The organism is Paenisporosarcina sp. TG-14, from assembly GCF_000297555.1.
Classification (GTDB): Bacteria; Bacillota; Bacilli; order Bacillales_A; family Planococcaceae; genus Paenisporosarcina; species Paenisporosarcina antarctica.
Genome location: NZ_AMGD01000066.1, coordinates 1 through 49,448, shown reverse-complemented (window position 1 = coordinate 49,448; position 49,448 = coordinate 1). Strand labels below are relative to the sequence as shown.

Annotated in this window: 38 protein-coding genes, 1 pseudogene and 1 riboswitch; of the genes and pseudogenes, 37 read left to right on the top strand and 2 right to left on the bottom strand. The window is 36.7% G+C overall.

Annotation, left to right across the window (positions count from 1 at the left end):
• Positions 1-398 precede the first annotated feature (398 nt).
• Positions 399-1,217, bottom strand: a complete 819-nt coding sequence (locus C406_RS0116160; protein ID WP_017381699.1) for a cupin domain-containing protein — start codon at positions 1,215-1,217, stop codon at positions 399-401.
• A gap of 553 nt (positions 1,218-1,770) precedes the next feature.
• On the opposite strand from C406_RS0116160, the gene C406_RS0116155 reads away from it, so the two are divergent.
• The 14 genes and pseudogenes from C406_RS0116155 to C406_RS0116090 all read left to right on the top strand — a co-directional run bounded on the left by C406_RS0116155 (position 1,771) and on the right by C406_RS0116090 (position 16,854).
• A complete protein-coding gene (locus tag C406_RS0116155) occupies positions 1,771-2,862 on the top strand; it encodes an NAD/NADP octopine/nopaline dehydrogenase family protein (RefSeq protein ID WP_017381698.1) in 1,092 nt (363 codons plus the stop codon).
• A gap of 1,049 nt (positions 2,863-3,911) precedes the next feature.
• Positions 3,912-4,718, top strand: coding sequence for a SurA N-terminal domain-containing protein (locus C406_RS0116150; protein WP_017381697.1), 807 nt, complete (start codon positions 3,912-3,914; stop codon positions 4,716-4,718).
• Positions 4,719-5,179: 461 nt separating this feature from the next.
• Positions 5,180-5,299 (top strand): annotated as a pseudogene (locus tag C406_RS21125) (carbohydrate ABC transporter permease); the annotation flags it as partial.
• A 272-nt stretch (positions 5,300-5,571) separates the two neighbouring features.
• The gene (locus C406_RS0116140) at positions 5,572-6,558 is read left to right on the top strand and encodes a LacI family DNA-binding transcriptional regulator (RefSeq protein WP_017381695.1); all 987 of its coding nucleotides are present in this window, start codon (positions 5,572-5,574) and stop codon (positions 6,556-6,558) included.
• A 19-nt stretch (positions 6,559-6,577) separates the two neighbouring features.
• Positions 6,578-7,876 (top strand): ABC transporter substrate-binding protein, encoded by a 1,299-nt coding sequence (locus C406_RS0116135; protein WP_017381694.1) that lies wholly within the window; start codon positions 6,578-6,580, stop codon positions 7,874-7,876.
• Positions 7,877-7,997: 121 nt separating this feature from the next.
• The gene (locus C406_RS0116130) at positions 7,998-9,272 is read left to right on the top strand and encodes a carbohydrate ABC transporter permease (protein ID WP_051005517.1); all 1,275 of its coding nucleotides are present in this window, start codon (positions 7,998-8,000) and stop codon (positions 9,270-9,272) included.
• A 12-nt stretch (positions 9,273-9,284) separates the two neighbouring features.
• Positions 9,285-10,106 (top strand): carbohydrate ABC transporter permease, encoded by an 822-nt coding sequence (locus C406_RS0116125; RefSeq protein WP_017381692.1) that lies wholly within the window; start codon positions 9,285-9,287, stop codon positions 10,104-10,106.
• Between the two features lie 456 nt (positions 10,107-10,562).
• Entirely contained in the window at positions 10,563-11,291 is a 729-nt protein-coding gene (locus C406_RS0116120) for a ThuA domain-containing protein (protein ID WP_017381691.1), read from the top strand.
• A gap of 6 nt (positions 11,292-11,297) precedes the next feature.
• Positions 11,298-12,323 (top strand): Gfo/Idh/MocA family protein, encoded by a 1,026-nt coding sequence (locus tag C406_RS0116115; RefSeq protein ID WP_017381690.1) that lies wholly within the window; start codon positions 11,298-11,300, stop codon positions 12,321-12,323.
• Positions 12,324-12,332: 9 nt separating this feature from the next.
• The gene (locus C406_RS0116110) at positions 12,333-13,373 is read left to right on the top strand and encodes a Gfo/Idh/MocA family protein (RefSeq protein ID WP_017381689.1); all 1,041 of its coding nucleotides are present in this window, start codon (positions 12,333-12,335) and stop codon (positions 13,371-13,373) included.
• Between the two features lie 13 nt (positions 13,374-13,386).
• On the top strand, positions 13,387-14,355 hold the full coding sequence (locus C406_RS0116105; protein WP_017381688.1) for a sugar phosphate isomerase/epimerase family protein: 969 nt from the start codon (positions 13,387-13,389) through the stop codon (positions 14,353-14,355).
• Positions 14,356-14,958: 603 nt separating this feature from the next.
• Complete coding sequence (locus tag C406_RS0116100) at positions 14,959-15,177, top strand: hypothetical protein (RefSeq protein WP_017381687.1); 219 nt, start codon at positions 14,959-14,961, stop codon at positions 15,175-15,177.
• 344 nt (positions 15,178-15,521) lie between these two features.
• Positions 15,522-15,605, top strand: a riboswitch (cyclic di-GMP riboswitch).
• A gap of 159 nt (positions 15,606-15,764) precedes the next feature.
• Complete coding sequence (locus tag C406_RS0116095; RefSeq protein ID WP_237740584.1) at positions 15,765-16,046, top strand: hypothetical protein; 282 nt, start codon at positions 15,765-15,767, stop codon at positions 16,044-16,046.
• 166 nt (positions 16,047-16,212) lie between these two features.
• Entirely contained in the window at positions 16,213-16,854 is a 642-nt protein-coding gene (locus C406_RS0116090; RefSeq protein WP_017381685.1) for a response regulator, read from the top strand.
• Between the two features lie 242 nt (positions 16,855-17,096).
• Here the strand turns inward: C406_RS0116090 and C406_RS0116085 are convergent, their stop codons facing one another.
• On the bottom strand, positions 17,097-18,404 hold the full coding sequence (locus C406_RS0116085) for an MFS transporter (RefSeq protein ID WP_017381684.1): 1,308 nt from the start codon (positions 18,402-18,404) through the stop codon (positions 17,097-17,099).
• 566 nt (positions 18,405-18,970) lie between these two features.
• Here C406_RS0116085 and asnB point away from each other — a divergent pair.
• From asnB to C406_RS0115970, 23 genes are all read left to right on the top strand, one after another.
• Positions 18,971-20,851 (top strand): asparagine synthase (glutamine-hydrolyzing), encoded by a 1,881-nt coding sequence (gene asnB, locus C406_RS0116080; RefSeq protein WP_017381683.1) that lies wholly within the window; start codon positions 18,971-18,973, stop codon positions 20,849-20,851.
• A gap of 196 nt (positions 20,852-21,047) precedes the next feature.
• Entirely contained in the window at positions 21,048-21,200 is a 153-nt protein-coding gene (locus C406_RS21120) for a hypothetical protein (RefSeq protein WP_237740583.1), read from the top strand.
• A gap of 368 nt (positions 21,201-21,568) precedes the next feature.
• Positions 21,569-23,128, top strand: a complete 1,560-nt coding sequence (locus tag C406_RS0116075; RefSeq protein WP_017381682.1) for a fatty acid--CoA ligase — start codon at positions 21,569-21,571, stop codon at positions 23,126-23,128.
• Positions 23,129-23,202: 74 nt separating this feature from the next.
• Positions 23,203-23,595 (top strand): hotdog fold thioesterase, encoded by a 393-nt coding sequence (locus tag C406_RS0116070; protein WP_017381681.1) that lies wholly within the window; start codon positions 23,203-23,205, stop codon positions 23,593-23,595.
• Positions 23,596-23,874: 279 nt separating this feature from the next.
• On the top strand, positions 23,875-25,515 hold the full coding sequence (locus C406_RS0116065) for an SLC13 family permease (RefSeq protein ID WP_017381680.1): 1,641 nt from the start codon (positions 23,875-23,877) through the stop codon (positions 25,513-25,515).
• A gap of 354 nt (positions 25,516-25,869) precedes the next feature.
• Entirely contained in the window at positions 25,870-26,088 is a 219-nt protein-coding gene (locus C406_RS20840; protein ID WP_237740582.1) for a hypothetical protein, read from the top strand.
• Positions 26,089-26,568: 480 nt separating this feature from the next.
• Positions 26,569-28,296, top strand: coding sequence for a sensor histidine kinase (locus tag C406_RS0116060; protein ID WP_017381679.1), 1,728 nt, complete (start codon positions 26,569-26,571; stop codon positions 28,294-28,296).
• A gap of 13 nt (positions 28,297-28,309) precedes the next feature.
• Positions 28,310-29,041, top strand: a complete 732-nt coding sequence (locus C406_RS0116055; RefSeq protein ID WP_017381678.1) for a LytR/AlgR family response regulator transcription factor — start codon at positions 28,310-28,312, stop codon at positions 29,039-29,041.
• A 274-nt stretch (positions 29,042-29,315) separates the two neighbouring features.
• Positions 29,316-30,767: a carbon starvation CstA family protein gene (locus C406_RS0116050; protein WP_017381677.1), complete on the top strand. Its 1,452-nt coding sequence runs from the start codon at positions 29,316-29,318 to the stop codon at positions 30,765-30,767.
• 557 nt (positions 30,768-31,324) lie between these two features.
• Positions 31,325-32,638: an RNA polymerase factor sigma-54 gene (rpoN, locus tag C406_RS0116040; protein ID WP_017381675.1), complete on the top strand. Its 1,314-nt coding sequence runs from the start codon at positions 31,325-31,327 to the stop codon at positions 32,636-32,638.
• Between the two features lie 420 nt (positions 32,639-33,058).
• Positions 33,059-33,937 carry a DUF6282 family protein gene (locus C406_RS0116035; protein WP_017381674.1) on the top strand — a complete coding sequence of 293 codons (879 nt, stop codon included), beginning with the start codon at positions 33,059-33,061 and terminating at the stop codon, positions 33,935-33,937.
• A 60-nt stretch (positions 33,938-33,997) separates the two neighbouring features.
• On the top strand, positions 33,998-35,737 hold the full coding sequence (locus C406_RS0116030; RefSeq protein ID WP_017381673.1) for a nitrilase-related carbon-nitrogen hydrolase: 1,740 nt from the start codon (positions 33,998-34,000) through the stop codon (positions 35,735-35,737).
• 138 nt (positions 35,738-35,875) lie between these two features.
• Positions 35,876-37,990 carry a sensor histidine kinase gene (locus C406_RS0116025; protein ID WP_017381672.1) on the top strand — a complete coding sequence of 705 codons (2,115 nt, stop codon included), beginning with the start codon at positions 35,876-35,878 and terminating at the stop codon, positions 37,988-37,990.
• Positions 37,983-39,350: a sigma-54-dependent transcriptional regulator gene (locus C406_RS0116020; protein ID WP_017381671.1), complete on the top strand. Its 1,368-nt coding sequence runs from the start codon at positions 37,983-37,985 to the stop codon at positions 39,348-39,350. Before C406_RS0116025 ends, C406_RS0116020 begins: the two co-directional genes overlap by 8 nt.
• Before the next feature lie 758 nt (positions 39,351-40,108).
• A complete protein-coding gene (locus C406_RS0116010) occupies positions 40,109-40,759 on the top strand; it encodes an ABC transporter permease (protein WP_017381669.1) in 651 nt (216 codons plus the stop codon).
• Between the two features lie 19 nt (positions 40,760-40,778).
• Positions 40,779-41,780: an ABC transporter ATP-binding protein gene (locus C406_RS0116005; protein WP_036654911.1), complete on the top strand. Its 1,002-nt coding sequence runs from the start codon at positions 40,779-40,781 to the stop codon at positions 41,778-41,780.
• Positions 41,781-41,790: 10 nt separating this feature from the next.
• Complete coding sequence (locus C406_RS0116000; protein WP_017381667.1) at positions 41,791-42,528, top strand: ABC transporter permease; 738 nt, start codon at positions 41,791-41,793, stop codon at positions 42,526-42,528.
• Between the two features lie 20 nt (positions 42,529-42,548).
• On the top strand, positions 42,549-43,475 hold the full coding sequence (locus C406_RS0115995) for an ABC transporter substrate-binding protein (RefSeq protein ID WP_017381666.1): 927 nt from the start codon (positions 42,549-42,551) through the stop codon (positions 43,473-43,475).
• 37 nt (positions 43,476-43,512) lie between these two features.
• Complete coding sequence (locus C406_RS19700; protein WP_017381665.1) at positions 43,513-44,826, top strand: MmgE/PrpD family protein; 1,314 nt, start codon at positions 43,513-43,515, stop codon at positions 44,824-44,826.
• Between the two features lie 31 nt (positions 44,827-44,857).
• Positions 44,858-45,772, top strand: a complete 915-nt coding sequence (locus C406_RS0115985; RefSeq protein ID WP_017381664.1) for an alpha/beta hydrolase — start codon at positions 44,858-44,860, stop codon at positions 45,770-45,772.
• Between the two features lie 218 nt (positions 45,773-45,990).
• Complete coding sequence (locus tag C406_RS0115980) at positions 45,991-46,689, top strand: FadR/GntR family transcriptional regulator (protein ID WP_017381663.1); 699 nt, start codon at positions 45,991-45,993, stop codon at positions 46,687-46,689.
• Positions 46,690-46,702: 13 nt separating this feature from the next.
• Positions 46,703-48,118, top strand: a complete 1,416-nt coding sequence (locus C406_RS0115975; protein ID WP_017381662.1) for an FAD-binding oxidoreductase — start codon at positions 46,703-46,705, stop codon at positions 48,116-48,118.
• Positions 48,111-49,403 (top strand): (Fe-S)-binding protein, encoded by a 1,293-nt coding sequence (locus C406_RS0115970; protein ID WP_026045730.1) that lies wholly within the window; start codon positions 48,111-48,113, stop codon positions 49,401-49,403. The genes C406_RS0115975 and C406_RS0115970 overlap by 8 nt, the downstream gene beginning before the upstream one ends.
• The last annotated feature ends 45 nt before the right edge of the window (positions 49,404-49,448 follow it).

The window sequence follows — 49,448 nt, the reverse complement described above, 5'->3', positions numbered from 1 at the left end:
CTTTTTATACTAAGCTCAGTGACGTTGTAAAAATAGATAGCCACGTTGTAAAAATAGCAGTTCACGTTGTAATAGTGAAATATTGGGACTTGAGAAATTGAATTCATCTACGTTATCACGATATATATGTAAGGCACTTCAAAGATAGCCTTCTAAATCTTCTGATCCTATTGAAATGCGAAAGACATCAGTGCTAAATGGAGACGCTAGCTTGTGATTTGTTAAAAGGCTAGGATAAAGTTAGTGGTATTCTATAAAAAATGAGCTTGGACATGTATCTCCAAGCACATTTATTTGACTGTATTTTTTTACTAGGATCTATTATATCAGTGTGCATTTTATACAATTATGTTATTTTCATCTAGTTGTCATTCCATATTAAACTGGAAGCTTTAAAACTACATTCTTTTGCTTTGTTGAAGAAGTTTCGATTCTCCTGTACGTTCCCATTCTTCTACTGTCTCATATGCTTTTTCAGGAGAATACCCTTTCCCTACAAGAACTCCCATTAGAATAAATTCTTGAAGAATATGTGTAGCATTAATTCCTCTTTTAACATCCTCTAATCCTTCATTTACTAGAAATTCTGTGTACTTTATCCATTCATCTGGAGTCCTCCCAGAATTAACTTTATGTCCATTGCCATGTTCGTGTCCTTCTTCCGCAGCTAATGCATCTGCTTTGGTAACATGAACAGTGCCAAATGGATGGTTAGGAGGAGCATATATCGAGTAAAGTTTTAGAGGAGTATTACCTGTATTGGTTAAGTTATGCCATCTTCCAGCGGGTATTATGACTACAGAATCATCATAAACAGCTCTTTCGAAGTTTAAATTGTCTTTACTTTTGCCCATTTGAGCAATCCCCTGGCCCTGTTCAATACGTATGAATTGATCAAGGTTAGGATGCATCTCCAAACCAATATCTTCGCCAACATCTAGACTCATTAAAGTAACTTGTAAATGTGTTCCAGTCCATAAAGCAGTACGGAAATTATTGTTTTGCTTCGTTGCTTCATTGATATTAATGACAAATGGTTTTGGTCCATAATCTGATAACATAATACTTCCATCACCATTAAATGAGCGCAAAGAATCTAATCTGTTTGCGTGCTCGATTCTTTGAGTACAAGCAGAGCAAACAGATTGTCTGCCATAGTTATACATGGGGACATTGGCATAATATGGATATTGGTACATATGAGGATGATAGTACATTTTCTCAATCCCTTCACAGTTATAAAATTATCCTATGCAATTTATTTAAGGGATGTGCTTAGATTCAAGGATCATCTTAATAAATCCAGTACTATTAGACTAAGAGAACCCTGCTATGAAGTGATTTTTGATGTTCGTTAACAAGGCATCCGCAAAGACAATTTTAAAAAAACAAAGAATTCCAGCACAATAGTTGCTGGAATATTTTTGTGTTTATATTGAGTTGAATAGTAGAGAATTTACATAATTCACTTTTTTCAGTAAATTAATCCTATACATTTTTCTGGAAGATTGGTAGGATATAACTATAGGTGCTATAAAAGTAATTTTACTGTTGAATCATGGTTCTAAGTTGTTTGACGACTGAGTATTATCGCTTGAAGTAGTTTTTACTGAAGCTATATGAGATAAGAACTTTTGCAACTAGATGATATATAAATTCAGAATGTTTTGCTATTAAAATTAGCACTTTCACTGAGCTAAAGCGCGGGAAGTTACAGGTGAAGTGTCAAGTTTCTTTGAAAAAAACTAAATTTTCATGGAGGAATTTTGAATGAATATTGTCGTAGTTGGAGCAGGACATGGTGGAACAACAATTGCAGCAGACTTGAAATTGAAGGGCCATAAGGTAAATCTTTTAAAAACGTCAAAATCTCTTCATAATGAGCATTTTAATTTTTTGAAAGAACATAATGGAGAAGTAGATATTATTGAAAATGATAAGACAAGCTCTGTTCAAATTGATTTGATCACAACCGATATTGAATTAGCACTAAAAGATACTGAATTAGTCATAGTATATGTACAAACAAACTTCCATGAACAAATTATAAACCGTTTACTCCCGTACCTAAGTCCCGACCATATTGTGTTATTGGAACCAGGGTATTTATCGACTGCTTATTTCCTGAAACATTCTCCAAACTTCGAATTCACAGTAGTCGAAGCGCAAAGTTCACCAATTGATTGTCGAATCATAAATCCAGGTACAGTAAAAGTACTGTTTAAAAATGTTAGAAATCCAGTTGCAATATATCAAAATGAGGTAAAAGACCTTAAATTAGTTAAGAGTAAATTAGATAGTCTTGACTATAATTTTGAGTATCTTGAGACAATCATTGAAGCTGCTTTACACAATCCAAATTTAATTGTTCATACGATTGGAGGCATCATGAGTATGCCAAGAATTGAATTTACTAAAGGTGATTATTGGATGTATAAAGAAGTGTTTACGCCTCATGTTTGGAATATGGTGGAAAGTTTAGATGATGAGAAGATGAATGTATTAGAGGCCATTGGTGCGAATCGAGTTCCTTATGTAGATGCTTGTAAAAATCGAAATGCTGTTGATTTGAGTATAAATAGTAAAGAAGCGTTTCTCCATTATGCGAAAAACAGTTCTCCGCATGGTCCAGTTCGAGCAGATTCTAGGTTTATAACGGAAGATGTTCCAGAGGGGTTAGTTTTGTTGGAGTCACTTGGAAGTACACTAGGTATCAAAACTCCAACATGTACAGGACTTATTAATATCGCGAATGCATCACTTTCAATCGATTTTAGAGAGTCAGGAAGAACTGTAGATAGATTAGGTTTAGAAAATATTAAAAAAATTATAGGTACCAGAACAAAACAGGTACTTGTGTAAGAATATTGTCCATAACATGACTAGAGTGCCATCCATTCAAGTAATGGATTTGGCACTTTTTTTTTCGTTAATGAGCTCATTTACTGCCACACTGTATAGATAGGGTTTCCGGGTCGCTATCGACAGCAAATACACGCCAATACCAAGAGATATGAACGCGTCATCGCTAGTTTTTCTTTCATACAGGAAATCTTGCGGTACATATTCGTCCTTCGCTCCCCTAAAACTTATATGAGTACAATTCGAATGTGACTAATTAGAGAATGGACACTAATTTCATAAAATCTGGCTGCCGAAGATACAATTTCGGTCTTTTTTTATTATTTTTTGTATTCCTTCAACTGATTTGCCACATGATAAAGTGTCTCGTTCGACAAAAAAATGTGGTTCTAGTGTCGAGCGATAGCTCAGTTGTAAGTATGGGCTGTCACAATGTTATAATAGAAGGTGTTGTTGTAAAAATAGACCTTCACGTTGTGAAAATTGTGATCCACGTTATAATAGTTAAATTATATAATGTATCACTTGAAATCCAGCAACACTAACACGATAGTTCATTAACGCACGTCACAAAAAAAGGCTGTCGGACTTTTCTTACAGCACCAATTTAAGTTTTTGTATTTACTAATGACACCCACAGACCGTGAAGAGATTAATGACCCCGCCAGATAGTTCTTGTCGGGTTTTGTTGTGAGGGACGTGTACTCATTGATTAACAAGTACAGAAAAAATCACACATATAACATGTTTAAATTATGTATTTATAGTCAATATAAGATAAAGCATTGCGAATACGAGATAAAAAATCGCTAATAGAAGAAAAAGCATCGCGAATACGAGATGAAATCGAGTAATCTAGAACAAGCTAAGTACTGTTAGAGTGGTGTTTTGAGTGTTTCTAAAGTGACAAATTGATGTCATTTTGATGTTTTGAAGGGTTATCGGTATATTTTTTCGTGATTGTTCGTTAAGATGCAATCTAGGCTAACGAATTATTGATTCGAAGTTCTAGCCATATGAGTTTATATTTGAAAGGGGTACACATTATTATGAATTATAAGAAAATTTTACTACCATTTGTAGCAGGGGCACTTGCATTAAGTTTAGCAGCTTGTAGCGAAGACGATAAAGCAACAAAAGAAGAAAAGCCAAAAGAAGAAACAGCTCAAAAAGGTACTGAAGAAAAAGGTACTGAACAAAAAGAACCTACTAAAGAAGAACTAGCAGCTGCTGAAGAAATGAAAGCTAAGTTAGCTGAGCAACAAGTTGATAAGAGCGAGATTGTTGCTGTAGTAAATGATGAAGAACTTACAGGTGCTGAATATAATACTGCTTTGACGTCAATTCAAGGTCAAATGCAACAATCGGGTCAAGATCCAACAAGTAAAGAAGCGGTTGAACAAGTAAAATCGCAAGTTCTTGATGCTATTGTAAATCAAACACTAATTCTTCAAAAAGCAGAAGAGTCTAAACTGACTGCTTCTGAAGAAGAAATTAATAAAGAATATGCATCATATGAAGAACAATTTGGTGGCGAAGAAGGAATGAAGGAAGCCCTCAAAGCTGAAAAAATGGATGTCGAAACATTGAAACAACAAATTGGCCAATCAATTGTATTTGAAAAATATAAAGAAAAAGCTGTTCCTGCTAAGAAAGTAACGGATAAAGAGATTCAAGAATATTATGATCAAGCAGCAGCTCAAGCAAAAGAAGCTGAATCTCCACAAGAACTACCTCCATTTGAAGAAGCAAAAGAAGAAATTAGAGGAATTCTTGAACAGCAAGAACAACAAGAACTATTTGCAGCACATGTTGAAGAGTTGAAAAAAGATGCGAAGATTGAATTAAAGATTTAATATAAGTTGATAATCAGTTGAAAACACCTTCCATTGCGGGAGGTGTTTTTTGCGTTGTGACGGATTTATCGTGAAGTTACGCGATGTGATTTTTGTTTAAAAGGACGGATTTGAACTAACAGTAAGAAATGCGACACCCCTAAAGCAATACTATCCTACATGGATATCCTTTCAGTTGTCCAAGAATGAAAATCCTGTTGGGAGGAATTTCACGAATCATTATTGCCCTCCGTTTGTATACTTATTATCTCCCATCGTATGGTTCTTGCTGTCGCCAGGCTTAGTGTTTGGATTGGTAGATATATGTGGATAATTATTGTTTTTCCTACGTTTCCAGTCTACCAATGCAGCCAATGCTAAAACTAAAAATATAAGAATGAAAATGACATACCATATCATCGCAATCACTTCCTTTCATTTCCATTATACCGTTAAATAAATTTTCTGTTAATTGTAATGGGAATTCTTATTGGAACTACATGATGGCAGCGTCGATGGTCTTTACATTACCGGTGTTAATAATTTATGCTTTCTTCAACAAGTATTTCATCAAAGGACTTTCAATGACTGGTGGGAAATGACATTACACGTTGAAGAGTTGAAAAAAGATTTTATTTATGGAGTTTTAATTAAATATTTGATGCTAAACACCTTCCATTGCGGGAGGTGTTTTTCCTTGGTCTAATAGGATTGATTATAAATAAGAGACATTGCATACTTGTTGTAGAACTAAATGTGAATTTAGAATATTCAAATTTAATGTTGTAATTGTTAAACGTTTATAATATGCTTTATGTATGAAATCGATTTCATACGCAATTAGTTGGAGGTGTTCCTAAAGGAGAGTGAGCGCTTGTATACCATTAAAGATGTTGCGCACAAGGCTGGATTGTCACAAGCTACTGTATCGAGAGTGATTAACAATCATCCCTATGTTAGTGAGGAAAAGAAGCTTGCCGTGAAAAATGCGATGGATGAACTTGGCTATGTTCCTAATTCATCTGCACAGCAAATGCGAAATTTAAAAACAAAGAAAATTGCTGTCTTCGTTTCCCGGATTGTCAATCCCTTCTTTAGTCAATTGGTAGATGCAATGGAAAAACGTGCTGCCACATGCGGCTTTCAATTGATCCTTTGCAATACGAGAATTGATAAGGAAAAGGAACTTGAATTTTTTAAGCTTCTCATATCAAAGCAAGTAGATGGCATCATTATGGCTTCGGTTGAAAATCATTGGGAAGTGATTGAGCCTTTTACAAAGTATGGTCCCATCATTTTCTGTAATGAATACCTTGCTGATGCTACAATCACCAGAGTCAGACTAGACCAAATTGAAGGCGGTTACATCGGTACCAAACACTTACTTGAAAAAGGACATCTTAAAATTGCCTACTGTCAAGGTAACGACAGCAGCGTTTCTATCAATCGTCGTAAAGGTTATTTGAAAGCGGTTACAGAAGCAGGAATTGAACCAGTGCAGGAATGGATGTTTCGAGATGTTTTTACGATTGAAGACGGACGAGCCATCTTTCGAAAGATACAGCAGCTGTCTAACCCGCCCACTGCTGTATTTAGTGGGAGTGACGAAGTGGCTGCAGGAATCATTCATGAAGCTAAAAAGCATTCGTGGAATGTACCAAACGATCTTGCTGTTGTAGGATTTGATGATCAGCCGATAGCAGAATTACTCGATCCACAAATAACGACAATCAATCAATTCACCACAGACATTGGGTATAAAACAATGGATGTGATGCTCGAGATTATTAATAAAAAGAGAGTCAATGATGCGCAAGATATTCTACTACCTATTGAATTAGTTGAACGACAATCGACATAAACTATTAGGAGGATTATTTATGAAAATTTGGAACAAAAAGATGGCCGGTGCAACATTTCTTTCGATGACTTTACTTCTTGGAGCATGTAGTGGGGATGATGAAAATACAACAGCTGTCAAAGGATCAGATGACAAATCTGACGTGAAAGTTGAAATCGTTTATGCAAGTGGTGTTGATGTTACTGGCGCGACCGAAAAGTTAATTGCAGCTTTTGAAGATGAAAATCCAAATATTACGGTTAAGCAACAAGAAATGCCAGCAGATACTGGAGCTTCTCATGATCAATACGTAACCACTTTCAGTAGCAAGAGTACAGAAATCGATGTATTTGATGCGGATGTTATATGGCCAGCTGAATTTGCGCAAGCTCAATATGCGCTTGAACTCGATCGCTTCATTGAAGCAGATGGTATCAAAATGGAAGATTATTTCCCGGGTACGGTTCAATCTGGTAACTTCAATGGTCGCCAATACGCAATGCCGAAATACACAGATGCGGGACTGCTATTTTACCGTAAAGATATAGTCGAAACACCTCCTGCAACATGGGATGAACTATTTGAAATGGCAAGCGAGCTGAAAGGCAAAGAAGGAACTGAATTTGGTTACCTCATGCAAGCCAATCAATATGAAGGAATGATTACTAACGCAGTTGAATTTATCGCATCATACGGTGGGGAAGTTGTAGATGAGAACAATGAAGTTGTTGTAAATAGTCCGGAAACAATTGCTGGAATTACGAAGATGGTTGAATTTGTTAACTCTGATTTTGTGCCTAGTAATATTTTAAGCTTCCAAGAAACTGAAACAAATAATGCATGGGTTGGCGGACAAGCAGTTTTTGCTCGTAACTGGCCTTATATGCAGTCTACTTCAGAAAACAAAGACGGTTCTGAAGTTGCCGGAAATGTTGGTTTCGCAGTTCTTCCAGCTGGTGACGACACGAACGCTGCCACACTTGGTGGTTGGATGAGTATGATTAATCGTTATAGTGAAAACCAAGAAGCTGCTTGGGAATTCGTGAAATTCATGTCTGGCCCTGAAGGTCAAAAAATCAGTGCTGTTGAAGGCGGACGTGCCCCAACGATCGAAGCACTTTATGAGGACGAAGACGTAAAAGGTGCAGCGGCATTATTTTCAAATGAAGAGTTCGTAGCAACACTTCAAAATGCTGTACCAAGACCGGTATCACCAATTTATCCGCTAATCTCTGACATCATGCAAGTTGAACTTTCAAAAGCACTTGCAGAAGATATAACTCCTGAAGAAGCTGCGAAAAACATGCAAGAAAAAATTGAAGCAGCTATGGCGGAATAAAAGAGAATCTAGTAGAAATAAACTAAAGGGGAGGTGGATCTTTCACCTTCCCTTCTATTAATTAAAAAAGAGGGTGATACAGTTGAAGTTTCAGTTAAATGAAAAGCAACTTGGTTATTTGATGGTCGCACCTGCACTAATACTTGTTATTCTTATCACATTATGGCCGGTAGCCCAATCCTTTTATAACAGTTTGTTCGACTATCGTTTGAATGACCCTTCTCGTTCAGAAAGGTTTGTACAATCCAATGTCGATTTAGAACGCTATGCAAATGATTATTTTTACTTATCAAGAGATCTGGATGGTTTAGCTGGACAAGCGCCTGATCAAGAGACGAAGGATGCAACAACTAAAATCAATCAAGAGATCAAAGGGTATCATGAAGACCTACTTGCAATGGATGGACTAGACAAACAATATGAAGAGGTTGAAGGTCTTCTTGCTTCCTTTACAGCCATTTCAGATGAGAAATTAAAATATGCAAAAATCGATAAAGAATTTGCAAAAAACTATAAAGACTTCTTAACGAACGCGGAAAAAGAACTGACTACATTATCTCAGAATTCTGATGATGAAGCCTTTAAAACTGCATCAGCAAATATTGCAGGCTCAATAAACTCTTCTAACCGTTCCATTATTGAATCTAACTTTATTGGTTTTAGCAACTATTCACGTTACCTTAAAAGTGAGCGTATGTGGAAAGCGTTAGGGAATACGTTCGTGTTCACCATAGCATCAGTAGGATTTGAACTTGTCCTCGGTTTACTGATTGCCTTGCTCATTAATCGCGTATTCATAGGCAGAGGATTGGTTCGTGCATCGGTTCTAATTCCATGGGCGATTCCAACAGCAGTTGGCGCCATGATGTGGTCCTTTTTGTATGATGGACAAACAGGAATTGTCGCTCACTACTTTGAACAGTTTGGCTTAATTAGTGACGCATCTGTCCTTTTATCAACGGGTGCAGGTGGTATGTTCTCAGTTATTTTTGCAGATGTTTGGAAAACTACACCGTATATGGCTCTTCTCTTACTTGCTGGACTTCAAACGATTTCTGGTTCCTTGTATGAAGCAGCGGAAGTCGATGGAGCAAATAAGTGGCAACAGTTCTGGAAAATAACATTACCCATGTTAAAGTCCGCTATTTTAGTAGCGTTATTATTCCGGACATTGGACGCTTTCCGAGTGTTTGATCTGATCTTCGTACTTACAGGCGGTGGACCAGCTAACTCGACGGAATCCATTTCAATTTATGCGTACATTACGCTATTCTCACAACAAAACTTCGGAGCAGGTTCAGTTCTTTCAGTTATCGTTTTTGCTTGTGTAGCGCTTATCTCAACACTATTTATAAAATTCATCGGGTCTGATCTTTTTGGTGGACGATCTCGATAAGGAGGAACTAAGATGAACAAACGTCCAGGAATCGGTTTTTACATTTTTCTCGTTGTGTTTGTGTTTTTCGTGATGTTCCCTTTTATCTGGGTCTTCCTCACGTCGATCAAACCTCCGGGTGAAATTTTCAATAATTTTAAATGGTTTACATCAAGTCCCTCAATAGATTCATATATTAATGCATTAACGAATCGTCCTTTGGTTCGCTATATGACTAATAGTTTTATCGTCTCTAGCTTAACCACAATTATTGCGATCGGTTTCGCTTCCATTGCAGCTTATGCACTGACTCGACTCCCGATTAAATTTAAAGGGCTCATATTAGGTATAATATTAGCATCTTCCATGTTTCCACAAATTGCGATTATTTCACCCATCTATAACTTTATTACGGCAATCGGCCTTCGTAATAGCTATATGGGGCTCGTAATTCCATACATCACCATTAGTTTGCCGCTTGCCATCTGGATTTTGGCGACCTTCTTCCAAAAGATACCTTGGGAGCTTGAGGAATCGGCAAAACTTGATGGTGCAACACCTTTTCAAACTTTCCGTAAAATTATTTTTCCGCTTGCAGCACCTGGTATATTTACGACAGCGATTCTTGTTTTCATTGCAGCGTGGAATGAATATTTATTTGCTTTAACCATCAATACAGAAGATTCGTGGCGTACAGTGCCAGTTGGAATTTCTTTCTACCAAAGCCAATTTACAATTCCATGGGGTGATATATCAGCTGCTACTGTCATTGTAACCATCCCAATTGTTATACTTGTATTGATTTTCCAAAGAAGAATAGTTTCAGGACTAACATCTGGCTCAGTTAAAGAGTAAATCAATGTTAATTAATGCTATTGATATTCCGCAAAACAGTTACGCTTTCCTAAGGGTAACGTAAAGACTTTTCGTCACTTCGAAAACCCTGTTTCTATTTCTGTTTCTGTTTCTGCATCACTACGTTAGCTTCGAAACATGAAAGTGTGCTGTATCGCTTTGCTAGCATCGTCGAAAATAAGTTATGTAATAATGCTTTTGCACAACTTGTTCTCTACGGGTTCTCGACTGTCTATTCTATCTAACGGCAAATGTCTTACTCCAAATCACTTAGTTGCCTAGCGATGTTACTTTTCGTTTTGGTGATTGTAGTGAAAGGCGGCGACTCCAGCGGGATAAGCACGTCCAGGTGAGACCCCACAGTGAGCGTAGCGAGCGAGGAGGCTCACGGACTGCCCGCGGAAAGCGTCCGCCTGTAACGGAAATCAACACTATTACTTTAAAGGAGTGTAAGAAATGAATGTAACAGTATGGAATGAATATCGTCATGAACAACAACACGAAGAGGTTCGCAACATATATCCAGACGGAATACATCAAGTTTTAGCTACTGCACTAGTCGAGCAAGGCTTCGATGTTAAAACGGCAACTTTGGACGAACCACAACACGGCTTAACCGATGATGTATTAAATAATACAGATGTACTTCTATGGTGGGGACATCTTGCACATGATGAAGTAAGCGATGAAATTGTTGAGAAAGTTCAAAAACGCGTATGGGAAGGCATGGGACTCATTGTCCTTCACTCTGCTCATTTCTCGAAAATTTTCAAGAAACTAATGGGTACTGGCTGCGATTTAAAATGGCGTGAAGCAAAGGAAAAAGAACGTCTGTGGGTTGTCGATCCAAGTCATCCTATAGCTGAAGGTATTGGAGAATACATTGAACTTGAAGAAGAAGAAATGTACGGCGAACACTTTGATATCCCAGCACCAGATGAGCTCGTATTCATTAGCTGGTTCCAAGGTGGGGAAGTGTTCCGAAGTGGGGCAACCTTTAAACGTGGGAACGGTAAAATTTTCTATTTCCGTCCTGGGCATGAAACGCATCCAACTTACTATAATAAACAAATACAAAAAGTGATAGGCAATGCTGTGAAATGGGCTACACCAACAAATCGTGACTACCCTGTCTATGGAAATGCAAAGCCACTAGAAAAGCTTGAAGGCTACAAGGAGGAATAATACATTATGGCAAAATTAAAAGTTGGTGTAATTGGAACTGGTAGCATTGCGAAATATCGTCATTTAGTAGAATACGCTGGAAATGATCAGGTTGAACTTGTCGCAGTTTGTGATATCAATGAAGCGCGAGCAAAAGAAGTAGGCGCACTATACGGAGTTACTAAAATATTTACAGATTATCACGATCTGTTAAAAGAAGATCTTGATGCAGTAAGTGTTTGTACGCCTAACTATTTACACGCGCCAATTACAGTTGCTGCACTAGAAGCAGGCAAGCATGTTCTTTGCGAAAAACCAATGGCGACAAGTGAACTAGAAGCAAACCAAATGATTGAAGCAGCAAAAAATAGTGGCAAAACGCTAATGATCGGTCACAACCAACGTTTTGTTGAATCTCATCAACAAGCAAGAGAATGGATGGCAACAGGTAAGCTCGGTAAAGTATACAGCTTCAGAACCGCTTTTGGTCATCCTGGACCAGAAGCATGGAGTGCAGACGGCAAAAGTAGCTGGTTCTTTAATAAAAATGAAGCATTTATTGGTGCTATGGGCGACCTCGGTATTCACAAAATCGATTTACTACGCTATATTTTAGGCGAAGAAATGGTTGAAGTTGCTGCTATGCTTGAAACAAGTTCAAAAGTTGACGCTGACGTAGATGACAATGCTGTGCTTATTTTGAAAACACAGAGCGGCATCATTGGGACACTTGCGGCTAGCTGGTCTTATATTGGCAAAGAAGATAATTCAACTGTGTTTTACACTGAAAATGGTGTTTTACGCTTAGAAGACGACGAAAACTATTCAGTTGTTTACCATAAAAATGATGGCACGAAAGAAGAGTTTAGCCTTGGACAAATTCAATCAAATGAAGAGGGCGGTCAAATAACTACTGGTGTCATTAATCATTTTATTGAATCAATTTTGACTGGCAACCCGCCACTAATTAGTGGCGAAGAAGGCAAGAAATCATTGCTCGTGATCTTAGGTGCGTTAGAATCAAATGATACGAAAAAAATTGTGAAGTTATAGGTGATGAAGATGGAAAAACTGAGAGTTGGACTTATAGGAGTTGGAGGAATTGCCGTTTCAAGGCATCTTCCCTCCTTTCTGACGTTAAGCGACCATGTTGAGGTAACCGCCGTTTGTGATGTGATTCAGGAGCGAGCACAGTCAGTTGCAGCCGAATTCTCAATCCCTTTTTACACATCACAATATGCGAAGCTTTTTGAACATGTTGATGCCGTGACAATATGTACGCCAAATAAATTTCACGCAGAGATTGCGATTGCCGCTTTAAATGCAGGAAAGCATGTGCTATGTGAAAAGCCAATGGCCATGACTTCAAAAGAATGTGAAGCGATGATTGAAGCAGCTGATGCTGCGGGAAAAGTGTTAATGATTGCTTACCACTATCGCTACATGAAAGAAGCACGTGCTGCGAAAAGATTTATTGATGAAGGCGAAATTGGTCGTCCGCTCGTTTCTCGTGCGCAAGCGATTCGCCGACGAAAAGTACCAGGTTGGGGCGTTTTTACCAATAAAGATCTTCAAGGTGGCGGCAGTTTAATCGACTTTGGCTGTCATTTCCTAGATTTAGCTCTACATTTAATGGATTTCCCTGAGATTGCAGAAGTTTCAGGCGCGACTTACAATGAGTTAAGCCGTCAACCAGATGTAGTGAATCAATGGGGTAAGTTTGACCCTACTACATTTGAAGTAGATGACCATGCGACAGCGTATATTAAATTTAAAGATGGCGCTACGCTATTATTTGAAACATCATGGGCAGCAAATTTGGCGGATGATATAGAAGGAGTTAGCATATCAGGTACAAGTGGTGGGCTTGATGTGTTTCCATTAAAGCTCTATCAATCAAAGTACGGTATGCTTTTAGATCAACAACCGTATTGGATTTCAGATGAAGATAATCCTGGAATCTCACAAGCCATTAATTTTATTGAAAGTTGTAAAGGACGTCAAACTCCTCTAGTTAAGCCTCAAGAAGCACTTATTGTTTCCAAAGTGATAGAGGCTATTTATCAAAGCAGCGAAACTGGAAAAGCGGTTTCATTCACTTAAGGGGGAATTGGACGTGAAATTAGGCGTATTTACAGTGTTATTTGCCAAAAAACCATTTGAAGAAATGCTAGATTATGTAAAAGCATCAGGCTTAGATGCAGTTGAAATTGGAACTGGTGGCTATCCTGGAACGGATCACTGTCCAATTGATGAACTGTTAGAAGATGAAGGAAAACGTAATCAGTATATGAATTCAGTTATTTCTCGTGGATTAACAATCAGTGCATTTAGCTGTCATGGAAATCCGGTAAGTCCAGATCCAACTTTAGCAAAAGATGGCGATGAAGCGTTGCGAAAAAGCATTAAATTGGCCCATCTAATGGGTGTTCCGGTTGTCAACACATTCTCTGGAACTCCAGGTGCAGACGAAGATGCCAAACATCCAAACTGGCCTGTAGCACCATGGCCAAATGAATATGGGGATATTTTAGCTTGGCAATGGGAAAAGAAACTAATTCCTTATTGGAGTGAAATAGCGGAAATTGCTAAACAAGCTAACGTGAAAATTGGTCTTGAATTGCACGGAGGTTTCTCAGTGCACACACCATATACATTGTTGAAACTTCGTGAAGCGACGAACGAATACATTGGTGCAAACCTTGATCCAAGTCATTTATGGTGGCAAGGTATTGACCCAGTTGGTGCCATCAAAATTCTTGGAAAAGAAAATGCAATCCATCATTTCCATGCAAAAGATACGTATATCGACCAAGACAATGTAAATATGTATGGTCTGACAGACATGCAACCTTACAACAATATCCGCACACGTGCATGGAGCTTTCGTTCAGTAGGTTGTGGACATTCCGTTCAAGAATGGTCAGACATTATAAGTGCCCTTCGCACCTATGGCTATGACTACGTGGTCAGCATCGAACACGAAGACCCAATCATGAGCATCGAAGAAGGTTTCCAGCGTGCTGTATCTAACTTGAAATCAGTGGTGATTAAAGAACAACCGGCTGATATGTGGTGGTTATAGTGTTGTTTTCTATGGATCGATAAAACCCTTATTTGTGAAAGTCTTTTCAAGGTTACACTATTCATAAATAGGTATATAGAAAAACCCAGCATCAAAACTCGTAAGGCCACTGAAAAAGTTAATTTATAATTTCTTAGCATGGAAAGGTGATTTCCGTTTCAACGCACTTTCATGTTTCGAAGCTAGCGTAGCGATGCAGAAACAGGCGGACGCTTTCAGCGGGCGGTCCGTGAGTCTCCTCGTCGCTTGAAAACCCTTGCTCCTGCGGTTACTCGTCGCAAACAAATTGTGCACAAATCGTTTCCTGCGGGGTCTCACGGAATACGCTATTCCCGCCGGAGTCGCCGCCTTCCACTTCAATCACTTGTATATATATTTTCTTTCATCTAAAAAAGTGAGGTTCCTTTATCTGTTCAAAATCTAACAAAATGTGCCGGCTTTAATCTAAACAAGCAATTCTTTCCTCAATTTGTCGAGGAAGGGATTGCTTCTTTTTCTTGTATAATAAGTGTACTAATTACAGGTGGTGTCCCGATGATTTCCAATCAAGAATCTTTAAACCTTTAAAGTAACGTTTTTGCGAAAGGACCATATGCAAAATATATGACATTTGGAACAGTATCGCAAAGTACGGTTAGCAATCCTGCTTGGGGTACAAGAGGAGACGTTTTAGTAATTGACAAAGTTAGCAAAGAGTTTGGTTCAGGAATGCAAAATAGTAGAAATATAGCTGTGAAAATTAAAATCCCAAGTGGGCAACCAGTTTCACAAGAAGTATTATTGGGATCTATTATTGTTGAATCTGAAGCGGTTGCAGATTAAGTTAATGAAAAAGGAAGAATTGGTGGTATATCCATTGAATCTTCCTTTTTAGATTAATTAAAAGAAAGAGGTGAGCTGTCAACATTTCTAAGAACAATCTGAAAGAAATAATAGAGGCGATAAATACACAATAAAATATTCGCTTGTCATGTAAAATATACCCAACTTATACGAATGAAATGACAAAAACGATGAGTTCTAATAAATAGAGATTCTGTGGATATCTCTATTACTCTAATTAAATAGTAATCAATGAATAAATAAAATAATACATAATTCGACATTAAAATTGACATCTCTAAATATTCGGAATAATATAATAATTAAAGTTAGTATAATTAAATATCTATATTGGAAACTATGATGTACATCCTATATATGGGCACCTGGGACGTATGGAGTTGTTGGTGCAACCGGCCTAATTAAATTTGGACATTTTGTCCTAATTAATTAGGCTTTTATTATGAATTGGGGAGGGAAACGGTTAACCAATTTTATCGTTTTCTAAGAAGGAATCCTTCCGATAAGATGCGATTAGTATTTTTATACAGATAAATTTTCTGCTAATAAATTCCTTTTTTTACTTATTGAGTCCTCAATCACCACTTATTTTTAAAATAGTAGTCGTTATGTCTTTGGGGATTGCAGCCTGGATTATAACTGATTTACAGAGAAGATTTATAGAAAATAATAAAATATTAAAAGTGATTGTGTTGACTGAAACAATTGGATTAACTCTGTTACTTATTCCGACAGGTGGAATTTCTAGTCCATTTATGCTATTACAATCCGCAAATACTACAATGAAAGAACTAAGGGCAGCTATTTACAGTCTAAGCTCTGTAAAGAAAGGTGAGCAGCCATTTTAACCGTTTAAAAAGATATTTGAATGATTATTCAGAGTTAAATGACATTAATATAGACTACCAGATAACTGGACTGGAACAATATAGAAGGAATACATGGTTTAGGAACACGAATACAAATCGAAATTCCAATAATAAAAAATCTAAAGGAGCATGAGGTGATTGGATAATGAAAGTAGTTATTGTTGATGATCATCCACTAGTTAGAAGAGGACTAACCTCCATACTTTCGTTAGAAGAATCAATGGAGATTCTTGGGGAAGCAACGAATAGTAGTGAGGCACTAAATCTTTTTAGTACGACTAAACCTGATTTAGCGTTAGTAAATCTCCGATTAGGAAGTGAGTCGGGTTTAGATCTAATAATAAATGCAATTGAACAAGGAGCAACTTGTAAGTTTGTAGTGTTAACATCGTCAATGCAAAAGGAAGACTTTAATCGAGCGAAAGAAATAGGTGTTCAAGGCTATGTATTAAAAGAAGCATTACCTGAAGAGCTCTTGCATGCATTGCAAATTATAAACATAGGACGAAAATATTATGATCCAGGAGTTCTTGATCTGATAATGAAATCAAGCGATTCATTTGAAGAGGATGGACATTTAAAACAATTAACTCCTAAGGAAAAGGAAGTGTTAATTGAAATTGGCAAAGGTCATTCAAATAAAGAAATTTCAAAAATCTTGCATATTACCGAATGCACCGTAAAAAAACATGTGAGTCAAATATTCGCAAAACTTAATCTAACCGATAGGACAAAAGCCGCACTATATGCAAATGCAAAAGGCTTAGTTACGTATGTGGTCCATTAATCGGTAAATACTAAATTAAAATCTGCTTTGAAATTAGTACAATTAGGATTAAGATATTTCAAATATTATTGTATCAAAGTGAAAGAACATTCCCTTTCACTTTGATACAAAAAAGTAGAAGAAAGACTTTAAAGCTATTTACAAAAATAGCATCAGAAAAAGAAAAAATTTGAATCAAAAAAGTTAATGACTTTTATAACAATAAAGGCCACAGCTCAATGAGTTGTGGCCTTTTACTTATATCAAACGACCTTTTTCTTTTCAGGTTGTTTTGCAAGTAGTGAACTTATGATTCCTATAATAGGGAATATGAGTGAAATCCAGATGATTTCCTTATAACCACCGAAAATATCAAAGGCAATACCGAAGGGAAGTGGACCAATGGCTGAGCCAAACACCATTACAGACGTTGCGAGTCCTTGAATACTACCTAGAGCAGCTCGACCAAAGTAACTTGGCCACACATAGGATAACGCGATTCGTTCAAATCCATTGCTGATTCCCCAAACTAAAGCAAAAAGTACGGCCATGAAAATGGTATTGGTTACTTGAAGCATCATTAGGAGGACAATCTCTAAAACAAAAATTCCTGCCAAAATTATATTGACTTTAACTCGGTCCAATAATCTTCCCGCTACAAGTGTCACAGGAAACCCGACAAGGGCCATTCCAGCTAGAACCAATGCCGCGACTCCAGCGCCTAAATCATTTTGATTAAATATGGAAATCAGATGGAATGTGATGGCTGTATTAACAAGCGCAGGGATTCCGACACAAGATAAAATGAACCAAAAAGCTTTTGTGCGGATTGCTTCTTTAAAAGTCCAATCACTTTCGACTTTTTTCGTGAAACTCGGATCATTTTCATGTGCCTTACTTCTAATCGGTGTTATATAGCCATCGGGTTCTAATCCTACTTGCTCTGGTGTATTTCTAACTAAAAAGTAAGCAAGTGGGGTAAAGACGATTAATATGGTAAATCCCCAAAGAATCCATGTGTTTTCCCAACCAATAGAACTAACAAGCCAAACATTTAGCGGTGGGAAAATAGCAGAACTAGCAAATCCACCTATAGCCATATAACTAAGAGCTCTTCCTCTTTTTGTCATAAACCATTGAGGGATTAATGTGTTAGGAATAAGAGTCATAGAGCCTTGTCCAAATAATCGTAACATCAAAATTCCAAAGAACAACATGATTAAATTGTTGACAGTACTATTGAAAAAACAAGCAAGCGCCAACATGATGGAAACAATAACCATCATATTACGTTGACCAAATCTATCAATTAATCTTCCCATGAAAAACATGCAAACAGCTGATACAAGCGTGGCTGCCGAGTAAATCGTTGAAACTTGAGAACGGCTCCAATCGAAATCTCTTATGTATTGATCGATAAATACAGAAATAAAATACGTTTGACCAGGTCCAGAGAAAAAAGCTCCCAGACTCCCGATAAACACAATATACCATCCATAATAAAACGTGGATTTTATCGGTACAGTGTGATTATTACCAAAAAAGTTCAAAATTTTATCAACTCTTTTCATTTTATGACAAGTTAAAGTTATTTAGCGCCCCTAATTATAACGCTGAATATGGTTTTTTGAAACCCGTAATTCTCTTGCTGGGATAGGGGGTAGCCAGTGAACGTGCAGAAAAATCAAATTTCGAATAATAAATAGACGACTCGAAGAAATAAATCTAGAAGTCGAAAAAGAAAATAAACTAACGACCTATTAAAAGTAGGTGGTTAGTTTATTTTTTTATATCGACCTTTTTAGGTGCTTCTTCTAGTGGAAGAGAGTCCACAAAAAATGTCGAATGGAGCCGAAAGTTTTACATATATTTGGAATCATTAAAATGCTACAATTATACTTATTATTACGATAAATATAATAATTTAATGAATATTTTTGGGTTTGAATTGACGGATTTTTTATGGAGAAATGTTAAATTACCAGAAAAGTATTTGTTTATTATGTATTGTAAAGGGAATTGACTCAACAAGTCTAGCTTTAAAAAGTAGAAAATCTAAAAATTCCAATTGATATTAAAAGAATTTAGTTTGTCTAAACTCGTTTTAGTGGATGTTGTGTAAAAGGAGTTTTTGAAAATGTGTGGTTTCACAGGTTTTATTGGGGATACAGATAATGCGTTTGATGTGTTAACAGAAATGATGGAGACAATTGTCCATCGTGGTCCAGATTCTTCCGGAGAGTTTGTTGAAGACGGAGCTGCTCTTGGTTTTAGAAGATTAAGTATTATTGACTTAGAAGCAGGGAGTCAGCCAATTTATAATGAAGATCGATCAATTGTCTTAATTTTCAATGGTGAAATCTATAACTTTATGGAACTCAGAGACGATCTAGTAGCCAAGGGCCATAACTTTCTGACACATACAGATAGTGAAGTGCTTATTCATGGGTACGAAGAATATGGCAAAGATTTGGTAGCGAAACTGCGTGGTATGTTTGCTTTTGTTATCTGGGATCGTAGCGAGAAAAAACTTTTTGCGGCACGTGACATGTTTGGCATTAAACCATTTTATTATGCTCAAATGAATGGGACTCTTTTATTTGGTTCGGAAATAAAAAGTTTTATACCACATCCTCATTTCCAAAAAGAATTTAATGAAAAAGCATTGAAACCATATTTAACTTTCCAGTATCCGGTGTTAAATGAGACGTTCTTTAAGGGCGTTTTTAAATTACCAGCAGCCCATTACATGATCTATGAAAAAGGCAATTTGCAAATAAATCGGTATTGGACGCCACAATTCAAGCCGAGTGACCAGCCATTGGTAAAATTGGTGGATGAAATTGATGACGTGGTTCGGGATTCCGTTATTGCCCATAAAATAAGTGATGTGAAGGTAGGATCCTTCCTGTCGAGTGGTGTAGACTCCAGTTATGTGGCATCCGTTTTGAAACCAGATAAAACATTTACGGTTGGTTTTGGTGATCAAAACTTCTCTGAAATTGATAATGCGAAAGAATTGTCCAATGAATTGGATATTCAAAATATCAGTGAAATTTTGGATCCTGATGCCTGTTTCAGCAAGTTGGCTGAGATTCAATATATGATGGATGAACCACATTCAAATCCATCCATTGTTCCTCTTTATTTTCTAGCCGAACTGGCAAGCAAACATGTTACCGTTGTTCTGTCAGGAGAGGGTGCCGATGAACTATTCGGAGGTTATGCCGATTACGACACAGCTCCTTCATTGAAAAAATACAAAAAAATCCCATTACTTATTAGGAAACAATTGGGCGTCATTGCAAAGCGACTTCCGGAGGTGAAAGGCAAAAGCTTTTTGATTAAGGGTGGACTTCCAGTTGAGGATTGGTTTATTGGACAGGCAAAAATATTCTCAGAAGAAGAAGCGATGAGTATAGTTAAACCTGACTTTAGCAAATCTTTAAAAGTAGAAGAAATTATTAAGCCAATTTATGACCAAGTGAAACAGGAAGATGATTTGACCAAAATGCAATATCTTGATCTTCACTTGTGGCTAGTTGATGATATTCTATTAAAAGCTGACAAAATGAGTATGGCACATTCTATTGAATTGCGCGTACCTTTCCTAGATCGGGAAGTAATGGCCACTGCGGCAAAAATTCCTACTAAATATCGAGTGAATCATATCGATACAAAATATGCTTTTCGATTGGCTGCTGGAAGGTCTCTACCCCAAAAATCGGCCAACCGTAAAAAAATCGGCTTTCCTGTACCCATTCGTCATTGGATCCGCACTGATAAATACTATCAAGAAATCAAGGAGTATTTTACAGGAACTGCTGCGTCAACATTTTTCGACCAGGAAAAAATACTACAACTTCTTGAAGACCATTATCAAGGTAAGACGAATAATGGAAGAAAAGTCTGGACTATTTTCATGTTCTTAATCTGGTACAAAGTATACTTTGAATCAGATTCAATACCTTTTGTTGAAACCAAGTCTCAACAAATTAAACAATTGGTAACAACTTGATAGCAGGGTCCTCGATAGTGGAACATCTGTTGGGTGAGTCTATATTGAGGCAATTGAAAACCGTTGGAATTTTTAAAGGATTATAAATTATGGATATGAACTGTACCTCGAATCAGACTCTTTAACAAAGTGTCAGTGATTCGAAGTGCAGTTTTTTTTATTTTGAATGACTCTGGAAAGAGTTTCCGACACTATAATGCATCGGCATAGTCAAAAGTCTAAAGCTTTAGTGTCGAGCGAAAGCTCAGTTGTAATTATTGGGTGTCACGTTGTAATTATGGAAGGTGACGTTGTAAAAATAGACATCCACGTTGTAAAAATGACGGTTCACGTTGTACTAGTTAAATAATGGAATTCACCTAGTCGTTTATTATGTGAAATTCATTCACGATGTCTATTTACCATAAGTCAAAACATCACAGAAATTCTGGTTTGTCCTAGAGCTTCTTAGTGAATTGTGAAAGAACTTCAGTAAGTGAAGAAAGTAGCATTACTTTTTTAGGAGTTAAGATGATATTGCTGGTTTAACAGGGTGAGCGGTTGGTAAGTTGGAAAAATCTGTATAGTTGAATTATGGAAATTAATGTTGTAATTTATTGCTCTCGTTAAGGGCATCAAAATACTCTGGTAAATTGTTGCAATGTTTCTTCTAATCTGACATTATTAAAAGAGAAACAGAAGTGAATAACCATTCATTAATATGGAGGGGTTGAGAAAATGTATGCGACTTTAGGCAGTATATTCGATCAGACAGTAAGTAAATTTCCGAATAGAGAAGCAATTATTGACTTAAAAAGAGGTCAAAGGTGGACTTATGAAGAGTGGGGAACTGAGGTAAATCGATTGGCCAATGCGCTGATTGATTCAGGTGTCGGAAAAGGTGACCGGGTTTCGACGTTCCTCTTTAATACAAGTGAATTATCCACGACATTATTTGCCTGTGCAAAAATCGGAGCCATTTTCAATCCAATTAATTTTCGCCTAAAATCAGAAGAACTGGCTTATATTTTAAAGGATGCAAGTCCAAAAATTGTCCTGTTTGAAGAACAATTAAAAGACCAGGTTACTTCGATTCAGTCGGAATTTGCCACTACTCAATTTTGGTTTATTAATGATAATAAGCCGAATTACGCTAAAAGCTACCATGAACAAGTAGAAAAAGCACAGGCGACGCAGCCTACTGTTGAAGTAGATGAAATGGATACCTATGCCATTATGTATACGAGCGGGACAACAGGACGACCTAAGGGAGTTATTCATCGCCATAGAGATATGACCGAACAAAGTCTTATCTGTATTGCTTTATTAAATTACACTAAAAATGATATAGGGCTTGTCACGGCTCCTATGTTTCATTGTGCTGAATTGCATTGTTGTGTCATTCCTCGTGTTCATGCTGGGGCAACGAATATCATTATGCATCAATTCAATCCGCTAACTGCATTAGAAACGATTGAAAAGGAAAAAGTTACCGTCATGTTCGCGGTTCCGACCATGTGGAGCATGATGGCGGAGCTTGAGGGGGCTGCGTCCAAAGTTGGAACGTTGCAGCGCGGCTTATACGGAGCTGCACCAATGGCTCCTGTCCTGGTAATGAAAGTAAAAGATATTTTAGGAATTAATTTAATTCAAGCATACGGTCAAACAGAAATGGGACCAGCCATTACATTTCTTGCTGAAGATGAACAGCTGACAAAAGTGGGATCTGCGGGAAAACCTGCATATAATCATGAAATTCGAATTGTTATGCCTAATGAAAACGGTCCTTCTGAGCCGGACAATATATTAAAACCCGGAGAAGTCGGTGAAATCATTGTCAAAGGACCTTGCATGATGGCAGGCTATTTTAATCTCCAGGATGCAACTGAAAAAGCTTTGTATAAAGGTTGGTATCACTCTAGCGATCTCGGATTCATGGATGAAGATGGCTATTTGTATGTGGCGGATAGAGTGGATGATATGATCATCAGCGGTGGCGAAAACATTTACCCGAGAGAAGTGGAAGATGTGCTACACGAACATGAATCGGTTCAGGATGTAGCCGTTTTGGGGATTCCCGACGAGAAATGGGGAGAATCCGTGCTTGCGTTTATTGTCACGAAAGATCCGACACTTACTATAGAAGAACTTGAACAATTCTGTAAAGGGAACACTAAATTAGCAGGTTATAAACGTCCAAGAAGTTATAAATTTGTAGAGGAACTTCCTCGCAATGCAAGTGGTAAAATTCAAAAGTTCCTGTTAAGGGAACAAAGAGTAGAAAGCGCCAACCACTAAACTCTCGACTATAGCTGAAATGCGCTAGTAGGATTTTGTGTTCAATAATTATTAATAAAGAGAGGAAGTTAATAATGGAAATGAAACCACTAGAAGAAACAATTATAGGCTTATTAGGCATTGAATTTGGGGAAGTGACTGAGAATCGTGTTACTGCGACGATGCCGGTTAACGCGTCAACGCATCAGATTTTTGGCCAGCTTCATGGAGGAGCATCGGTTGTATTAGCGGAATCGGTAGCCAGTGTTGGAAGTTTGAATTTAATTGATCAAGAAAAAGAAACAGCTGTTGGACTAGAAATTAATGCAAATCATATCCGTGGCAAAAAGGATGGAATCGTCACGGCTATAGGAACACCACTACATAAAGGACGTACAACTATGGTGTGGGAAATTAAAATTGTCGATGAAGAAGAAAAGTTGATTTGTGTGTCTAGATGCACTGTGGCAATTGTGAAATTGAAATGATTCTATAATACATGAATTCATAAACTACCATGACATTTAATGTTGTGGTAGTTTTTTATGGATAAAAACCAGTTTCATAGGAGCTGAACATTGGTCGTAACCATAGGAGAAAAAGGTGCCCACAGCAACTCTATGTAGAGTCATAAGTGAGAAGATGTACAAAAATAGTAATATTCAATACTTTCCTAATTGCAAGAAAATATCTTGTTTCATAGAATGAATACGGTTATAATTACAAAATGATGAATTTTTATACAATATTAAGTGGGGGCGAAAGATATGATTACATCAACTTGGAATTGGCTTTGGGACAAGCATTACCAGGCGAAAGACACCATCAAGTTTTTTGCAAAGCCAGGTTCCGCAATATCTAGAGATAGAGATCGTGCAGAAGACGCAGGATCATATGATGAACGTAATAAGAAAAGGAGTTACAATACACCGCAATTGATAGGGTTATTTTTAGGACCGTTATTGTTTGTATTAACTTTGCTGTTCTTTAATCCAGATGGTTTACCACCAGAGGCAAAAGCCATTCTAGCGAGTACACTGTGGATTGCGACTTGGTGGATTACTGAAGCGATTCCTATTCCGGTTACTTCACTGTTGCCGATTATATTATTTCCGATTTCAAATGGACTAGATGTAGGGGCGACAACTTCGGCTTACGGAAATGATACGATTTTCTTGTTCATGGGTGGGTTTATGATTGCATTAACAATGGAAAAGTGGAATCTACATAAAAGAATTGCGTTGACGATTATCTCACTTATTGGAACGAACACAGAGCGAATTATTCTTGGCTTCATGATTGCTACTGGATTTTTATCGATGTGGATTTCCAATACTGCAACAGCCATGATGATGGTACCAATTGGCTTGGCTATCATTTATCAAGTACAAGATGCACTAAAAGATGATGATTCGATCGATACTTCCAAAGAAAACTTCGGTTTTGGTAAAGCTCTGATGCTCGGGATTGCATACTCTGCGTCTCTTGGAGGCATAGCGACATTGATCGGAACACCACCGAATACGCTTCTAGCTGGTGCAGTCAATGAAATTTACGGCATTGAAATTACGTTTGCACAGTGGATGCTTTTCGGAGTTCCATTCGCTTGGATTTTTATATTTATTGCTTGGTACTATTTAATAAAAGTAGCATATCCACAGAAAATGAAACAGCTTCCTGGTGGAAACACTGTAATTCAAGAAGAGAAAACGAATTTGGGCAAGGCTTCGTATGAAGAAAAAGTAATTTTCATCGTGTTTGTATTGGCGGCACTTGCGTGGATTACGCGGTCGTTCCTGCTAGTACAATTCATTCCAAATTTGAATGATGCGATGGTCGGCTTAATTGCAGCAATCATCTTGTTCATCATACCTTCGAAAAATAGAAAAGGGGATCACTTGCTCGATTGGGCAACTGCGGTAAAATTACCGTGGGGAATCTTGCTATTATTCGGAGGTGGACTCGCTATTGCAGCTGGTTTTACAAGTTCAGGACTATCAGACTGGATCGGTGGACAATTAACAGGTCTACAAGGCGTAAGTGTATTGTTAGTGGTTTTAGTTGTAGCAGCACTTGTGTTATTCCTAACTGAAATTACATCTAATACTGCAACAGCTTCAATGATGTTCCCGATTATGGCATCACTTGCTGTAGCACTTAGTATCCACCCGTATGCATTATTGGTGACAGCTGCGGTAGCAGCCTCTTGTGCATTTATGCTGCCAGTCGCAACGCCACCGAACGCGGTCGTATTCGGTTCAGGTTACTTGCGTATTGCAGACATGGCAAGAGCTGGTTTAGCACTCAATGTATTTGGTATTTTCTTTGTCGGGTTGGCAGTATTCTACTTCTTGCCACTCGTATGGGGAATTGACTTGATGTCGATACCGGACAAGTTTACTAAATAACGAATATAGGAAGCCGGCTCAACGAATTGTTGAGTCGGCATTTTTATCGTCATTTGATCTACTAAGTTTTCCTGGTCGCTTTGGACGGCAAATTTACTGCATCATAATATAAATAATGAAAGACAAGTCTAAGTAACTATTTCACTAAGCTCTTGTCTCTTTTCCTATAGGGGCAACTTTGGGGAGGATTGCTTTGATTTTGGTTTACTAGAGAATGACACTTACTGTATAAAAAATAATCGTCCAAAATACATTTTCGACCTATTTCTGCAAGTTTTAAAGTATCTGCAATTCCGCAATCGTGGAATGAGGGGTTTTGCCACTCTGTAACTTGTCTTTCATCGTTAAAAAGCTATGGCTCAAATGTCGAGCGATAGCTCAGTTGTAATTAATAGCTGTCACGTTGTAATTATGGATGTTGACGTTGTAAAAATTGGCCTCAACGTTGTAAAAATCATGATTCACGTTGTAATAGTGAAATTTTGGAAGTTTATTATTCGATTATCATGTGAAATTCAACAACACTGTCATGATTTCCATTATCCGAAAGTCACTGATAAGGCTGTCGGCTAGTCCGACAGCTCCATACAAGTTTATCCGTTTGACTGTAATAGAAATGTGACAAACATGAAGAGCTAAATGGCCCGCCAGTTGGTGCCTGGCGGGTATTGTTGAGAGGGAAGTGAACTCTTAGTCTAATGAGTTTCAATTTACTCATAATGACAAGTTTTCGGCTCGAGTTATTGGGAAATATAGTGTGAACGGGAATAAAACGTGTTTGAACGGGATTAAATCATTTTGAATTGGAATAAACTGCGTTCGAACGGGATTATTACAGGTTAGAACAGGAATAAAACCAAATGAACAGGAATAAACATAGTGACCGAAAAAACATTCCCCGCATATGTATCGAGTGAACTGTTTGAAAAGGACAAGCTAGTAATTAAAGTTGACTCAACATCAACTACATTTATGCTAAAATAAGAAAAATACGAATGCAATTAAAATGAAACTTCAAGAATTATTTTATTTCCGAGAAAGGGGACATCCAATATGACTGAACTTTTTTTAACGATGCTAGAACGTATTGGAATTATTGTGATGATCGCCTTCGTGTTAACTCGACTTCCATTTTTTAGGCAAATGATTTATCAAGATAAATTTGGACGTAAGCAGCAGTTTGCTGCTATTTTATTTTTTGGGTTTTTTGGGATTATCGGTACGTATACAGGAGTTTCTCTTGACATAAATACTCAGGAATTTGACCGCTGGACAGGGGCGCTGGGATTAAGCAATGATGAAGCGATTGCTAACACACGTGTTATTGGCGTGGTGATAGCAGGATTGCTTGGCGGCTATAAAGTTGGAATTGGCGCTGGGCTTATTGCTGGCATACATCGCTTTACTCTAGGAGGATATACAGCGCTTGCATGTGGACTTGCAGCCATTATTGCTGGTATTCTCTCTGGTGCATTTCATCGTAAGGACAGTAGAAACAAAATAAGCAATGCCTTTTTCATTGGAGCTGCTGCAGAGACAATTCAGATGCTAATTATTTTATTGGTGGCTAAACCATACGAAAAAGCGCTCACACTCATTGAAGTTATTGGGATTCCTATGATTCTTGCAAATGGAGTGGGATGTGCGCTTTTTCTACTTATCATTAAAAGTGTTTTTAATGAGGAAGAAAAAGCGGGTGCTCTGCAAGCTCAGAAAACACTGAGAATTGCTGATCAGACTCTTGTTCATTTGAGGAAAGGAATGGACGTTGAATCTGCTGAGGCTGTTTGTCGAATTTTACATAAGGAAATAGAATCAAGCGCAGTTGCGATGACAAGCCAAGTAAGCATATTGGCTCATATAGGAATTGGGGATGACCATCATCGAGCGAATGCACCAATTCAGAGTGAATTAACATGGGAATCCATTCAAAAAGGTGAGCTTATCGTTTCGCACAATCGTTCGATTCGTTGCTTAAATGAAAATTGTCCACTTGGTACCGCAGTCATTGCTCCATTAAAACAGCGTGGTGAAACAATAGGAACGTTGAAATTTTACTTTACTTCAGAAAAAAAGGTTACGAACGTCACCTTAGAACTCATTTCTGGCCTTAGTATGCTTCTAAGTACACAACTAGAAATTGCGGAAGCTGATAAGGCCTACCAGCTCGCAAAGGAAGCTGAAATTAAAGCGCTGCAGGCACAAATTAGTCCACATTTTCTATTTAATACATTAAATACAATTGTCTCTCTCGTAAGAATTGAACCAGTAAAGGCGAGAAAGTTACTCATTTCACTCTCTCACTTTTTACGACAAAACCTCACTGTTACAACCGAGACATTGACTACACTTGAGCAAGAGTTAAAGCACGTCAAAGCTTATCTAGAGATCGAAGAAGTCCGTTATGTTAATAGGCTCGTTGTGGAATACAACATAGATGAAAATGTTTTATTAGAAAATATTCCTCCTCTTACTCTGCAACCGATTGTTGAAAATGCAGTCAAACATGGAATTAAAAATAAAAGCAACAACTGTTTGATTAAAATCAGCATACAAAAGAAGGATGCACTTACGGTTGTATCTATCGAAGATAATGGGCAGGGTATAAGTCCGGAACGCATTAAGCTTTTAGGTGTGCAACAAGCAGTTTCAGATAATGGAACAGGAATAGGACTTTATAATGTAAATAGAAGATTAACCATTATGTTTGGTGTGAAAAGTGCTCTTCGTTTTGAGAGCAAACAAAATGAAGGCACAAAAGTATCATTTATTCTGGGGTAAAGGGGGAAGGAACATGGGAAAACTGATTCGTGTTTTGGTTGTGGATGATGAACATTATAGCCGCGATGAGCTCAAGCATTTATTAGGAGAGTATCCATCAGTGCAGATTGTTGGGGAAGCTGATTCTGGTGAAGATGCCATTGTAAAAACACTACAATATCAGCCCGATGTTATTTTTCTAGATGTAGAAATGCCCAAAATGAACGGTATGGAAGTAGCAAGAGCATTAATGGAATTTAAAAAAAGTCCATTAGTGGTGTTTGCAACAGCTTATCCCCAGTTTGCAGTCGAAGCATTTCGCTATGGAGCAATTGATTATTTATTGAAACCGTTTGATGAAGAACAATTGCAACAGACCATTCAGCGAATTGAAAAATTACTCACACCGCCTAATGATATTGAGGTCACTAAACCGCTGGGGAAATTAGCAGTTGAGGTAGATGGAGAAATTTTTTATATAGAACCTAAGGAAATCATTTATATATATCGGGATGAAAAAGTATCGAAAATTATTTCAACTTCACAAGAGTTTGAAGTACGAACACCCTTAAAGGAGTTGGAAAGTCGTTTACTCCCTTTCTCTTTTTTTCGAATCCACAAGAGTTTCCTCGTAAATTTAACTTTTGTTACGCGTTTAACTCCATGGTTTAATGGTGCGTACCAACTTGAAATAGAAGGCAGGGAGGAAATGCTCTCTGTTAGTCGTAATTATGTGAAGACACTTAGAGGGCGTCTTGAAATATAGAATTACCTTGAGAAGTCATTACTAGACAAATAAGAAAAGAGTTAGGAGAGTTTTCCTAACTCTTTTTTATTAAGCCGAAATGATTCTTAAGTGGTTAATTCATCATGCAATCAATCATACTATTTTAATATTCTGATATAATGCGCGCTTGTCAATCATCCATACATACGTCTTAACCTTGGAAATGACATGTTACACCTCAAAACACCTATTTAGCTCGTTCACCACCTAAAATAAATGAAAGCGTGTTCACATATTTATAAGGGGGAGTTTTATGTATACATTTCTTGGAGGTATAATTCTATTAATCATAGGTTACTTCACGTATGGTAAATTTGTAGAAAAGATGTTTGGTGTAAAAGAGGATCGGACAACACCTGCCTATGTTAATAAAGATGATGTGGACTATGTACCAATGTCCACCAAAAAGAACGCATTAATTCAGTTGTTAAATATTGCTGGTGTTGGGCCGATTTTTGGACCAATCATGGGCGCACTTTATGGACCAGTCGCATTTATTTGGATTGTGTTCGGTGCAATTTTTGCAGGAGCGGTGCATGATTACTTAACTGGAATGATTTCAATCCGTAATCGTGGAGCACATCTTCCTGAACTAGCAGGTAAATTTTTAGGGAAAATAATGAAACATGTCGTAAACGTATTCGCTATTTTACTTCTTCTATTAGTAGGAACTGTATTTGTATCATCTCCAGCAACTTTAATCTATAACTTAATGGATGGCTGGATGGCGATGGGTGCGATAGTTGCTGTAATATTCATGTACTACATATTGGCAACATTACTACCAATTGATAAAATTATCGGACGATTCTACCCAATTTTTGGCGCATTGCTGATTATTAGTGCAGTGGGTGTCTTGGTTCAACTGGTGCTTACTGGTGCTCCAATTCCAGAGTTAACATTTAAGAATATGCATCCTGATAATCTTCCAATTTTTCCACTCTTATTCTTGACGATTTCTTGTGGGGCTTTATCTGGATTCCATGCAACGCAAACTCCTATCATTTCTCGTACAACTCAAAGCGAGAAACAAGGCCGAAAAATTTTCTATGGAATGATGATTGCAGAAGGGGTTATCGCTATGATCTGGGCGGCAGCTGCTATGAGTCTTTTCAACGGCTATGACGGATTAAACGATATGCTTGCAAACGGCGGACCAGCTGCAATTGTAAGTGAAGCTTCTATCTTATTGCTAGGTTCAATTGGGGGCACATTAGCTATAATTGGTGTCATCATTTTACCGATTACTTCAGGAGATACGGCTTTCCGTAGCGCTCGAATGATTATCGCAGATTATTTCAACCTTGCACAAAAGAAAATGACGAGTCGCTTGTGGATAGCACTACCACTATTCGTGCTATCTTTTGCACTTACGAAAATTGACTTCACATTATTATGGAGATATTTCTCTTGGGCAAACCAATCCACAGCCGCTATTGCTTTGTGGGTCGGAGCTATGTACTTGTTCATCGCTAAGAAAAATTATTGGATTGCCATGATACCAGCTATATTTATAACAATGGCAACAACCACATACATCATAAATGCTCCAATTGGTTTTGGTTTATCACTAAATGCGGCCTATATTGGTGCAACCATCATTACTCTAATCATTATCGTTTTATTCTTTAATGCAGCTAAGAAGAATCGAGCTGCTAATATCCCTCTTGAAGAAGATATTTCTAAATGGAGTGATTCAAAGTAATGGGATGCTGTAGTCCCAATTATCGTAAAACTGTCAATGATCAAGAGGAAAAGGTTAATGAAAAAGGGAGGGATACTCCTCCCTTATTTATGAAAATTGGTCTAACCCTTGTAATTATAGGTGGTATTTTATTGGCAATCGTACTCAAGTGAATAGCAAAAATCCCCAGTAACCAAAATGGTACTGGGGATTTTTTTATATAATGAGTTAAGTCGAACGCAGTAGTATCAGCGTCTTTTATTATAAACGTTAAGAATATCATCGGGCATCCAAAGCCGGAAACTCAGTCGAAATTGTATGGAAAAACACTTTTTAAGCTAGTACTTCCTTAAAAGTACCGAGTGTGAATGTGTCCGGTTTTTCTATTTAAAAGTAAATATAAATATTCCGAGGACAAATTAGTAAATAAAATGTAGTAGGTAAATATAGGTTTATTGAATCCCACAATTCAGAAGATTCATTATTTTCTATAGAGAATTAAGAAAAGTTGTATTATAATAAAGTGGATATTCGTGTAAACGGTTACAAAATAATAATCATATATGGGAGGGGAAACTATGGAACTCGTTCTCAAACAAAGACAAGAACTTAATCTAATAATGACAATCGAGTTAAGACAATCCATTGAACTATTACAATACACCACTTATGAACTGTACCAATTTATAAGAGAACAAGAGTTGGAAAATCCCTTAATTGATTTAGTAGAACAAAAGAATGGTTCCTTGTATGAAGAAAAATCTAATGGAAAGGTGAAGTCAATCAGTCCCACTAAAATGACAGTGGATTTAGTATCAAGTAAAGATATGAGTATGAGAGATAAGTTATTAGAACAAGCCAATTTGTTATTTAAGGCTGTTCAAGACCAAAAATTAATTAGATTTATAATTCATAATCTTGACGATAATGGCTATTTATATCTCAATCAAAATGAACCATTTCCTTATGGAGAGTTTGAAGAAAGTGAAATTGACAGAGGAATTCAGCTTCTTCAACAAGTTGGTCCCACTGGGATAGGCGCGAGGGATTTGAAGGAATGTTTACTATTGCAAATTACAATTGATTTTCCAAAAGAAAAATTAGCTGAATGTCTAATTCAGAATTATTTGGATCTTTTAGCGAATAAAAAATGGAATGATATAGCTGCACGCATGAATATAACTATGACCCAGGTAAAAGATATTAACGACTTTATTCTGACTCTTAATCCTAGACCATGTTCTAGCATTTCAGACTTCTCAATAGAATATTTGAATCCTGATATTATTGTCGAGATTAAAGAATCGGAGATTTCTTTTTATTTGAATGATAGTTACTTGCCTAAAATTGATTTTAATAATGAGTATACAAGTTTGTTAAATACTAAAGATGAGACATCAAAGTATATTAATGATAAATATACTAGTTACCAATGGTTGTTAAGTAGTATAGAACAGCGACGTCAAACGATAATGAAAATAGTGAAGGTCATTATTAATAAACAAGAAAGCTTTTTTAAAGACGGATTTATGTCACTTGAACCATTAACTTTAAAAGAAGTCGCGGAAGAAATAGAAATGCACGAGTCTACTGTAAGTAGAGCTACTATGAATAAAGTTATTCAAACACCAAAAGGAACTTTTAACCTTAAGATGTTCTTTACGTCAAAGTTAGAAACCGTAGACGGAAATTCCGTATCTCAAACGAAGGTAAAGAGGCTCTTAGAAACTTATATTGCGAAAGAAAATAAATTCAAACCGTTGTCAGATCAAAAAATAGCAAGTTATTTTAATAGTGAAAAAGGAATTACCATTTCTAGACGTACGATTAGTAAGTATCGAGAAGAACTAAAAATCCCCTCTTCAAGTAACAGAAAAGAGATAAAAGTATGAAGTGTATAAATAAGATAAAAATAAGAAAACACCCCTAGTGCCGACTGTAGATTTAGCGGCTACTCAGGAGGTGTTTTCTTTTGGTGAAAATATAACATTCAACAATCATCAAATAAACGGATCTTTGAATTAATCTCGAGAAGAAGTACTGCTATAAATTGCGAAATATATTACTCATCAACTTTTACCCCATTCTTATCAATAGACGTAAAAATAAATTACTTTTTAGCATGTGAATTTGTAAAGAAGTTAAAAAAATGAGTAAAATTTTTTTACAAATAGACAACATTGAATTTGGATGTTTCATAAGTACGATTGGCTGTTATCGAGTCCTGCAGTGTTTTATTGATTTTTAAAAAGTGGCACAATTCTTGCAAAGTAATTTATAAAATGATTATTAAATAAAGGGGAGTAATATTTATGACAACTACATTTCATCCGTTACTAAAGGGAGCAATAGAGTTACATGTTCATAGTGCACCGAGCTTATTTCCAAGAAAACAAACAGATTGGGAGTTAATAGAAGATGTGAAAAAAGCACAAATGGCAGGTGTAGTATTAAAGGCTCATGAAGCTCAAACTGTTGATAGAGCCACATTAATTCGTGGAAAAGAACCAGAGCTTCATGTATATGGTGGTTTAGTCTGTAATCATTTTACAGGAGGTCTTTCTCCTGCAACCGTAGATACCGCAATTCGTTTAGGAGCAAAAGTAATTTGGATGCCAACCTTTTCATCAGAAGAGCATCAACGCTACTTTGGGAAAAAGAAAACTAATTTTTTTAATAGTGAGAAAAATCTTTCTCACAGTTATGGTTTAGAAATTTGGGATGACAACAAAAAGATTTTATCAGAAGTCCATGAAATATTAGAGTTAATTGCTGAAGCGAATATAGTTCTTGCGACAGGTCATTTAGCACCAGCAGAAGTCTCCGTATTAGTTGATGCGGCCATTGAACATAAGGTCGAAAAAATATTGATTCAACATACAGATCTTGGTATTGCTCGTATTCCCCATAAGTTAGAATTTGAATTAATAAGAAAAGGATGTATTCTTGAAAAATGTTATTTAGCCTGTAGTGATGACTTTAATGATATAAAAAAAGAAGAAATGGCACAATCCATTAAAGCTTTAGACGCAAATTCATGTGTCATGGTAACAGACTATGGGCAGAGCCACAATATTCCGCCTATTGAAGCACTAAGTCAATTCATTGATGACATGCTTCGTGGAGGTTTGTCTGATAAAGAGATTACAAAAATGATTGTAGATAATCCAAAACAGTTATTAGGGTTGTAAGAGTCAGTAAGGATAAATGAAGTAAACTCAATTAAATTATTGTTATAGAGGGGGTTTGTTGTGAACGAGATAAATAATACATTTAAAGCTTCCTGTATTCAATTTAATCCAATCTTAAATGAGCGAGAGAAAAATATAGAGGCATTACTTAACGTTGTAATTGAAGCTGCTCAAAACGAGGCAAAGCTTATTATTACACCGGAAATGGCTACAACCGGATATTACTATAAAAATCGCGAGGCTATTTCGCCGTTTGTTGATACTATACCTGGAAGAACAACGGCTCGTTTTGAAGAAATTGCAAAGAGTTTTCATACTTATATTGTAATAGGTATGCCGGAGATTGATAAGGAAACCGAACTATATTATAATTCAGCAGCTCTAATTGGTCCATATGGTTATATTGGAAAATATCGAAAGGTTCACTTATGGGAGAGTGAAGCCCATTGGTCAGCTTTAGGAGACTTAGGAGTTCCTGTTTTTGAGACGGAAATTGGGAATATTGCCATTAATATATGTATGGACTCAATTTTTTTTGAATCATCAAGATTAGCAGCTGTTCAAGGAGCTAATATTCTTGCATTTCCAACAAATTCAAGTGCCCAATCTGTCTTTCTCCTTCAAGCAAGAGCTGAGACAAACGGACTGTACGTGTTAAGCGCAAATCGTTCAAATAGTGAAAAAGGATTTCATATGATTGGAGCTAGCGCAATCTGGTCGCCTCTTGGAGAAAAATTAGAAGAGTCACCCCACGTAACCTCATTAGAACAGCCGATAGATGAGCCAACCATTATTTATAGCATCATTGACAAAGCCCTATATCAAAATGCTGGAAAGGCAAGACTGCAGGAGAGAAAACCAGATTGTTATAAAGAGATAATGCAATATATTGCGCCGTGGGACTTTACCAAGAGTAAGGAAAAGCATAAAATCACAGCTGCCATTCTACAGTGCGAATCGATTAATATGAGTAAGGAAGAAAATTTCAGCAAACATAAACGATTGGTTCATGAAGCAATTATTCAATCGAAAGTAAAGGAACAGCCACTTCTTTTAGCTGTATTACCAGAGCTAGTGACAACTGGTTCTTTGGAAACGTATTCAATTGAAAAAATAAGGGATTTAGCAGAACAAGTAAATAGTGACTTTATGAAGCAATATCAACAATTAGCGAAAGATGAGCAAGTTTACCTTGTGTTAGGTTTTTTGGAAAAAGATTCAGGCCATCTATATAACTCCTCAATCCTTATTAACGATTATGGCGATGTCTTAGGACTTTATCGTAAGATGCATTTAACCAAAGATGAAAAAAGATGGGCCACTGCTGGTAGTAAACTAGAAGTATTTGAAACGGAAAAATTAGGTCGGGTTGGGTTATTAATTGGTTATGATGCTGCTTTTCCTGAGGCATCTCGAATTTTAGCAATTAAACGTGCTGATACTATTATCATCCCGTCTAACTGGTCAGGAGAGTTTGGAAGATCTTTAGAAATGAATAAAAACATTTCATTAAATTTATATCCAGAAGGAGCTCTTTCAACATGGGACTCCATTGCACTTAGCTCTCAAGCGTATATGATTGTAGCTAATTCCATTAACACAAATCAATTAGTTGGGGGAAGAAGTGGACTCTATACCATTGATCCATTATACGGATTAGATCAACCTGTGATAGCTTCGACAAATATGGAAGAAATTATTATTGTGAATTATGAAACGCTACATTTAGATTGGTGGTTTAACCAAGAAAAATTAATAACACTGCGTCAAACCAAAGAGTATAAACCTCTTGTGATATAAAATTTACTCGGGTAAAAGTGTATAATGGGTAAAGATATTAGGAAATCCTGGAGCTATGTAGGATTTCCTTTTTCTTAATCATTTTACATTTGTAATTGAATGCTAATATAACTCTCTGTCCATATTGGAGTGAAGATAATGAATCAATTTTTTCGTTCAAAGTTAACTAAAAGATATTTGATTATCTCATTGTTCGTCACCTTTTGTGCGTTAGCCTTACTATATTTTATAACGATTCAGGTAATGAATAATTCTGTGCGAGAAGAAATGGATTATCGTAATCAAACGATGGCGAAGACAGTAGGAAAGAATACCAACTATATTTTTTCTAACATGATCAATGATTTAAGATTAATTTCAGAATATACCTTGAAGATCCAGAATAAAGAATATGTTGATTTAGAAGAAGTAGAAAAAATTATTTCACGGAACCCTTTAATCCTGCATAGTCAAATTGTTGATAATCAAGGAAATACATTATTTACGATTCCAAATGTTCATGTATCAGGTTCCGAGAAAATAATTGAATTTATTGACAGAGTCTCTTGGAGTGAAACATTTTATTTATCGAATATATTTGCTCTTGATAATGGGAAAAAAGTTATTGCTGTTTCTTATCCTATTATCGATAGTAAAAAGAATGTTCAAGGTGGAGTTATTGCATATGTTAATTTAGCTGTATTGTCTCAGCATTTAAATCAAGTGAAAATTGGGGACAGAGGAGTAAACGCACTTATAGATCGTAATGGTGTTTTGATTAGTCATAGCGATGCATCGTATATAGGAACGAGTCTTGCGGATCATCCAATTGGAAATTATTTAAATAATAGTAAATCAGGAATTTGGGAAGGGTTACTATTTAAAGAATATATGGTGTTTGCATATCAGCCAATGCAATTAGGGAGTTATGGTGTGATTGTAGGAGAACCATTGGAACAAGCACTGGCCTCAACGGCAGATGTACAAGGATTATTATTGAAAGGATTTTTAACAGTTTTAATTTTAACGCTTATTTTTACCATCTTTGCTACATCAAGGATTGTAAAACCAATAAGATTTCTAACAAAACAAACTAGAGAGTACAAAGAAGGAAAGCGCTCTAGTTTTCAAAAAGTAAAGACTGGAGACGAATTAGAAGACTTATCTGTGATCATGGATGAAATGGCTACAGAATTATCCAATAAAGAAAAAAGACTGTTCAATATATTAGAATCGATACCTTATGCAGTAATAACAACTGATAAAAAGGGGAATATAGAAACGTTTAATAAAGGTGCAGAACAACTAACTCTCTTTAATCATAACGAAGTGATTGGTAAAAAGATCACTGATCTTCCAATTAAAAAGTCAAAAAAAGAATTTCTATCATGGCAAACGTTACAAGAAGGTAAGAAGTTTAACGAGGTAGAAAATGATATTTTCGATAAAGATGGAATAAAACATGTTGTTCGCATTTATTCAGCTTTGTTTTATGATGACAAGAAGCATAATATTGGTGCCATTCTTATTTTAAGAGATGTTAGTGAAGTTAAAAAATTAGAGGGATATTTAAAACAGTCAGAGAGGATGGCATCACTTGGTCAGTTAACAGCGGGAATTGCCCATGAAATTAAAAATCCTTTGAGTATCATTATTGCTGCATCAGATGCCATTGAACTTGAATTAAAAGAAGATAAATTGGATACTCAACTTATCCAGGAAATGACGAATGACATCATCGAAACGTCTGATCGTATGAATAACTTACTCACTGATTTCCTTAAAATGTCCAAAGGTGAAAATGAAAATAATAAAACATATGTTAATGTGAATGTGCTAATCAATGAGTTACTTTCATTATTAAGGAAAAAACTAGATGATCAACAAATCACGGTTCAGCAAAACTATGCTAATCAAGTTATAGATGTCCTAGCAATTGAAAACCAATTAAATCAAGTATTTTTAAATATCATTATCAATAGCATTCAAGCCATGGAAGATGGTGGTGTTTTAACAATAACAGTAAAAGAGACTAATGAAGATTGGAAAATAGAGTTTAGCGATACTGGTAAAGGGATTCCAAAGTCAGATATCAACTGGATTTTCAACCCTTTTTATACGACTAAAAAAGAAGGAACAGGCTTAGGGTTGTCCATTGCCTATGAAATCATTTCTCATCATAATGGGATAATAGAAGCTACAAGTTCGATTGACGAGGGAACGACCATATGTGTTCGTTTGCCGAAGCTGAAAGGGAGGGTCCTTGATGAATAGCATATTAATTGTTGATGACGAGTCCAAGCTATTAAAAATTTTCCAATCTTCACTAACGAAAAAGAATTATACGATATATACAGCGGCTAATGGTCAGGAAGCCCGACGAAAAATAAATGAACAGGATGATATATCTATTGTTTTCCTAGACTTAAAACTTCCTGATTGTTCCGGATTAGATTTATTGCAGGAATTTGTTTCTGTATATCCAACTAAGATATTTATTATGATGACTGCTTATGGGAATATTGAAAATGCTGTTATAGCAATGAAGACGGGTGCATTTGACTACATTGTTAAGCCAGTGAAACTCCATGAAATTATTGTTGTTATTGAGAAAGCAATAGAGTGGTTAAAAGTAAAACAAGAAAATCACATATTAAAGGAAAGATTAAAGAGATCTGAAACGAATGGGGAATTATTAGGAACAAGTAAAGTAATGAAACAAATTCTTCTTCTTATTGAACGAGTGTCCAATACAAATGCAAATGTGTTGTTAGAAGGTGAAAGTGGAACAGGAAAAAGTATGATTGCTGAAGCAATGCATAAATTAAGTGATCGCAGTCATGCCCCGTTTATCCCCGTCAACTGCGCTTCTATCCCAGAACAATTATTAGAGAGTGAACTATTTGGACATGAAAAGGGTTCGTTTACTGGGGCCGTCTCAGCAAGGAAAGGGAAATTTGTTGCGGCTAATGGGGGGACTATTTTTCTTGATGAAATTGGGGAAATTACACCAGCGTTCCAAGCGAAACTCTTACAGGTAACTCAAAATAAAACGTTTATCCCTGTTGGAAGTGATTCCATAAAGCAAGTAGAAGTTAGGATTATTACTGCGACCAATCGAAACTTGAAAAAAATGGTGGAAGAAGGAAAGTTTCGAGAGGATTTATTTTATCGCCTAAATATTGTTGATATTTACATACCACCTTTGAGAGAAAGGAAAGACGATATTCCTTTACTTGTTAAAAAATTCTTGGACAAACATCGAAAAAAATATGAACGTGACTATCAAATCTCTGGCGAGTTGATGAGAATTTTAACAAACTATCAGTGGCCAGGGAATGTTCGGGAGTTGGAAAATGCTATCGAGCGTGCAGTTGTTTTAGCTCAAGATCAGCAATTATCAATCCATGATTTTCATAGAGAAATTAGAGAAGTGAATTACGAACCAAGTGTTGAAACAAACCTTCAAGAAAGTGGGAAATCGTTACCTGAACAAATGGAAGATATTGAAAAGAAACTTATCTTAAAAGCATTAGATGATGCGTTAGGCCAACAATCTGTTGCTGCAAGGAAACTAGGAATATCAAGGCAAAGCTTATTATATAAAATGAATAAATTTTTCAACCTAATATAAATAGCAGGGGGGCTGAGCATAAAAGTTATTTAAAATGACTTTTATGTTCAGTCCTCTTTTCATATTAAAGTGGCTCTGATATTTCCTCTACTAGGAAAGAAAATAGCTGGCTTTTTCAAAAGACAGTTGGAAAATTTGATCTCCAGGTTGACGCAGGAGGCCTGCAGGTTGTACAAAATTTGGAGGATAACCATAAGTGCTCTCAAAACAGCAAATGGACGGCCAAAGCCATCAATTAATTTCAATGAAATTTCTGGTGAGCGATTGCTCGCCAAAAATGTGGTGTTATAGTGAGGAAATTCACGCTCCAATTTTTAATATCAAAAATATGGTATAAATATTGCGACTTTCAGATGCTAGAGTTTCTGAAAAACTCTTAATTAATCAAGAAGCATATCAAATTTAAGGGATCAAGATGTTTTTGAGTTCTCCGGAGAAGGGAAGAAAAATAGTTACTTTTTCAGTGGCCACAGAAAAACATGTCGTTGTTCTCCACCTGTTTATTTTAGTGACTTATTATAGAACCTCTCTTATTACAAGTAGGAAAAGAACTAAGTGCTATCTTCGGGCGCGTGATTTTCTAACATTTGCTAATTAAGATAACAAGTTATTCGTATGTAAAAAATTTTTTACTCTATGATTTAAAATTTTTACGAAAAGTTCTGAATTGAATGAATTTTACTGGATTTAAAGTTGGCATGGGAATTGCAATAGTAATAGTTATATAAAACAAATATGAAATCTAGGAGGTGAATGATTTGGAGTTAATTGAATTTATTCAAGTTAACTGGACTACATTATTGCAATTAACCTGGGAGCATATTCAGCTTGTTGGTCTAGCAGTGGGAATTGCCATATTAACTGGGATTCCAATCGGTATTTACATTTCACAAAAGGAATCATTAGCAAATTTAGTGTTAGCAGTTGCAGGTATTATCATGACAATACCAAGTATTGCTTTGTTTGGACTCATGATTCCAATCTTTTCTATTATTAATCAAGGTATTGGGTTTCTCCCAGCCGTTGTTGCTTTAATTCTCTACTCTCAGTTACCTATTATAAGAAATACGTATATTGCAATAAAAAGTGTAGATCCAAATACGCGAGATGCTGCTATTGGAATGGGCATGACCACATGGCAAAGATTATACAAAGTTGAACTTCCACTGTCTCTCCCAGTAATTATGGCGGGCATTCGAATGGCAATAGTGTTGACAATAGGTATTGGAGCTATTGCTGCCTACATTGGAGCAGGCGGTTTAGGAGTCTACATTGCTCGAGGTATTTCTACAAGTTATACGGTAATGGTTCAAGTCGGTGCCTTAGCTGTATCGATATTAGCCATTTCAGCCGATTTAATACTTGGAAGAATTCAAAAGTTTCTTAGTCCAAAAGGTGCGAATTCGTAAAGAAGGAAGGTGAATGATTATGATTAATTTCAAAAATGTTACAAAAATTTATGAAACAGAATCTAAAAAAGTTACTGCAGTTAATAAAATAGACCTTGAGATTAAAGAAGGCGAAATATGCGTTTTTCTGGGACCATCAGGATGTGGTAAAACAACATTGCTTCGAATGGTCAATCGTCTAATTCCAATAACAAGTGGAACAATTGAAGTGGATGGTAAAAATTCTCAAACTTTAAATATAAACGATTTGAGACGATCAATTGGCTATGTCATTCAACAAAATGGTTTGTTTCCAAATATGACGATTGAAGAAAATATTAGTGTAGTACCGAAATTAATGGGCTGGGACCGAGTGAAAATGAAAAAAAGGTCAAATGAACTTCTTGACTTGTTTGGTTTACAACCTGACGAATTTAGTAAGCGCTTTCCTTGGGAATTATCAGGTGGACAGCAGCAACGTGTTGGAATTGCAAGAGCCCTAGCAGCTGATCCTCCTATCATGTTAATGGATGAACCATTTGGTGCTCTTGACCCGATTATTCGAGAACATATTCAAAATGAGTTTTTACGAATTCAGAAAAATGTGAAGAAAACTATTTTATTTGTTAGCCATGATGTTGACGAAGCGATTCGGTTAGCTGATAAGATAGCAATTTTTAAAGAGGGTGATCTCATGCAATTTGATTCACCTGATAATATATTGTCCAATCCGAAAAGTGATTTTGTCCGTGACTTTATTGGAAATGAAAGTTCTTTAAAACGATTAACATTATTGACTGTTAAAGATTTATTAGGAAAATTAGACCATTTAAAGAAGCCAACAGTTTATGGGCAAGAAGGAAGTCAGTTTACAATTCAACTGACTGATAATTTAAGAACGGCTCTGTCTATTATTCTATCTTCACATTCAGGAGAAGCATGGGTACAAGATGAAGCTGGAAAACGTCTCGGTGTACTTCGTGTTTCTGACTTTGAATCTTTGACCTCTGTTCATCCAACAGAAATGACTGTAGCTCGTTAGGAGGGGTATTGTGAATGGGAAGAAAATTGAACGAATAGCTAGAATCTCACTAGTTGCTATAATAATAGCATTATTTGCATGGGCTTTTAAGGCAGGCTCATTTGAATTCATCATTAATAACCCTGGGGACCTTTTATATTTAAGTGGTCAGCATCTACGATTAGTTGGCATTTCCTGCTTTTTTGCAGTGTTAGTTGCTGTACCGTTAGGAATTTTTGTCACAAGACCAAAATATAAAAAATACGATTGGATTGTTATCAACTTTGCGAATGTTGGACAAACGGTTCCAACTCTTGCCTTACTAGCATTAATTATGTCTTTCTTTGGTCTTGGGTGGCAAACCGCGGTATTTGCTCTATGGTTTAACTCTTTACTACCTATATTAAGAAATACAGTAGCTGGAATTGACAATATTAATCGTTCAATCATTGACGCTGGAGAGGGAATGGGGATGACCAAGATTCAAATTCTTCTGAAGCTTGAAATTCCAAATGCACTCCCTGTTATGTTAGCTGGAATTAGAACATCAATTGTTATAAATGTTGGTTCCGCCGCTCTTGCATTTCTTATTGGAGGAGGTGGGTTAGGAGATTTAATCTTTACTGGGATAGCGATAGCTGACACAGGAATTATGCTATCAGGTGCAATTCCTATTATTGTCTTAGCGATTTCAATAGATTTCATTTTAGGGAAACTAGAGAAATTAGTCGTATCAAAAGGAATACAGCGTAAGTTAGAAATCATTTAAATTAAAAGGAGGATAATATAATGAGAAAAATTTTATTAGGAATACTGATGTTTTCACTAATTCTTGCTTTAGCTGCCTGTGGCGAATCAGATAATGCTGATAATAGTGATGATAAATCTAAAGAATCAAAAGGTAAGGTTACGATTGGCGGGAAAGACTTTACAGAACAATTACTATTATCAAAAATAACGTCTATTTACTTGAAAGAGAACGACTATGAAGTTGAAGAAGCAAGCAATATGGGTAGTACAGTTGTACGTTCAGCGTTAGAAAATGGCCAGGTTGATCTTTACTGGGAGTATACAGGTACAGCGCTTGTTGTATACCAAAAGCATGATGTTGAATCAGACCCAGATGTTACGTATCAAATCGTAAAAGATACAGACGAAAAAAACGGATTAATTTGGTTGGATAAAGCAGAAGTAAATAATACGTATGCTCTATTAATGCGTAAAGATTTGGCTGATGAATTGAAAATTAAAACTCTTTCAGATCTCGCAAACCATGTTAACAATATTGATGATTCACTAAAGTTTGCATCAAATGCAGAGTTTTATGCTCGTGAAGATGGGATTAAAGGACTTGAGAAGTTGTATGGATTTGAATTCCCTTCAAAAAATGTCACTCGTATGGATTCAGGATTGCTTTATAACGCATTAAATGAAGGACAGGTAGATGTATCTGTAGGGTTTGCTACGGATGGTCGTATTAAAGGATTTGATTTAATTGCTTTGGAAGACGATCAAATGTTCTTCCCAGCTTACAATGCAGCACCGGTAATTAGAGATGAAGTTCTAACTGATGAGCTTGCTGAGTTGTTAAATAAACTGTCTGCTAAATTAAATACAGAAGTAATGATGTCGTTAAATTATAGTGTAGATGTGGAGCATGATGAAATTTCTGAAGTTGCTCGAGAATGGCTAGTCCAAGAAGGTTTAGTAGAGTAGGAAATAAGGATTTACAAGAAAAGGTGTTGATTAAAGTTTGAATGTTGGCGGTGTAGTATCGTCGTATATCGTAAAGGAAGCATTAGTAGACAAAACTCCTGAGACAATTAAGGCAGTAAAAGAAGCGTTGGCCGACCATATTGCATGTGCGATTGCAGGTAGTGAAGCGAAAGTATCCATAATTGCGAAGAAATACACAAAAGCACAATGGGGAGTAGGTGTGAGTTCTGTCTTTTTAGAGAAAGAAAAAGTTACTCCAGCAGGAGCAGCTTTTGTAAATGCAGTCATGGCAAATGCCCTTGATATAGATGATGGACATCGCTTAACAAAAGGGCACCCTGGAGCTATCGTTATTCCGGCAATATTAGCAGCTGCCGAAGAACAGAAATCGACGGGTGGAGAATTTATTCTTGCTGTTTTAATAGGCTACGAAGTAGGAATTCGCGCAGGGATTATTGCACATCGTAAGCGTCCAGAATATCATTGCACTGGTTCATGGGGGGCAATAGGAGCAGCTGCTGGGGTAAGTAGAATAATAGGTTTGTCAGAAAAAGAGACTAACCATGCACTTGGAATAGCGGAATACCATTCAACCTATTCTCCCATGATGCGATGTATTGAACATCCATCTATGCTGAAGGATGGAATTGGGTGGGGGTGCATGACAGGATTAAGTTCAGCCTATTTAGCAAAGCTTCAATTTACTGGAATCCCATCTCTTTTTTCATCAAATGAAGGAAGGGAATATGTGCAAGACCTAGGAAAGGTTGAGCGAATTCACCAACTTTACTATAAGCCTCACGCTTGCTGTCGTTGGGCTCAGCCAGCTGTAGAGTGCTTGAAAGAATTGGTAAGTCAAACGAATATCACATACGAAGAGATTGAGAAAATCATCGTTTACACGTTTACAGAGTCAGCTAGTTTGTCTCATCAAGCACCAACTAATACTGAGGAAGCCCAATATAATTTATTATTTCCCCTTGCGTCATACCTTGTATTCGGGGAAGTTGGACCTAAGCAAATCTTGTATGAATTACAAAACCAGAACGTATTAGACGTAATGGGCAAAATTGAAACGAGAGTTAATGAAAAGTTCGATGACTCTTTCCCAACAATTGCACAAAGTCAAGTTAAGATACACACAAAAGCAGGGAGAGTCTTATGTTCCTCTGTTTTGCAAGCTAGAGGGGATTATGATTTCCCTTTAATTGAAGCTGAAAAAGAAGAAAAATTCTATTCCCTTACAACGCCTATTATCGGAGAAAAGAGAAGTCGCAGCTTACTGGAGTGCATTAGGCAACTCGAGAAATTAGATGATATTGGTGAGCTACTATCTATAATTAATGAATAAAAAAATTCTATTATAACGGAGGATGTTAAAAATGAAAGAACGTCAAATTAGTTTTTATAGTGAAGGTTTTAAGTTAGATGGTACAGTTTATTTACCAGATGATTATCAAGCTGGGGAAAAAAGACCGGCGATCATTTCAAACTCAGGGTACCAAGGATTTAATAACTTTTACCCACGTTTATTTGCGCAAAACTTAACAAAAGCAGGATATGTTTGTTTTGGATTTGACTACCGTGGCTTTGCAAACAGTGAGGGTGAAAAGGGCCGTGTCATTTTAGATGAACAAGTCGAAGATATTATCAACGCAATTAGTTTTTTGCAAGCACAACCAGAAGTAGACATTGACCAAGTTGGTTTAATTGGATGGGGAATGGGTGGTTCCAACGTCGTTCGAGTAGCTGCTAAAGACAAACGAGTAAAAGCAGTAGCAGCACTAAATGGTTTCTTTGATGGGGAACGTTGGTTAAAATCGATTCACAGTTATGTTGAATGGATGGAACTTGTGAAAACTGTAGAGCAAGACCGAGTGCATCGTGTAGTAACAGGTCAATCCCTGTATGCTGATCCATTTATTCATTACCCTCTAGACCCAGCAACAAACGATTATGTTCAAAAGGAATTAGTTCCATTATCTCCTTTTGGTAAACAAACACAGCTTCAGTTTACTGATTCAATTATGAATATGAACGCTGAGAAGGTTGTAACAGACATTTCAACAGCACCATTATTTATCGGTCACGGAAAAGATAATTTACTACATCCCCTTGAGGAATCGACAGCTTTATATGCAGCGGCTTCGGAACCTAAGCAATTTTATTTAATCGATGGAAAACATAATGATTTTATGTATCATGAAGACCCTGTTTTTCAGGAGCTCATTACCGAATTGACAAGTTTTTTCAACTCTCATATGTCTGTTGATAAAAAGACAGAAGTAACGGCATAATTGTTAGTAAATGAAGCCAATTCGAATTGTGAATTACAAAAATATACAAATTTTTTTCCTTCTATAGCGAAATCTGAGTAATGTTTGTAACAAGTGAGACGACTACAATATAGTGGATTAGATCTTTATAAAAAAATGTAAGAGAAGAGAATTTTCTTCTCTTTATTTTTTCCATTAACTGGACCAACCAGCAGACCTCGAAAGAGAGGAGAACTTGCTTGAAACCAATCTTGAAGAAAAACAGGTTATATCATGAAGTAATCAATGAGATTTTCTCATCTATTTCTAAAGAAAAGTTAAAACCTGGAGATAAATTGCCGTCAGAGCGAACAATTGCTGAACTTCTAGAAGTTTCACGAACAACGGTTAAAGAGGCCATTTCCGTACTTGAGGCAAATGGAATTGTTTCTATAAAACCTGGCGTTGGAATATTTCTTGTAAGTCACACGAAACAAGTCATACAACAAGAATTGCTAGCAGTTTTAAAGCCTAAAAAACAAAATTTGTCCGAATTGATTGAGTTAAGGCAAGCAATCGAGGGAGACGCAGCTTATTACGCGGCTAAGAGAATGACGGAAGAGCAACGTATGGAGCTAGAAAACTGTTATATAAACTTAAAAAAAGCAGAACTGAACGGTGAACTAGCTATAGAAGAAGATTATGCGTTTCATAAAGCCATATTAACGGGTGCTAACAACGCAATAATGGAAGGATTAATGGAAGTCATATCTGAAAAAGTATATTCCTTTATCCAACAAAATCGCATGGAAACGTTGCTGCAACCACTAGAAGTTAAAGTTGTGATGAAGCAACATCAATTAATATATGAAGCGATACTAAATGAAGATGCTGAGTCAGCAAAAAAAGCAATGTGGGAACATTTACATTCGATTAAAGTCCGACATAACTACGAATAGGAGGTTACTCATCGTGAAAGTTACAGAAGATATCCTGGAAAAACTTAAAAAGACATTAGCTGACCCAAAGAGATTTTTAACTAGTGAAGCAGATTTGTATAGTTTTTCATTTGATGCCTCTTTCGGCATGTATAAACCTGATGTTGTGTGTCAGCCCATGTCGTCTACTGAAGTTGCAAGCATTGTCCGTATTGCAAACGAATATTTAATTCCACTTTGTCCAAGAGGTAGGGGAACGAGTTTAAGTGGTGGGCCTTTGCCGGTCCATGGTGGAATAGTATTGGATTTTTCATTATGGGATACAAAACTTGTAATAGATGAGGAAAACTTAATTGCTACCGTTTCTCCAGGTGTGATTACATCACATATTAATGATGCGGCAAATGAATTTGGACTGATGTACCCTCCGGACCCAAGCAGTGCGCATGTCTCCACGATTGGTGGTAATTTAGCAGAAAATGCAGGTGGACCTCGTGGGTTGAAATATGGCGTTACGAAGAATTATGTCTTAGGTTTGGAGATTGTAACGGCTGATGGGAAAATTGTACGTACAGGTGGACAAACCATCAAAAATGTAACTGGGTATGATCTCACAAAACTAATTGTAGGTTCTGAAGGGACTCTAGCCATTATTACTGAAGCTACATTAAGATTAATTCCAAAACCACAAGCTTCCTTGACCGCAATGGTTTTGTTTGATGACATCATTGATGCTGGAAGTGCGATTTCGAAGGTTTTAGTGTCAGGTATTATGCCTTCAAAAATGGAAATCATGGATCAAAGCTCTATCATCGCTGTAGAAGAGTACGCTTCTTTAGGATTACCAGTGGATGTGGAAGCGATTTTACTGATTGAACTTGATGGACATCCACTTGCGATAGAAGATGAAATGCAACGAGTTAAATCAGTTTGTATGGATGTAGGTGCGAGAAGTGTTCAAGTTGCCCAGGATAAAAAAGAAGAAGCTGAATTGTGGCAAGCACGAAAACTTGTTTCGCCTGCTATTGTGAAGTTAAAACCAACAAAAATATCTGAAGATGCAACGATACCAAGAAGTCAAATACCTGAAATGTTTAGAAGGTTAAAGCTCATCAAAGAAAAATACAACATACACTTAGTCGTTTTTGGTCATGCTGGTGATGGTAATCTTCATCCGAATATTATTACGGACCAACGTGATAAGGAAGAAATGAGACGAGTGGAAATGGCGGTTGAGGAAATCTTCAAAGCGGCTATTGATTTGGGAGGTACGCTGTCTGGAGAGCACGGAATTGGCACAATGAAGTCAGCGTTCATGGAAATGGAATTAGGCGTGGACGGTCTTGCGATGATGAAAAGTATTAAGGAAGCATGGGATCCAAAAAATATCTTGAATCCGGGTAAAATTTTTCCGGTAAAAGGGCAAAGGTTTGAGTTGCGAAATGACTAATAACAAAATATTACAGGATAAACTCGCATACGATGAAACTTTTAGTTGCGTTCAATGTGGGTATTGCCTGCCAGCGTGTCCGACGTATTTAGCCTTTGGTAAAGAAAGTCACTCTCCACGAGGAAGAATTCAGCTTGTGAAACTGGCAGCAGAAGGGAAAATAGGGTTTGAAGATTTAGGGGATTCTATTGACTGCTGTTTGGGATGCCGAGCATGTGAAACAATTTGCCCAACAAATGTGGAATATGGAAAAATACTAGATTCTGCAATTGATGTTTTGGGCGCATTTCGTAAAAGCCAGCAATCTATTAGTGAAAAAGTAGTTCGAAATATTGTCTTTAAAAAGGTGCTTCCAAATAAAAAAATACTGAAGATCGTGGGAACTGGTTTACGCTTATATCAAAGAACAAAAGCAGATAAGGTAATTAGAAAATCTGGTGTAATCAAACAAGTTTCTCCTTCACTTGCCACGATGGAACAGATAACGCCGAGAATTTACAAGCCCGAGTCACGCGAAAATTTTCAAGTAAACTCTAAATTGAAAACGAAGACGAAGGTAGCATTTTTCACAGGTTGCATAATGGATACATTTTTTGCACGCGTAAATGATTTAAGCATGAAACTGTTAGAGAAAGCGGGATGTGAAGTAGTTCTTCAAAAAGAACAGACATGCTGTGGGGCTTTGCATCAACATAGTGCTGAGAAAGAAACTGCCATTGAATTGGCAAAGAAGAATATTGAAGTATTTGAACAATTAGATTGCGACTATATTGTAAATGCAATTGGTGGCTGTGGTGCCGCGTTAGTTGAATATGATCATTTATTTGAAAAAAGTGATCCTTGGTTTGAAAGAGCGAAGCAATTTTCCTTGAAAAACAAGGATATTAGCTATATTTTATCACGCATGGAACTACCGATTACAAAACCGCTCCACATGCGAGTTACGTATCAACCTTCGTGTCATTTAACGAATGTACAGAAAATCGTCAACGAACCATTGGAACTCATAAGAAAAATTCCCGGAATCGAATTTACTCCAATGAAGAATCAAGATTTATGTTGCGGTTCTGCAGGTATTTATAACATCGTCCATCACGAAGAATCTATGATGATTCTAGATATGAAAATGAAAACAGTCAAAGATGTGAAGCCACACCTAATTATCACTACCAATCCAGGATGTCATCTTCAAATGATTTTAGGTGTTAAACGTGAGGGACTTGAATCAACAGTAACCGTAAAGCATTTGGTTGAAGTATTGGCTGAAGCTTGCGAGGTTTCTTAATGGATTGTCTACTTTTAAAAGTGAAAAGGAAGCAAAACACCTATA

Coding starts and splice junctions, on each gene's coding strand:
- C406_RS0116085 (WP_017381684.1), bottom strand. CDS start 18,404: ATGAAAAGAGTTGATAAAATTTTGAACTTTTTTGGTAATAATCACACT.
- C406_RS0116150 (WP_017381697.1), top strand. CDS start 3,912: ATGAATTATAAGAAAATTTTACTACCATTTGTAGCAGGGGCACTTGCA.
- C406_RS0116060 (WP_017381679.1), top strand. CDS start 26,569: ATGACTGAACTTTTTTTAACGATGCTAGAACGTATTGGAATTATTGTG.
- C406_RS0116055 (WP_017381678.1), top strand. CDS start 28,310: ATGGGAAAACTGATTCGTGTTTTGGTTGTGGATGATGAACATTATAGC.
- C406_RS0116100 (WP_017381687.1), top strand. CDS start 14,959: ATGACATTTGGAACAGTATCGCAAAGTACGGTTAGCAATCCTGCTTGG.
- C406_RS0116090 (WP_017381685.1), top strand. CDS start 16,213: ATGAAAGTAGTTATTGTTGATGATCATCCACTAGTTAGAAGAGGACTA.
- rpoN (WP_017381675.1), top strand. CDS start 31,325: ATGGAACTCGTTCTCAAACAAAGACAAGAACTTAATCTAATAATGACA.
- C406_RS0116130 (WP_051005517.1), top strand. CDS start 7,998: ATGGTCGCACCTGCACTAATACTTGTTATTCTTATCACATTATGGCCG.
- C406_RS0116020 (WP_017381671.1), top strand. CDS start 37,983: ATGAATAGCATATTAATTGTTGATGACGAGTCCAAGCTATTAAAAATT.
- C406_RS0116005 (WP_036654911.1), top strand. CDS start 40,779: ATGATTAATTTCAAAAATGTTACAAAAATTTATGAAACAGAATCTAAA.
- C406_RS0116065 (WP_017381680.1), top strand. CDS start 23,875: ATGATTACATCAACTTGGAATTGGCTTTGGGACAAGCATTACCAGGCG.
- C406_RS0116120 (WP_017381691.1), top strand. CDS start 10,563: ATGAATGTAACAGTATGGAATGAATATCGTCATGAACAACAACACGAA.
- C406_RS0116075 (WP_017381682.1), top strand. CDS start 21,569: ATGTATGCGACTTTAGGCAGTATATTCGATCAGACAGTAAGTAAATTT.
- C406_RS0115995 (WP_017381666.1), top strand. CDS start 42,549: ATGAGAAAAATTTTATTAGGAATACTGATGTTTTCACTAATTCTTGCT.
- C406_RS0116110 (WP_017381689.1), top strand. CDS start 12,333: ATGGAAAAACTGAGAGTTGGACTTATAGGAGTTGGAGGAATTGCCGTT.
- C406_RS0116050 (WP_017381677.1), top strand. CDS start 29,316: ATGTATACATTTCTTGGAGGTATAATTCTATTAATCATAGGTTACTTC.
- C406_RS0115970 (WP_026045730.1), top strand. CDS start 48,111: ATGACTAATAACAAAATATTACAGGATAAACTCGCATACGATGAAACT.
- asnB (WP_017381683.1), top strand. CDS start 18,971: ATGTGTGGTTTCACAGGTTTTATTGGGGATACAGATAATGCGTTTGAT.
- C406_RS0116135 (WP_017381694.1), top strand. CDS start 6,578: ATGAAAATTTGGAACAAAAAGATGGCCGGTGCAACATTTCTTTCGATG.
- C406_RS21120 (WP_237740583.1), top strand. CDS start 21,048: ATGCATCGGCATAGTCAAAAGTCTAAAGCTTTAGTGTCGAGCGAAAGC.
- C406_RS20840 (WP_237740582.1), top strand. CDS start 25,870: ATGGCTCAAATGTCGAGCGATAGCTCAGTTGTAATTAATAGCTGTCAC.
- C406_RS0115985 (WP_017381664.1), top strand. CDS start 44,858: ATGAAAGAACGTCAAATTAGTTTTTATAGTGAAGGTTTTAAGTTAGAT.
- C406_RS0116125 (WP_017381692.1), top strand. CDS start 9,285: ATGAACAAACGTCCAGGAATCGGTTTTTACATTTTTCTCGTTGTGTTT.
- C406_RS0116155 (WP_017381698.1), top strand. CDS start 1,771: ATGAATATTGTCGTAGTTGGAGCAGGACATGGTGGAACAACAATTGCA.
- C406_RS0116070 (WP_017381681.1), top strand. CDS start 23,203: ATGGAAATGAAACCACTAGAAGAAACAATTATAGGCTTATTAGGCATT.
- C406_RS0116115 (WP_017381690.1), top strand. CDS start 11,298: ATGGCAAAATTAAAAGTTGGTGTAATTGGAACTGGTAGCATTGCGAAA.
- C406_RS0116025 (WP_017381672.1), top strand. CDS start 35,876: ATGAATCAATTTTTTCGTTCAAAGTTAACTAAAAGATATTTGATTATC.
- C406_RS0116035 (WP_017381674.1), top strand. CDS start 33,059: ATGACAACTACATTTCATCCGTTACTAAAGGGAGCAATAGAGTTACAT.
- C406_RS0116160 (WP_017381699.1), bottom strand. CDS start 1,217: ATGTACTATCATCCTCATATGTACCAATATCCATATTATGCCAATGTC.